This is a genomic window from Streptomyces sp. NPDC031554, assembly GCF_055580685.1.
This window is the reverse complement of sequence record NZ_JBVIKX010000005.1, coordinates 330,721-388,391: the sequence shown is the minus strand read 5'-3', so window position 1 is coordinate 388,391 and position 57,671 is coordinate 330,721. Positions and strand designations below refer to the sequence as shown.

Here is a 57,671-nt window from a genome sequence, read left to right as displayed (position 1 = left end):
CCCGGCCTGCGCCCGTTCCCGCCCGGCCGACACCCGCTCCCGCCCGGCCGACGTCCGACCGGCCGACCGCCCGGCGACCACGGGCCGCCCGGAACCGGTCGGGCGAAAGCCCTCTCACAGGCGACGCGTAGAGGGTTTTCCCCATACATCCATATCGATTCGGTCAACTCTCACCAAATATCAGCCCCTTGGACAAGGCTGTGCGATCGTCCGGGATCACATTCCGGCGACCGCGATCAGGCAGGAACGGCCCGGTCGCGTGACGCTCGCTCGTTCCTTCACCTCCAAGGGATGCCGATGACCCACACCCCCCAGCGCGAACCGATACCCGGCGCGAGACGTGCGGCCCGGATAGCCGTGGCCGCCGGTCTGGTGGCCGCGCTGTCCGCGGCCGGGCCGATACCCCTGGCCTTCTCCGCCGACCAGATCCCGGCCGCCGACCCGGGCGTGAAGTCCGCCGCCGACAAGCTCGGCTCCGACGACGCCGACGTCCTCGCCGACGCCAAGGCCGCCGGCGACAAGAACGTCACCCTGATGGTCGCCACCTCGCCCGGGAAGACCGAGCAGGTCGCCGACGAGCTGGACGCGGTCAAGGGTGGTTCCGTCGGCCGGTCCTACGACAAGCTCGGCTACGTCCGCGCCACCGTCCCGACCGCCAAGGCGGACGCGGCCATCGCCGCCGCGGCCGGGCTGTCGTCGGTGCACGCGATCGACCTGCGGCAGGAGATCGCCCTCGACGACCCGACGCCGAGCGCCGACACCGCCAAGGGCGCGGGTGCCGCCGCGAGCGCGAAGACGTACCCCGCGCCCGGCCGGAAGACCCCGGCCGAGAACCCGTACAACCCGTCCTTCGAGACGGGCGCCGTCGACTTCGTGAAGGACCACCCGAAGGCGGACGGCCGCGGCGTCACCATCGGCGTGCTGGACTCCGGCGTGGACCTCGGGCACCCGGCGCTCCAGAAGACCACCACCGGTGAGCGCAAGATCGTCGACTGGGTCACCGCGACCGACCCGATCGTCGACAGCGACGGCACCTGGCGCCGGATGACCAACCCCGTCAGCGGCCCGTCCTTCACCTACGGCGGCGCGTCCTGGAAGGCGCCCGCGGGCGACTACCAGGTCAACCTGTTCCGCGAGTCGTTCACCGCCGCCGGTGACGCCAAGGGCGACGCCAACCGCGACGGCGACACCACCGACGTCTGGGGCCTGCTCTACGACCCGGCCGCCGGCACCGTCCGCGTCGACCTGAACAACAACTTCGACTTCACCGACGACGCGCCGATGAAGCCGTACAAGGACGGGTACCAGGTCGGCTACTTCGGCACCGACGACCCGGCCACCGACGTCGTCGAGCGGCAGCCGTTCGTCGTCGAGATCCGCAAGGACGTGCCCACCGACCCGTACGGCGGCGACTGGGTCGGCAAGAAGGCCGACTTCGTCAACGTCGGCGTCATCGAGTCCGAGCACGGCACCCACGTCGCGGGCATCACCGCGGCCAACGGCCTGTTCGGCGGGAAGATGAACGGTGCCGCCCCCGGCGCCAAGGTCGTCTCCTCCCGCGCCTGCTCCTGGACCGGCGGCTGCACCAACGTCGCGCTCACCGAGGGCATGATCGACCTGGTCGTGAACCGCGGCGTGGACATCGTCAACATGTCCATCGGCGGCCTCCCGGCGCTGAACGACGGCAACAACGCGCGCGCCGAGCTGTACACGCGCCTCATCGACACCTACGGCGTCCAGCTCGTCATCTCGGCGGGCAACGAGGGCCCCGGCGCCAACACGATCGGCGACCCCGGCCTGGCCGACAAGGTCATCTCGGTCGGCGCGGCCATCTCCAAGGAGACCTGGGCCGCCAACTACGGCTCGCAGGTGGAGAAGAAGTACGCCCTGCTGCCGTTCTCCTCGCGCGGTCCGCGTGAGGACGGCGGCTTCACGCCGACCCTGGTCGCGCCCGGCGCCGCCATCAACACCATCCAGACCTGGCTGCCGGGCGCCCCGGTCGCCGAGTCCGGGTACAAGCTGCCGGCCGGCTACGCGATGCTCCAGGGCACCTCGATGGCCTCCCCGCAGGCCGCCGGCGCCTCCGCGCTGCTGCTGAGCGCCGCGAAGCAGAAGCGCATCGCGCTGACGCCCGCCGTCCTGCGCACGGCGCTGACCTCGACCGCCGACCACATCAAGGGCCTCCAGGCCTACGAGGAGGGCGCGGGCGCCATCGACATCGTGGACGCCTGGGACGCCATCGAGGACGGCGCCACCGCCCACGAGTACACGGTCAAGGCCCCGGTCGACACCGCGATCGACTTCGCCCTGAAGACGCCCGGCTTCGGCACCGGCATCTACGACCGCGAGGGCGGTCTGAAGGCCGGTCAGAAGAAGACCTACGACGTCACCGTCACCCGTACGACCGGCGCCGACAAGGTGATCCGCCACAAGCTGCGCCTGGAGAACAACGCGGCCGGCGCCTTCAAGATCCTCGGCTCGACCGAGGTGAAGCTGCCGCTGAACAAGCCGGTGACCGTCAAGGTCCAGGCCGCTCCGAAGTCCGCCGGCATCAAGAGCGCGATCCTCGAGGTCGACGACCCGCGGACCGAGGGCGTCGACAAGCAGATCCTGAACACGGTCGTCGTCTCGACGCCGGTGGCGCACACGTTCTCCGCGAAGAACACCGTGCAGCGCAACAGCTCGCAGCACTACTTCCTGACCGTGCCCGAGGGCGCGACGTCGCTGGAGGTCGCGATGAGCGGGCTGAAGGACAAGAGCCAGACCCGGTTCATCTCGATCCACCCCTACGGTGTCGCCGTCGAGGACAGCGCCACCGTCTACTGCTACAACAACTACCTCGACGGCAACGGCTGCAAGCCGGACACGCGTTCCTACGCCGACCCGCAGCCCGGCGTCTGGGAGATCGAGGTCGAGTCGCGCCGCACGTCGCCGCTGCTCGACAACCCCTACAAGCTGGACGTCACCGTGTACGGCGCGGCCTTCGACCCGGCGACCGTGACCGTGCCCGAGGCGAAGGTCGGCACCCCGGCCGCCGTCTCCTGGAAGGTGACGAACGACTTCGCCGCCATCGACGGCAAGCTGCAGGGGGGCCCGCTGGGCTCGTCCAAGGCGGACCGCCCGACCATCGCGGAGCACGAGACCCGGACGACCACGGTCGAGGTGCCCGCGGGCGCCAAGTCCCTGGACGTCTCCATCGGCGGTGTCTCCGACGCCTCCGCCGACCTCGACCTGGCCGTGTACGACGCGGCCGGCAACCAGGTCGCGCAGCAGGCCGACGGCGACTCCGAGGAGGCCGTGTCCATCCCGTCGCCCGCCGCCGGGACGTACACCGTCGAGGTCGCGGGCTACTCGGTGCCGGCCGGCACCACCGCGTACGACTACCTGGACGTGTTCTACTCGTCCGCGCTCGGCACGGTCGGCGTCGACGAGTCGACGCCGGTGAAGCTGGCCACGGGCGCCTCGGCGACGGTCTCCGCGACCGTCACCGCCGCCGCCCCCGCGCCGGCGGGCCGGTCCTTCTTCGGCCAGGTCCAGCTGGTGAACGCGCGCGGCACCGTCGCGGGCCTCGGCAGCGTGGTCATCGAGAAGGTCACGCAGTGACGCGGTGGCTCAGGGGCTCGGCAGTGCGGTGAGCCCCTGAGCCGCCGGACGAAGGGGGCGGGCGCCCGGTCGGGCGCCCGCCCCTCCCTCATTCGCAGGCCGTGCCGTCCGCCTCGGGCAGCGCGCGGGCCAGCGCCGAGCGTCCGGCGGCGATCTCGGCCTCTCCGACGGCCCACACGTCGGGGGCGGCAAAGCCCCGCGAGAAGCCCACCAGGACGTGGTCGCCCTCGGCGACCAGCGGATCCACGTCCCGCTCCACCACGAAGCCGACCTCCTGCCCGGCCGTCGCCCCGGGCTTGTAGGAGCGGGTCACGCGCAGGGTGATCCGCTCGCGGGAGGTGCCGCGCACCGGGGCCACGGCCGTCACGTCGCCCTCGGCCACCAGCCGGGCGCAGGCGAGATAGCCGGGGTCGCCGAGGGGATCGCCGGCGGCGCCGGGCGCGGCGGCCTTCTCGTCGGCGGCCGACCCGTCGGCGCCGGAGGAGGCGATGCCGCTCGCTCCCCCGTTCACCTGGACGAGCAGCCACCCGCTCCCGGCGACCAGCGCCCCGGCCGCCGCCAGCCCGACCGCCCTCAGGCGCCGGCGGGCCAGCCGGAGCGGGACGGGTGCCGGCCGCCGCGCGGGCTCCGCCGCCGGCGGCCGGGTGAGGGCCTCGGCGAGGACGCCGAGCTGCTCGCGCAGCAGCGCCACGTCGGCCGCCGCGGCGCGGTGCGCGGCCACGAGGGCGGGATCGGTCCGCGCCTCCCCGGACAGCGGCACGCCCAGGGCGGCCGCCATCAGCGGGTCCGTGGCGTCCGTCGCGTCGTCCGTGCCGCCGGCGGGGCCGTCGTCGTACCGGCTGCCGGGGTCCTCACGGCCGTCGTCGTGGGTCCCGGGTTCGTGTCCGGCGCTCACGTCACACCACCTCGTCCTCGTGCAGGCGGGCGCGCAGGGCCCGGACCGCCGTGTGCAGCCGGCTCTTGACCGTGCCCTCCGGGACGCCCAGCTCCTCGGCTATCGAGCGCACCGGCAGGTCGGCGTAGAAACGCAGGACGACCACCTGACGCTGGGCGTCGGGCAGGTCGTCCAGGCCCTGCGCGACGGCGAGGGAGAGCACGCTGGTGTCCTCGCCGGAGGGGTCCTCGGGCGGGCGCAGGGACGCCAGCCGCTCCCCGAGGCGTTCCTGGCGGCGCTTGGCCCGGTGCCAGTCCATGGCGAGGTTGGAGGCGACGACGGCCGCCCACGCCGAGACGTCCCGCGGGGCGTCCTGCCCCTTGGCGGCCCGCTCCAGCAGGCGCAGACGGACCTGCTGCACCCCGTCCGGCAGGTCCGCCTGCGGTACCCCGCCCAGCGCGAGCACCGCCCGCACCCGGCGTTCCTGCGCCGCGTCCAGCGGGTCACCGTGCGCGGTGTCCTCCCCCGGTCCGCGGCGGGCCGTTCTGCGCAGCACGCCACCCCTCCCCTCCCCTCCCCGTGTCCCCCCTACGACGCCGCGGCGCGCGGAAACGTTCGGCGCGGCACGGGGAAATCGTCCGGAGGCGTACGTCACACCGCCGCGCGGGGCGGCACAGCTTGCGGCGGGGAGCCCGCGCGGGGCGAATTCCTCCAGCTCAGCGGGGGTGTGGACGGAAGTTCCGGAACCGTGCGGGGGTGCGGGGTGTCCCACTCCTCGAGCGTGGCGGTCAAAGGATTGGACAGGCGGGCCCATGTCGGCCGCATGATGGAAAGGCCTCGGCCAGGCACCATGCACGCAGAAGCACAGACAGAGGGAGTCGCCGTGAGGGTCGGAATCGTCGGAGCCACCGGTCAGGTCGGCACGGTCATGCGCAGGATCCTCAAGGAGCGGAACTTCCCCGTCACGGAGCTGCGCCTGTTCGCCTCGGCCCGGTCCGCGGGGACCGAGCTGGACGGCGTGACGGTCGAGGACGCGGCGACCGCCGACTACTCCGGCCTCGACATCGTGCTGTTCTCCGCCGGTGGCGCGACCTCGAAGGCGCTGGCCGAGAAGGTCGCCTCGCAGGGCGCGGTCGTGATCGACAACTCCTCGGCCTGGCGCCGCGACCCCGACGTGCCGCTGGTCGTCTCCGAGGTGAACCCGCACGCGGTCGCGAACCGGCCCAAGGGCATCATCGCCAATCCGAACTGCACCACGATGGCCGCGATGCCGGTCCTCAAGCCGCTGCACGCCGAGGCGGGCCTGGAGGCGCTGGTCGTCGCCACCTACCAGGCGGTGTCCGGTTCCGGTGTCGCGGGCGTCGCGGAGCTGCACGGCCAGGCGCAGAAGGTCGTCGCCGAGGCCGACCGGCTCGCCCACGACGGCGAGGCCGTCGACTTCCCGGCGCCGCAGGTCTACCGGCGGCCCATCGCCTTCAACGTCGTCCCGCTGGCCGGTTCGATCGTGGACGACGGCCTGAACGAGACGGACGAGGAGCAGAAGCTCCGCAACGAGTCCCGCAAGATCCTGGAGATCCCCGGGCTGAAGGTCTCCGGCACCTGCGTGCGCGTCCCGGTGTTCTCCGGCCACTCCCTCCAGGTCAACGCCCGTTTCGCGCGCCCGATCAGCGCCGAGCGCGCCACCGAGCTGCTCGCGGACGCCGAGGGCGTCGTCCTCACCGACATCCCGACCCCGCTCCAGGCGGCCGGCAAGGACCCGTCGTACGTGGGCCGCATCCGCGCGGACGAGACCGTGGACAACGGTCTCGCCCTGTTCGTCTCCAACGACAACCTGCGCAAGGGCGCGGCCCTGAACGCGGTGCAGATCGCGGAACTGGTGGCCGCGGAGCTGAAGGGCTAGCCGGTGCCCGGTGGCCCGCGCGGTCACCTCTCCCCGGGCGTCTCCCGGGTCACCTCGTAGAGGTAGCAGCCGTACTCGACGGCCCGGACGTGGACGAGCGCCACGGCCGGGTCGTCGAACGCTTCCCGCAGGGCCCGCTCGAACGCCTCCGGCGAGGGGTCCCCGACGAGCCGGCCGCCGAGGATGCGGCCGTCGGCGGAGTAGCGGCGGACCGTGCGGTGCGCGTTCGTGAAGGGCAGGGCCGCGTCGTCCCGGTCCGGGCTCGGGCACGGGTCGGCGTGGACGAAGACGGGGCCCTGTTCGTCGTACGCGCCGGGGTCGGTGCCCGTCTCGGCGGCCCGGCGGCGCAGGGGCGCGTAGGAGACGAGGGCGATCCGCTCCCCCGGTGTGCTGTGGCGCAGGCAGCAGCGCAGCGGGGCGCCGCCCTCGTCGTCGGTGAACGCGGCCGCGGGGCGCCCGGCGTCGTCGGCGGCGCGGAGTTCCGCCAGCGCGCCGGGGGCGATGGGACGGGCCGTGAAGGTCCGGGTCGTGGTCGTCATGCCGTCCAGGTTCACCCGCCGCGGAGCGTCCCACCGGCGGGTTCCGGACGTCGCGCTGCCTTCGTGGTACGGGACATCGCGCGCATCTCACCTTCCAGGGCTGCGGAGGTCGTGATCCGGCGTACGGTCGTCACGATCTCAACTTTCAGGAGGTGTCGTGGCCTCGTCCGCCGCAGAGTCCCGCCCCGGCCGCGGGGAGCCGCCGTCCTCCCGTCCCGGCGGCGCGGTGACCGTCGAGGGGCTCATCGCCGAGATCGGGCGGGGGGCGGCGGAGCTGGGGCCCGGGGAGCCGGCCGCGCTGTACGCGGGGGTGACGGAGCTGACGGCCGCCGTGGACCGGCTGCGGCGGGTGGCCGGGACGGCGCGGGCCATGGCGGCGGCCGACGACGGGGAGCGGGACGGGGACCGGGGCGAACCGGACGACGGCCGGCACGGGCTCGCCCTGCCCGCGGCCGGTTTCGCCGCGCTCGCCGAGACGCACCGCCGCGCGCTGCTGGTCCACTGCTACCGCATGACCGGCTCCCACGACGACGCCGAGGACCTCGTCCGGGAGACCTTCCTGCGGGCCCGGCGGGCCCGGGACACCTTCCCGGCCGGGGCGAGCGTACGGACCTGGCTGCACCAGATCGCCACCGACGCCTGCCTGGACCTGCTGCGCCGCACCGCGCGCCGCCCCCACGCCTACGCGCCGCCGCCCGGCGCGGGCCGCCGCGCCGGCGAGCCGCCCGCGCGGGTCACCTGGCTGCAGCCCTTCCCGGACGACGAACTGCCGGAGGCTCCCCGGGACGGGGACGGCGACGGCGACGGGGCGGGCGCGTACGGGAGCCTGGAGCTGCCCCTGGTGGTGGCGCTGCAGCACCTTCCGCCCCGGCAGCGGGCCGCGCTGGTCCTGCGGGACGTGCTCGGGCTGAGCCTCGGGGAGACCGCCGAGACGCTCGACCTGGCGCCGGTCTCGGTCGACGGCGCGCTGCAACGGGCCCGGCCGGCCCTGCGCGACCTGCTGCCGGGCGGGCGTACGCGGGAGCCGGCCGAGCGCGAGGCCGCCCTGCTCAGCAGGTACATGGCCGCCGGGGAGGCGCTCGATCCGGCGGCGTGGGACGGGCTGCTCGCCGACGACGTACTGCTGACGGCGCCGCCGGACCCGTACTGGTGCCGGGGCCGGGACGCCGTCCTGGCCTTCCTGCGGCCGGGCCCGGACCCGGCCTCCGCCGCCTTCCCGGGCCACCGGAGGTACCTGCCCGCCCGCGCCAACGGGCAGCCCGCGGCCGGGAGTTACCTCCGCCGGCCGGGTACGAACGTGTACCGCGCCCAGTCCCTCGACGTGCTGCGGGTCGAGGACGGCCGGATCGTGGAGATCACGTGCTTCGAGCCGCACCTCTTCCCGGCCTTCGGACTGCCCCCGCGGCTGTAGTCCCGCCCCCGGGACGGCGAAGGGCGCCCGGCGGACACCGGGCGCCCCTCACCACCGTACGGCCCCGTAGGGACGACGGACCGCCAGGACCCTAGCTCGCGTCCGCCGCCTGGGCCCGCAGGGCGCGCTCCACGCCCGAGCGGGCCTCGGAGACGAGACGGCGCAGGGCCGCGTTCGGCTCGGCCGAGGTCAGCCAGGCGTCGGTCTTGCGCAGGGTCTCCTCCGAGACCTGGACGGCCGGGTAGAGGCCGGTCACGATCTGCTGGGCGATCTCGTGCGAACGGGAGTCCCAGATGTCCTTGACGACGTCGAAGTACCGGTCCGTGTACGGCGCCAGCAGCTCGCGCTGGTCGGTCTGCACGAAGCCGCCGATCACGGCCTCCTGGACGGCGTTGGGCAGCTTGTCGGACTCGACGACCGAGGCCCACGCCTCCGCCTTGGCCTCCGCCGTCGGGCGGGCGGCGCGGGCGGTCGCCGCGTGCCGCTCGCCGGCCGCGGTCCTGTCGCGCTCGTACTCGCCGGCGATCTCCGCCTCGTCGAACCGGCCGACCGCCGCGAGGCGCTCCACGAACGTCCAGCGCAGCTCGGTGTCGACGGCGAGGCCCTCGATCGTCTGCGTGCCCTCCAGCAGCGCCTCCAGCAGGTCCAGCTGCTCCGGCGTGCGGGCGGTGGCCGCGAACGCGCGCGCCCACGCCAGCTGGTGGTCGCCGCCCGCCTCCGCGGTCCGCAGGTGCGCCAGCGTGGCGTCGGTCCAGCGGGTCAGCAGCGTCTCGCGGGCGGCCGGGTCGGCGTACAGGTCGAGGGCGAGCTTGACCTGACGGTGCAGGGACTGCACGACACCGATGTCGGACTCCTTGCCGATGCCGGACAGCACCAGCGACAGGTAGTCGCGGGTGGGCAGTTCGGCGTCGCGCGTCATGTCCCAGGCGGACGCCCAGCACAGGGCGCGCGGCAGGGACGCCTCGAAGTCGCCGAGGTGCTCGGTGACGAACGCCAGGGACCGCTCGTCGAGGCGGACCTTGGCGTAGGACAGGTCGTCGTCGTTGAGCAGCACGACGTCCGGCCGGCGCCGGCCGGCCAGCTGCGGTACGGCGGTCAGCTCGCCGTCCACGTCCAGCTCGACGCGCTCGACGCGCACCAGCTTGCCGCTCCCGCCTTCCGAACGGTCCAGGTCGTACAGGCCGACGGCGATGCGGTGCGGCCGCAGGATCGGCTCGCCCTTGGCTCCGGCGGGCAGGGCGGGGGCCTCCTGGCGGACGGCGAAGGAGGTGATGACGCCGTCGGCGTCGGTCTCGAGCTCGGGGCGCAGGACGTTGATGCCGGCGGTCTGCAGCCACTTCTGCGACCAGGTGCCCAGGTCGCGGCCGGAGGTCTCCTCCAGCGCGCCCAGCAGGTCGGACAGCCGGGTGTTGCCGAACGCGTGCCGCTTGAAGTAGGCCTGGACGCCCGCGAAGAACGCGTCCGTGCCGACGTAGGCCACGAGCTGCTTCAGGACGCTGGCGCCCTTGGCGTAGGTGATGCCGTCGAAGTTGACGAGGACGTCGTCCAGGTCGCGGATCTCGGCCATGATCGGGTGGGTCGACGGCAGCTGGTCCTGCCGGTACGCCCAGGTCTTCATGGAGTTGGCGAACGTCGTCCAGGAGTGCGGCCACCGGCTGTCCGGGGCGTACGCCTGGCAGGCGATGGAGGTGTAGGTGGCGAACGACTCGTTCAGCCAGAGGTCGTTCCACCACTCCATGGTGACGAGGTCGCCGAACCACATGTGGGCCAGCTCGTGCAGGATCGTCTCGGCCCGCAGCTCGTACGCGGCGTCCGTCACCTTGGAGCGGAAGACGTACTGGTCGCGGATGGTGACCGCGCCCGCGTTCTCCATCGCGCCCGCGTTGAACTCGGGCACGAAGAGCTGGTCGTACTTCTTGAACGGGTAGGCGTAGTCGAACTTCTCCTGGAACCAGTCGAAGCCCTGCCGGGTGACCTCGAAGATCGCGTCCGAGTCGAGGAACTCGGCGAGCGAGGGCCGGCAGTAGATGCCGAGGGGCACGCTCCGGCCGTCCTTCTCGTACACGCTGTGCACGGAGTGGTACGGGCCGACGATCAGCGCGGTGACGTACGTGGAGATCCGCGGGGTCGGCTCGAACGCCCAGAGGTCGTCCTTGGGCTCGGGCGTGGGCGAGTTGGAGATGACGGTCCAGCCGCTCGGCGCCTTCACCGTGAACCGGAAGGTCGCCTTGAGGTCGGGCTGCTCGAACGAGGCGAAGACGCGGCGGGCGTCCGGCACCTCGAACTGCGTGTAGAGGTAGGCCTGCTCGTCGACCGGGTCGACGAACCGGTGCAGTCCCTCACCGGTGTTGGTGTAGGCGCAGTCGGCGACGACGCGCAGGACGTTGCGGCCGGGCAGCAGGCCGGGCAGGGCGATCCTGGAGTCGGCGAACACCTCGGCCGGGTCGAGCCCGTCCCCGTTGAGCGTCACCTCGTGGACGGCCGGTGCCACCAGGTCGATGAAGGACGCGGCGCCCTCCTCCGCGACGTCGAAGCGCACCGTGGTCACGGACCGGTAGGTCCCGCCCTCCTGCGCGCCGGACAGGTCGAGATCGATCTCGTACGAGTCAACGGTGAGCAGCTTCGCCCGCTGCTGCGCCTCTTCGCGAGTCAGGTTTGTGCCAGGCACGCGGTCATCTCCTCGTGATGTGTCGGTTGCGTCATCCTTCCACGGCGGCACCGCCTCGGGCGACGACCTTCCCCGGTGCCCGCGAGGCGCTTTCCGCGCGGGCCGCGCCGACGGCGGTGGCGGTGGTAGCGGCGGCGGCGGTGGTAGCGGCGGTGGCCGTGTCCGTGTCCGTGCCGGCGGGGACGGTGGTGGCGGTCGCGGAGGCGCTCACCGCGGTCACGGCGGTCACGGCGGTCACGGCGGTCACGGCGGTCGCGGTACGGCGCGGGCCGAGCTGTCCGGCCACCGTCGCGCCGAACGCCAGTGCCATGCCGGCCAGTTGCACCGGGGTCAGCGCCTCGCCGAGGAACGCCCAGCCGACCACGGCCGCCGTCAGCGGGGAGAGCGGCGCGAGGAAGGTGACCTGGGTGGCGGCGAGCCGGCCGATCCCGCGGAACCACAGCCAGTACGCGACCGCCGTGCCCGCCAGCGACAGGTAGAGGTAGCCGCCGACGGCCGGGGCGTCCAGGGCGGGCGGGGCGCCCTCCACCAGGAGGGCGAGGGGCGCGATCAGCAGGCCGCCGATGGTCAGCTGCCAGCCGGCGAGCGCCAACGGGCCCGCCCCCTCGGGGCTGCCCCACCTCTTGGCCAGGACGAGACCGGCCGCCATCGAGGCGGTGGAGGCGACCGCCGCCGACAGCCCGACCGCGTCCGGCCCACCGGTCGCCCTCAGCACGACCAGGCTGACCCCGAACACGGCGACGACCCCGGTCAGCAGGGTGCGGGCGGCGGGCCGGCGCCCGAGCAGCAGCGCCGAGAACCCGATGACGAACAGCGGTCCGGCCGAGCCGACGACGGCCGCCATGCCGCCCGGCATCCGGTACGCGGCGAGGAACAGGAGCGGGAAGAACGCGCCGATGTTGAGGATGCCGAGCACCGTCGCCCTGCCCCACCAGACGCCGCGGGGCAGCACCCGGACGAGGGCGAGCAGCAGCAGCCCCGCGGGCAGGGCGCGCACGAGGGAGGTGAACAGCGGGCGGTCGGCCGGCAGGAACTCGGTGGTGACGGCGTAGGTGGTGCCCCAGGAGACGGGGGCGAGGGCGGTGAGCAGGACGGTCGCGGCCCGGTTCATGACCGGCACCCCTCTCGGAGAAACGGCTTGGCGGTAATTAGCTTAGCCCTAAGCAACTTGCCGTCAAGCTACTTTCTTGCGGCCGACCGGACCCGGGCGGATACTCCCCGTATGAGCGCACAGCCCAAGGACCCGGCCCGGCCCACGGACCCGGCCCGGCCCACGGACCCGGCACCGCCCACGGAGCCGGCCCGGCGCGAGCGTCCTGCGCGGCGCGGGGATCCGGTCGACGCGATCGTCGAGCAGTGGGCGGCCGAACGGCCCGACCTCGACACCACCGCCATGGAGGTCTTCGGCCGCGTCTCCCGGCTCGCCCGCGCGATGGGCGACCGGATGGAGAAGGCCTACGCGGGCCTCGGGATCTCACGCGGCGAGTTCGACGTGCTGGCCACCCTGCGCCGCTCCGGAGAGCCGTACGCCCTCTCGCCCCGCCAGCTGTCGGCGACGCTGATGCTCACCACCGGCGGCATGACCGGCCGCCTCGACAAACTGGAACGGGCCGGCCTCCTGCGGCGCTCCCCCGATCCGCACGACCGCCGGGGACTGCGGGTGACCCTCACCGACCAGGGCCTGGCCGTGGTGGAGGAGGCGGTGGGCGCGGGGCTCGCCGTCCAGACGGAGGCCCTGACCGCGGCCCTGGACGCCGGACGGGCCGGCCTGCTGGCCGACCTGCTGAGGGAACTGCTGCTCGCGACGGAACGGTAGGCGCGGGACGGCGGGCACCGGCCGCCGGTGTCGCGGCCGGCGGTGTCGCGGCCGGCGCCCGCGCCCGCGGCGGCCGTACGACGCGCGAGGGCGCCGTCTCCGGCGTCGTACGGCGGTGTGCGCGTACGGACGGCGGGGACGGCGCCCTCGAGAGGTGTACCGGGAAGGGTCAGCCGGCCTTGGCAGCCTTGGCGTCGCCCTTCACGGTGATGTTGGAGCTGGTGGTGTCGCCGCGGTCCTTGGACCGGTCCAGCACCCACACCAGGCCGGTGATGATCGCGAACAGGGCGAGCGGAGCCAGCACGTAGAGGCCGAGCGTCTCGATGACGCTGAGGCCCTGACCGGGGTCGTCGCCGTCGTCGCGGGTCAGCGCGAGCGCGGGGGACGACATGAGCAGCATCATCAGCGTCGTACCGGCAGCCAGGGCGCCGGCGCGCAGGGCGTTCTTCTTGTCCACGGTGCCAAGTTAGCGAACGGGGTCGGGGCGCGCGCGTCCGGGGTGCCGTATGAGGCGGCGCGCGCCCCGCGCGTCCCGGCCGCCCCGCCCCGCGCGTCCCGGCCGCCCCGCCCCGCGCGTCCCGGCCGCCCCGCCCCGCGCGTCCCGGCCGCCCCGCGCCGCGCGGGGCCCTCACCCGTCGGGCTCCTCCCGCAGCACCTCCATCAGCGCGTGCAGGCGCGGGGACGCCGACAGCTCCTCCAGCGTGACCGGCCGGCCGTCGGCGTCCGCGATCGGCAGCCGCCAGTTCGGGTACTGGTCCCAGGTGCCGGGGAGGTTCTGCGGGCGGCGGTCGCCGACGGCGTCCGGGAGCCAGACGCCGATCATGCGGGCGGGGGTGCGCAGCAGGAACCGGTGGACGGCCTGGATCTCGGCCTCCTCCGAGGAGGTGTCGCCGCCCCCGCCGGTGCCCTGGAGCAGGTCGAGCCGGGACAGCAGGTCGAGCCACTCGCCGGTGTCGGCGGCGGCCTCCGCGCGTTCCTCCTCCAGCGGGCGGGTCGACAGGTCGAGCCGGTGGCGGAGTTCGACGTGCTCGCCGGTGAGGCGGGCGGCGGTGGAGGGCAGGTCGTGGGTGGTGGCGGTGGCCAGGCAGTCGGCGCGCCACCGGTCGGGGGGCAGCGGGCGGCCGTCGCCCTCCCAGTCACGTTCGAACCACAGGACGGAGGTGCCGAGCACCCCGCGTTCGCGCAGGGACTCGCGCACGCCGGGCTCCACGGTGCCGAGGTCCTCGCCGATCACCACCGCGCCGGCCCGGGAGGCCTCCAGGACCAGCACGGCGAGCATGGCCTCGGCGTCGTAGCGGACGTAGGTGCCCTCGGTGGGCGGCTCGCCCTGGGGGACCCACCACAGCCGGAACAGCCCCATCACGTGGTCGACGCGCAGGGCGCCGGCGTAGCGGAAGAGGGCGCGCAGGAGGCGGCGGTAGGGGGCGTAGCCGGACTCGGCGAGGCGGTCGGGGCGCCAGGGGGGCAGGCCCCAGTCCTGGCCGCGGGCGTTGAAGGCGTCCGGGGGCGCGCCGACCGACATGCCGGCCGCGAGGTGGTCCTGCTGGGCCCAGGCGTCGGCGCCGCCGGGGTGCACGCCGACCGCGAGGTCGTGCACGATCCCGAGGGGCATGCCGGCCTCGCGCGCGGTGCGCTGGGCGGCGGTGAGCTGGGCGTCGGTGAGCCAGGCGAGACGGGAGTGGAGGTCGACGCGCTCCATCAGCTCCCGCCGGGCCCGGGCGGTCTCGGCGGAGCGCGGGTCGCGCAGCCCGCGCGGCCACCGGTGCCAGTCGGAGCCGTGCACCTCGGCCAGCGCGCACCAGGTGGCGTGGTCCTCCAGGGCCTGCCCCTCGCGGGCGAGGAAGTCGCAGTAGGCGGCGCGCCGGCCCGGCCCGAGCGGCACGGCGGCGATCTGCTCCAGCGCCTCCCGCTTCAGCTCCCACACGGCGTCCCGGTCGATCAGCGCCCCCTTGTCGAGGACGCTCTCCCGCAGCCGCGCGGCCCGCTCCCGCAGCTCCCTGAGCCGCTCGGGGCCGGCGGCGTACGCGAACTCGGGGACGCCCTCGACCCGCAGGTGCACCGGATCGGGGAAGCGGCGCGAGGAGGGCCGGTACGGGGAGGGATCGGTGGGGGCGCCGGGGACAGCCGCGTGCAACGGGTTGACCTGCACGAATCCGGCGCCGAGCGTCCGCCCGGCCCAGTCGGCCAGCTCGGCGAGGTCCCCGAGGTCGCCCATGCCCCAGGAGCGGTCGGACAGCAGGGAGTAGAGCTGGACGAGGAGACCGTGGGAGCGGCCGGCGGGCGCGGGCAGCCGGGGCGGGGCCACGACCAGGTGGGCGCGGGCGCCGCGGCCGTCGGGCGCGGTCGCGGTCATCGTGTGGACGCCCGGCGGGAGCGGGCCGAAGGAGGTGCGGGTCTCGCCCTGCTCGGTCTCGATCAGCAGGCGGGTGCCTTCGGGAAGGACGGCGAGGGCGTCCGGCTCGGGACCGTCGCTCCAGTGGACCACGGTGGGCGGCAGCAGCCGCTCGTCCCGTTCGCGTTCCCGGTCGGCCAGCGCGGCGCGGGCCGCCTCCGGGGTGCCCGCGTCCACGCCGAGGGCGGCCAGGGCGCGGGTGACGGCGGCGGCGGAGGCGGTGACCGTGCGGTCCGGGGAGGGGTGGTAGGAGGTCGCCACCCCGTACAGGGCGGCGAGACGGGTGAGGTCCTCGTCGGGGGGAGCGGGTGCGGCCGGCCGGGGCGCGGTCATCTACGGCCTCGTGACGTCGGGGTCCGCGGCGGCGAGCGGCGGCTCGCTGGTGAGGGGCTCGGCGTCGGGCAGCGGGGGTTCGCTGGTCAGCGGGGCCTCGGTCCGGGCGCTCTCCGCGCCGCACGCGTACAGGTCGGGTTCCTCGGTACGGGCGGACGGCACCGCCGGATGACGGGAGCGGTCCGGGAGCAGTCGGTGTGCCGGTGCGACCATGTGGCCTCCTTGTTCGGGACGGCGCCGCCGTACGGGTGTGCGGCGTCGTCGTACGGCGCTCGACCGCGTCGGACGGTGCGGGGCGGTGCCGGGCGGTGCCCGACGGTGCCGGGCGGTGCCCGACGGTGTCCGGCGGTGTTCGCGGGTTACCGCAAAAGCCCTACCCAGCGGGCGCGGTGACAGACGTCCCCGTACCGGACGACACGCATCTCGCCACATTCCCCACCCTGACATTCTCCTCGAAGCGGAGCGATCGCGGCATACCGTGCGCCGTCCGGGTCCCGGCGTGAACCGTCGGCGCCGGACCGGCCGACAGACAGGACGTGAGACTGTTCCGCCCCATGAGGGGCCACGGTGAGGGCGATACGGACGCGGCGCTGCTGCGGTCCGTCGCCGACGGGGACGCCCACGCCCTGGCCACCCTGTACGACCGGCACGCCGGCTGGCTGCACGCGCGGCTCACCCGGCGCTGCGCCGATCCCGAGGTGGTGAGGGAGGTGGTGCAGGACACGTTCGTGACCGTGTGGCGGTCGGCGGCCGGACACGGCGGCGGGGAGGCCGGCGGCTGGCTGTGGACCATCGCCGCCCGGCGGCTGGTCGACGCGCGGCGGGCGCAGGAGCGCTCCGCGCGGATCGAGACGGCGCCGATGGACACCGAGCGGGTGGAGCGGGCACCGGCGGCGGCCCTGCCGTCCGCGGAGGATCGGGTCCTGGCGGGGCTGGAGTTCGGCGACGTCGGCACCGCCCTCGAACGGATCCCGCCCGAACTGCGGGAGGTGCTGCGCGCGACCGTCGTCGACGGGCTCACCACCCGCGAGGCCGCCCGGCTGCTCGGCATCCCCGAAGGCACCGTCAAGACCCGCGCCATGCGCGCCCGTGCCGAACTGCGCGCGGCGCTGGCCCGCTTGCACCCGACTCCGGCGGGAGGCCCGGTATGAACCCCACCCGACGGCACACGACCGACGCCCTGGCCGCCCGCTACGCCGACGGCTCCCTCCCGGAGTCCGACGCCTGGTCCCTGGAGAAACACCTGGAGCACTGCGCGGCCTGCGCGGCCCGCGTGTCCCGCGCGGTACGGGAGGGCGCCGCGGGCGCCGTCCTGGGGCAGGTGCGGAGGGCTGTGCTCCGAGAGGTCTCGAGCCCCGCGCGGACGGGGCCCGCCGAGGTCCCCGCGCGCGCGCCGCGCCCCGCCGGCACCCGGCCGGAGCCCGCCGCTCCCGTGCGGCCCGCCCACGCCGGCCCCTTCCCCCGCGCCCGCCTGTGGTCGTCGCGCACCGCCGGCCGCTCCGCCGGGCACTCCGCCGGCGGCTCCCCCCGCCGGACGGCGGGCGCCGGACCCGCGCCGGACCGCGTCCCCCGCCTGGCCCGCGTCCTGTGGGCGGCGGGCCCGGCCGTGCGGGGGGCCTGGTCCGTCGCCGTGGTGGTCGTGGCGCTGGGGGCGGTGGCGTTGGCGTACGGGGCCGGGGTGGACGGGGCGCGGCCGTTGCTGCTGGCCCTCGCGCCGGTCGTGCCGGTCCTCGGGGTGGCCCTGTCGTACGGGCCGCACGCCGACCCGGTGCACGAGATCGCCGCGGCCTCGCCCGCCGGCGGGCTGCGGCTGCTGCTGACCCGGACGGCCGCCGTGCTGCTGGTCAGCGTGCCACTGCTGACGCTGGCCGGGCTGCTGCTGCCCGGCTCGGGCGCGCCGGGCGCGGCGGCCTGGCTGCTGCCGGGGCTCGCGCTGACGCTGGCCTCGCTGGCCCTGGCCGGGTACGTCGGTTCCCGGCCCGGCGCGGCGGTGACCGGCGGGGGCTGGCTGTGCGCGGTGCTCGCACCGGCGCTGGCCGCACCGTCCGGCGCGCCGCTGGCCCGGCTGGCCGAACAGCTCACCGTCGTCCTCGGCGGCGCCCTCGCCCAGGGCGCGTGGGCGGCCGCGGCGGTGCTCTCCGCCGCCGCGCTGGCCGCCCGCCGCTCCGTCTACGACCGGACGCCCTGACCCGCGTCCGCACACCGGCCGGCCCGCCCGGCCCACGCCCGCACACCGGCCGGCCACCCGGGCCCAGGTCCGCACACCGGCCGCACCGGCCCACGCACGTCCGCACACCGACCGGCCGCACCGGCCCACGCAGGCCCATGCCCCGGCCTCCCGCCCTCCCACCGACCGGCACCTCCCTGCCCGTCCGTCCGTCCGATGGAGATCCTTTGAGCACGATACGAGTGACCGGACTGCGCGTCCGGCACCGCCGGACCGTCGCCCTCGACGGGGTGGACCTCACCCTGGGCCGGGGGGTGCACGGCCTGCTCGGGCCGAACGGCGCCGGGAAGACCTCGCTGATCCGGGTGCTGGCCACGGTCGCGCCGCCCGCCGGGGGGCGGGTGGAGATCCTCGGCGAGGACGTCGGCGAGGCCGGGCGGCGCGGCACGGTCCGCCGCCGGCTGGGCTACCTGCCGCAGGAGTTCGGGTACTACCCGGGCTTCACGGTCCGCGAGTTCGTCGCGTACGTGGCCTGGCTGAAGGAGCTGCCCGTCGCCGACGTGCCGGCCGCCGTCGAGAGGGCCGTCGAACGGGTCGGTCTCGGCGACCGGGCCGACGCCAGGATGCGGACGCTGTCCGGTGGCATGGTCCGCCGGGCCGGCATCGCGCAGGCCCTCGTCAACGACCCCGACGTGCTGCTCCTGGACGAGCCCACGGCGGGCCTGGACCCCGAGCAGCGGATGGAGTTCCGGGCGCTGCTGCGCGCACTGGGCGCCTCCGCCACGGTGATCGTCTCGACGCACCTGGTGGAGGACGTGGCCGCCGCCTGCACCGAGGTCACCCTGCTCGACGCGGGCCGGGTCGCCTACCGCGGCACCCCCGGGGCGCTGAGCGCGCTGGGCGGGGACGGCACCGGCGGCGGAACCGGCGACAACCCGATCGAGCGCGGCTACACGGCGGCACTGCGGGCCCACCGCGCCCGCCCCGTCCCCCGGGAAGGGGCGGCGCGATGAGCCGCACGGTCACGGCACCGGGGCGCGCGCCGGTCCGCGTGCACCCGTTGCGCGCCGAGGCGCTGCGCGGGTTCGCCCCCTGGGCGGGACTGGCGGTCCTCGTGACGGTCGCCGGGCTGCTGGCCGCGGGGGCGGACCGCTGGCAGGGCGGCTGGGCCGAGACCCGCGCCGAACTGCACGGCCTCCTGCTGGTCGTCCTGCCGCTGGCCGCGGCGGCGGGCTGTCTGCAGGGCGGGCGGGAGCGCCGGCGCCGTACGGAGGAGCTCTGGGGGACGGCCGCGCGCGGACCGCTGGCGCGGTTCCTCGTGTCGGCGCTGCCGGTGGCCGGCTGGACGACGGCCGGGTACGTGACCGCGGCGGCCGGGGCACTGCTGGCGACCTGGCCGTACTCCCGGGGGGACGGGCCGGGTCCCTGGTCGCTGCCGGCGGACGCGGTGGCGGTGGCGGCCGCCGCGGTGGCCGGTCAGGTGGTGGGGCGGCTGGTCCCCCGGCGGCCGACGGCGCCGCTGCTGGCGGTGGGCGGTTGTGCCGCGCTGGGCCTGGCGTCGCGGGCGGACGCCGGCGCCGGCCGCTTCCTGAACCCGGCGCTCCCCGCCCCGGAGGGCCTGGTCCCGGTGGTGTGGCAGCCCGTGGCGGCGGCGGTGTGGACGGCCGGCCTCGCGGCGGCCGCCGTCCTGGCGTACGCGGCGCGGCGCCGGTCCACGGCCCTGCTGCCGCTCGCGGCGGCGACGGCGGCGGGCGCGCTGCTGGTGCAGGGCGGTGCCGGACTGTGGCACACCGATCCGGTCGGCGACCGCCAGGTCTGTGGCACCTCGACCACCCCGCAGATCTGTGTGAACGCCCGCTACGGCGAGCTGTTGCCGCAGGTCGAAGCCGCTCTCTCGGGCGTCACCGGCCGGCTGGAGGGCGTACGCGACCTGCCGGTCCGCTTCGAGGACCGGCCGGGGGCGCCCCGCCCCGGGGAGGTGGAGCTGCCCCTGCTGACGCCGATGGGCCACTCCTTCGTGCGGGGCGCGCTGACCGATCCGGAGCAGTACGCGTGGGAGGCCGTGGTGGCGCTCCAGGGCCGCGGCGACTGCGCGGGGCCCGCGGACCCGCGGGTGAGCCGCGCGGACGACGCCGTGGAGAACCTCCTCGCGCCGAAGCCGTCGCAGGAGCACTTCGACGCGCTGGACGCCCACGGCGACGAGGCCGCCCGTACCGGGCTGCGCGAGCGGCGGGCCGCCCGGGCGCGCCTCGCGTCGATGGCCGCGGACGAGCGCCGCGCCTGGCTGACGCGGTACTTCGCCACGGCGGGCGACTGCGATCCGGACGGGGTGCCCGCGCTGTGACCGGAGCCCTGCTGTACGCCCGTTCCCGTGGTCTGCCCCGGGCGCCGGCCGTGGTGGCCGTGGTGGTCGCGGTGGTCGTTCTCGCCGGGTGGGTGGCGTCGCGGACGGGCGCCGCCGCCGATCCGGCGCGGATGAGGGCCCTGGCCGCCGTGGTCCCGGCGCTGGCCGCCGCGGTGATCGGCGTGAGCCTGTCGACCCCCTTCGACGAGCTGGACCGGACGGCGGCACGCCCCTGGTGGCCCCGCCGGCTGGCCCACCTGCTCGGCCCGACCGCCTGCGCGGCCGCGCTGCCGGCGCTCACCGCGCTCGGCGCCGGCCCGGCCTTCGGTCCCGCTCCCCTGGTCCGCGGCCTGCTGGGCTGCACCGGCATCGCGGCCGCCGCGGCGGTGGTGCTGGGCGCCCGCCTGAGCTGGCTGCCGGTCCTCGGCTACGTCGGCGCGGTGATCCCGGCGTCGGCCGGCGTGACCGGGCGGGCGGTCACGGTGTGGGCCTGGCCGGTGCAGCCGGGCGGTCGGCCGTGGTCGTGGGCCGCGGCCGGCGCGGTGTTCGTGCTGGGCACGGCCCTGTTCGCGGCGCGCGGGGCCCGCCGGGAGGCCGCGCCCCGCTGACCGGCGCGGGCCCGTCCCGCGGGGCCCCGTGGCGTGTCGGCGCCACGGGGCACGCGAAGGCCCGGACCGGTCAGGCGGAGATGCCGTCGATCCGGGCCAGGGCGTCGTCCGCGCCGTACGGCTGCAGGTACGGCAGCCAGCGCGGGTCCCGATGGCCGGTCCCGATGATGCGCCAGGCCAGCCCGGTGGGCGGGGCGGGTTTGTGCCGCAGCCGCCAGCCGATCTCGACGAGGTGGCGGTCGGCCTTGACGTGGTTGCAGCGCCGGCAGGACGCCACGACGTTGTCCCAGACGTGCTTGCCCCCGCGGCTGCGCGGGATGACGTGGTCGACGCTGGTTGCGACGCCACCGCAGTACATGCACCGGCCCCCGTCGCGGGCGAAGAGCGCCCGGCGGGTGAGGGGAACGGGCCCCCGGTAGGGAACCCGGACGAATCGCTTGAGCCGGACCACGCTGGGTGCGGGGACTGTGACGGTCGCGCTGTGCAGGAAGGCGCCGGATTCCTCGAGGGAGACGGCCTTGTTCTCCAGGACGAGGACGAGCGCGCGGCGGAGCGGTACGACGCCGAGGGGCTCGTACGACGCGTTCAGGACCAGGACATGCGGCACGGATGCCTCCTTGGGCGTCGGCGGCGCGTGGCTCGCGCCGGGACGATCTGAGGTCAGTCTCCCCTCTTGCCTGGTGGGCGCGCCACCATGTCCCGGTAACGGGCCGGGAGTGTTTTCGACCACACCCGCACACATCCCCCGCGCCCCGACCTGTTCAAGCGCGGGTGGACACGGGCTCTCCTCCGGACATCCCGCCGGGGCACACACCGTGCCCCGTTAGTGTGGTGTTCCTGCCCCGCCGGTGACCTTTTCGTGACCTGGACCACCTTGACCACCCCGCCGGAGGGAGCAGCGCCGCACCTGGAGGTACCTGCCGTGTCCTTGTCCGCCGTCCTGAGGGCCGCCGGTCCGTCGCCGTCGCCGGCTCCCTCGGAGTCGCCGACCTCCGTGATCGTCCCGAGTCTGCAGGACGCCCAGGAGGGCGCGACGAACGCCGCCAGCTGGGTCGAGGAGAACTGGTCGACCTGGCTCGCGATCGGCCTGCGGGTGCTGCTGATCCTGGTGATCGCCGCGGTGCTGCGCATGGTGGTGCGGCGGGCCATCACCAAGCTCATCGACCGGATGAACCGCACGGTCCAGGCGGGCGACGGCACGGGACTGGGCGGCCTGCTGGTCAACGTCGAGCGGCGCCGGCAGCGGTCGCAGGCGATCGGCTCGGTGCTGCGGTCGGTGGCGAGTTTCCTCATCCTCGGCACGGCGGCCCTGATGGTCCTCGGCGCCTTCGAGATCGACCTGGCCCCGCTGCTGGCGTCCGCCGGTGTCGCGGGCGTCGCCATCGGTTTCGGCGCCCGCAACCTGGTCACGGACTTCCTGTCCGGCGTGTTCATGATCCTGGAGGACCAGTACGGCGTCGGTGACCAGATCGACGCGGGCGTCGCCTCCGGCGAGGTCATCGAGGTGGGCCTGCGCGTGACCAAGCTGCGCGGCGACGGCGGCGAGATCTGGTACGTCCGCAACGGCGAGGTCAAGCGGATCGGCAACCTCTCGCAGGGCTGGGCGACGGCCGGGGTGGACGTCACGGTCAAGGCGTCCGAGGACCTGGACCGCGTCAGGGGCGTCCTCGTCGAGGTCGCCGAGAAGATGAACAAGGAGGAGCCCTGGAACGAGCTCCTGTGGAGCCCGATCGAGGTGCTCGGCCTGGACAGCGTCCTGATCGACTCGATGGTGGTCCGCGTCTCCGCGAAGACGATGCCCGGCAAGTCCCTGACCGTCGAGCGCGAGCTGCGCTGGCGGATCAAGCGCGCGTTCGACGCGGCGGACATCCGCATCGTCGGCGGCGCCACGGTCCCGCCGGAGCAGGACCCGGACAACGACCCGACGGCCGCCGTCGCCGCCCCGTCGGTGTACTCCAACCCGGCCTCCCCCCAGGCGGCGGCCGCCTCCCCGCTGACCCCCCTGACGCCGCCGGGGGCGGCGAAGTAGCACGGGTTCCGCGACGCCCGTCCCGTCGAAGGGGCGGGCGTCCGTGCGCCCCGCCCCGCCCTCCCGGCCCTCGGCTCCCCGTCGCGCGCCCCGCCCCCTTGACGCCCCGCGACACCGGGCCTACCTTCCCCGCATCGGACAGGAAACCTTCCTGACAGTGACGGACGTGAGGGGCGCCGGGTCCCCGGCGGGCTTCCCTCCGGGGTCACCGGGAAGCCTGTGGCCGGGAGAGGCAGGTGCGAATCCCGTGGCAGGAACCGCCGGAACGCCGGGCACGCCGCGCGTGCTGCGCGCCATGAACGACCGCGCCGCCCTGGACCTGATGCTGGCCCACGGTCCGCTGTCGCGCACCCGGATCGGCGGGCTCACCGGGCTGTCCAAGCCGACCGCCTCCCAGCTCCTGGCCCGTCTGGAGGCGGCGGGGCTGGTGCTGGCCACCGGCACCACGCGGGGGCGGCCGGGACCCGGCGCCCGGCTGTACGGAGTGAACCCGGCCGCCGGTCACGCCGCCGGCCTCGACGTCACGCCCGGGCGCGTGCTGGCCGCCGTCGCCGACATCACCGGCCGCACGCTGGGGACGTACGAGGTGCCCACGCCGGGCGGAAGGGGCGCGGGGGCCGTCGTGGGGCGGGTCACCGAGGCGCTGGACGGCGCGGTGAAGGCCGCCGGGCTCACCCGGGACGACGTGCGGCGGCTGGTCGTCGCCACGCCGGGCGCCTTCGACCCCACCACCGGCCGGCTGCGCTACGCCTCCCACCTGCCGGGCTGGCACGCCCCCGCGCTGCTCGACGAGCTGGCGGCGGCCCTGCCGATGCCGGTGGAGTACGAGAACGACGTCAACCTGGTGGCCGTGGCCGAACAGCGGCTCGGCGCGGCCCGCGGGCACGAGGACTTCGTGCTGCTGTGGAACGAGGAGGGTCTCGGCGCCGCCCTCGTCCTGGGCGGCCGGCTGCACCGCGGCCGGACCGGCGGCGCGGGCGAGGTCGGCTTCCTGCCCGTGCCGGGCGTGCCCCTGGTCCGGCAGGTCACCCGGGCCAACAGCGGCGGCTACCAGGCACTCGCCGGCGCCCGGGCCCTGGCGGAGCTGGCCCGCGAACTGGGCGTCACCGGCATCCCCCGGGGTCCGCACGCCGAGGCCGCCGCCGCCCTCGTCGCCCGGGCCGCCGCCGCGCCGGACGGCCCGCTGCGGGAGCTGCTGGGCGCCTACGCCACCCGGCTCGCGACCGGTCTCGCCTCCCTCGTCTCCGTCCTCGACCCCGGGCTCGTCGTCCTCGGCGGCGCCTGTCTGACCGCCGGCGGCGAGGTGCTGCGCGCCCTCGTCCAGGCCGAGCTGGAGGAACTGGCCGCGTCCCGGCCGAAGCTCGTCGTCGGCGGCGTCACCGAACGCCCGGTGCTGCGCGGCGCCCTGGAGAGCGCGCTGGCGGCCACCCGCGACGACGTGTTCGACACCTCGCGCTGACCGCCGCCCCGTGCCCGCCGCCGCCGCCCCGTGCCCGCCGCCGTCGTCCTCGTCGCCCGTCCGTCCGCTCGTCCGCCCTTCCCCGGGAGGTCCCGTCGTGTCCGTGCACATCCCCGAAGCGGTCGGGAAGGCGGCCCTCGCCCCGCCCGCCGCATCCGCCCCTCCCGCAGCATCCGCCCCGCCCGCAGCGTGCGCCGCGGGCGTCACCCCGGCCGGAACGAAGGGTTAGCCCGGACGTGAAACTCACCGTGGTCGGCGGAGGCTCGACCTACACACCCGAACTGATCGACGGCTTCGCCCGCCTGCGGGACACCCTGCCGGTCGAGGAACTGGTCCTCGTCGACCCGGCCGCCGGGCGGCTGGAGCCGGTCGGCGGACTCGCCCGGCGCATCTTCGCCCGGCAGGGCCACCCCGGCCGCATCGTCACCACCTCCGACCTTGACGCGGGCGTCGACGGCGCCGACGCGGTCCTGCTCCAGCTCCGCGTCGGCGGCCAGACCGCCCGCGGACAGGACGAGACCTGGCCCCTGGAGTGCGGCTGCGTCGGCCAGGAGACGACCGGCGCCGGCGGCCTGGCCAAGGCGCTGCGCACGGTCCCGGTGGTCCTCGACATCGCCGACCGGGTCCGCCGCGCCAACCCCCGCGCCTGGATCATCGACTTCACCAACCCGGTCGGCATCGTCACCCGCGCCCTGCTGCGGGCCGGGCACCGGGCGGTCGGACTGTGCAACGTGGCCATCGGGCTCCGGCGCAGGTTCGCCGGCCTGCTGGGGGTCGCCGCGTCCGAGGTCCACCTGGACCACGTGGGCCTCAACCACCTCACCTGGGAGACGGGGGTGCGCCTCGGCGGCCCCGCGGGCGAGGACGTCCTGCCCGCGCTGCTGACCGGTCACGGGGACGCGATCGCCGCCGACCTGCGCCTGCCGCGCCCCCTGCTGGACCGGCTCGGCGTGGTCCCGTCGTACTACCTGCGCTACTACTACGCCCACGACGAGGTCGTCCGGGAACTGCGCACCAGGCCCTCGCGGGCCGCAGAGGTGGCCGCCATGGAGCGGGAGCTGCTGGAGATGTACGGCGATCCGGCGCTGGACGAGAAGCCGGCGCTGCTCGCGAAGCGGGGCGGCGCCCACTACTCCGACGCGGCCGTGGACCTGGCCGCCGCGCTGCTCACCGGCTCCGGCAGCCCCTGCCAGGTGGTGAACACCCGCAACGACGGCACGCTGCCCTTCCTGCCCGACGACGCGGTGATCGAGGTCCAGGCGGCGGTCGGCCCCGAGGGCGCCTCCCCGCTGCCGGTGGCGCCGCTGGACCCGCTGTACGCGGGCCTGACGGCGGCCGTCGCCGCCTACGAGGACCTCGCCCTGGACGCGGCGCTGCGCGGCGGCCGCGACCGTGTCTTCCGGGCCCTGCTCGCCCATCCCCTGATCGGCCAGTACGCGTACGCCGAGACGCTGACCGACGCGCTCGTCGCCCACAACCGGGAGCACCTCGCGTGGGCCTGACCGCGAGCGTCCTCGCCGTCGACGCGGGCAACAGCAAGACCGACGTGGCGGTCGTGGCGGCCGACGGGGAGGTGCTCGCCACGGCCCGCGGCGGCGGCTTCCGGCCGCCCGCGGTGGGCGTGGGACCCGCCGTGGACGCCCTCGCGGACACCGTCACGCGCGCGTACGCCGCCGCGGGCGTCACCTCGGTGACCCACGTCTCGGCCTGCCTCGCCCATGCCGACCTGCCCGTCGAGGAGGAGCGGCTGGCGGCGGCGCTGCGCGAGCGGGCCTGGGGCGGGTCCGTCGAGGTCCGCAACGACACCTTCGCGATCCTGCGGGCGGGCGTCGCCGAGCCGCGGGGCGTGGCCGTCGTGTGCGGCGCGGGCATCAACTGCGTCGGCATGCGCCCCGACGGCCGCACCGCCCGCTTCCCGGCGCTCGGCCGGATCTCCGGGGACTGGGGCGGCGGGTGGGACCTCGCGGAGGAGGCCCTGTGGCACGCGGTCCGGGCCGAGGACGGCCGGGGGCCCGCCACCGCCCTGGCGCACACCCTCCCGGCCCACTTCGGCCTCCCCACGACGTACGCCCTCGTCGAGTCCCTCCACCTGGAGCGCGTCCCCGGCGCCCGCCGCCACGAGCTGACCCCGGTCCTCTTCGCGACGGCCTCCGGCGGTGACGCGGTGGCGCGCGCGGTCGTCGACCGTCTGGCGGCGGAGGTCGCCGGCATGGCCGCGGTCGCCCTGGCCCACCTGGACCTCCTGGCGGAGGAGACCCCGGTGCTGCTGGGCGGCGGGGTCCTCACGGCGGGCCACCGCCGGCTCGACGACGGCATCGGCGAACTGCTGGCCGCCAGAGCGCCGAGGGCGGTCCCGAGGGTGGTGCGGGAACGCCCGGTGCTGGGAGCCGCGCTGCTGGGCCTGGACAGACTGCGGGCGGGTCCCGCCGCGCGGGCGAGGCTGCGCACCCACTTCGAGGGCTGACCTGGACGGGGACCGGCCTGGACGGGGACCGGCCTGGACGGGGACCGGCCTGGACGGGGGCGGTCCGCGGCAGGCGGCCCCGGCCGCCCCACACCCGCGTGACCGCCCGCCACGTGGCCCTCGGCCCCCGGGGCGCGAGGCCCGGCGCCCCGGGGCGCGGGCATCGGCGCCCGGAGGCGCGGGGAAGCGCGCGACCGGCCGCGGGTGCCCCGTGCCCGCCCCGTCGGCCCCGGCCCGGAACCGAACATCCGTCCACGACGTGTTCACCGACGGGCCGGGCGGCCGCGATCCGACCGGGATCCGGCGGAGCCCGGTGCGCGGCACCGCGCCGAACGGCGATACTGGCGCCGACGGTTGACCATGGGGGAGGTCAGGGAACGTGGCACATACGCCGACAACCGGCACGGCGGCGCCGCCCGGCCGCCGGACGGCGTTCGCCGAGGGCGTCGACCGGTTGCGCTCCGCCGCGACCACCGAGCCGGGCAGGCTCCGTGCCATCGGCGCCGTCCTCGCCCTCCTCGTCGTCGCCTTCGGCGCCGTCACCGCCTGGCAGACGAGCGACCGCGCGGCCGCCGCCGACGACGTGCTGCACAAGAGCCAGCCGCTCAGCTCGGCCGCGGCGGACATCTACCGTTCGCTCGCCGACGCCAACACGGCGGCGGCCGGCGGCTTCCTGGCGGGCGGTCAGGAGAGCGCCGCGTCGCGCGAGCGCTACGAGGACGACATCGACACGGCCGCCGCGAAGCTCGTCACCGCGGCGAACAACGCGGACGCCGGTTCCCCCTCCACCGCGGCGATCACGAAGCTCAACACGCTGCTCCCGGAGTACAAGGGCCTCGTCGAGCGCGCCCGCACCTACAACCGGCAGGGCTTCCCGGTGGGCGGCGCGTACCTGCGCTACGCCAACCAGAAGATGCAGGACGAGATGCTCCCGGCCGCCGAGGACCTGTACGAGAGGGAGAACCAGCGCCTCGAGGACGACTACGCGGCGGCGAAGCCCTACCCGTGGGCGGCGATCGCCCTCGGCGTCCTCGCGCTGGCCGCCCTCGCCTGGGCGCAGCACCGCGACTACCGCCGTACGAACCGGGTGCTGAACCACGGCATGGTCGCGGCGTCCGCGGCGTCCGCCGTCGTGCTGCTGTGGCTGGTCGTCGGCCACAGCGTGGCCCGCGCGCAGCTGAACGACTCCTACGAACACGGCGTCCGTTCCCTCAACGTCCTGCACGACGCCCGCATCGCCTCGCTGAAGGCGCGCGGCAACGAGAACCTCACCCTGGTGGCCCGCGGCGCCGAGACCGTGAAGGCCGGCGACACGACGGTCGACGCCTACGACCACGACTTCACCGAGGAGATGGCCGCCCTCGGCAAGGGCCTCGCGGCGGCGGCGGGACTCGCCGACGACCCGGCGGGCGGGAAACCGGTGGCGACGGCGGAGAGCGCCATGGCGGAGTGGCGAAAGCGCCACACCGCGGCCCGCGCCCAGGACGACAACGGCAACTACGAGCAGGCGCTGGCCCTGGTGATCGGCGCGAAGGGCGCGACCGGCGAGTGCTTCGACGGCGTCGACGCCAGCCTGGCGAGCGCGCTCGACCACGAGCGGCACGAGTTCCGGCAGGCGGCCGGCGACGGCCTGGACGCGATGGGCGGGCTGCCGCCGGGCGCGGCCGTCCTCGCCGTCCTGGCGGCGGCGGGCGCGGTCCTCGGCATCGGCCGCAGGCTGTCGGAGTACCGGTGAGAGGGGGCGTGACGATGCGTGCGCGACGGATACGGGCCGGTCTGCGGGGCTGGGGCGGGGTGGGCGCGATGGCGGTCGTCTGCGTCCTCGCCCTGGCGTTCGTGCTGCTGCTGCCCCGGACCCAGGCGAAGGGCGACGGCAGCACCGGCACCGGTGGCCCGGGGGTCGCCGCGGGCCGCCCGGCGGCGGACTCGACGTGCGAGGCGCCGGAGAAGCAGACGCTGGCGCCGTCGGCCGCGGACGGTCCGACGATCGCCGCGATCAAGGCCCGTACCGGCGAGAAGCGCAAGCTGATCGTCGGCGTCGACCAGAACAGCTACCGCTGGGGCTACCGCGACCCCAACAACACCGGTGCCGCGCTGGAGGGTTTCGACATCGACCTCGTGCGGCGGATCGCCGAGGACGTCCTGGGCGACCGCGACGCCGTCCAGTTCAAGGCGATCCCGACCAACCAGCGCATCCCGGCCGTCCAGGAGGGCCGGGTCGACATGGTGGTCCGCACGATGACGATCACCTGCGACCGGATCGAGGACGTCGCGTTCTCCGCGCCGTACTTCAGGACGGGCCAGCAGGTCCTCGCCCCCAAGACGTCGACCGTCACGGGCTACGACGGCACGCTGGCGGGGAAGCGGATCTGCACGGCGGCCGGTTCGACCGCCAACACCCGGCTGACCGACGACGTGAAGGCCGGGAGGCTGCCCGCGACCACCGACGTCTCCACCACCGTCCCCAACCAACTGGACTGCCTGGTGCGGCTGCAGCTCGGCGAGGTCGACGCCGTCGTCACCGACGGGGCGCTGGCGGCGAGCCAGGCCGCGCAGGACCCGACGGTGGAACTCAAGGGCGCCGCGTTCACGACCGAGTACTACGGCGTGGCGATGAACGAGGACGCGGACGACCTGGTACGCCGGGTCAACCAGATCCTGGTGGCGTACCGGGCGAACGGCTGGCGGCAGTCGTACGCCGCCTGGCTGTCGGCCACACTGGGTACGGATCCGGCGACGTCGGTGCCGCCCGCGCCGCAGTACCTGCGCACGAGTTGACGGGACGGCGGGGCGGACGGCGGACCGGGCAGGGGACGAAGACACAGCGACGAGAGGTGATCGATGGGCGTCACGGGACCCCCCGGGCCGGTGATGGACCGGGACGAGGTCGACCGTGCGCTGGCGCGGCTCGGCGCGGAGCACGAGGCGATCGAGACCTCGCTCCTCGCCCTCCAGGACCACGCGGGCCGCAGGCTCCTCGAGGGCGCCGCGCTGACCGGCGTCACCGAGGAGCGCTGGGCGTCCGCGGAGGCGTCGATCACGCTGCTGTGGACCTACTTCGACGCGTACACCGACGTGTTGCGCTCGGCGCGGGACGTCCGTGCGCGGCGCCGCTGGTCCAGCCGTGAGGACCTGGCGGAGCTGACGGAGCTGCTGCGCGGCGAGTGCGTCACGGTCGCCGGCCCGGCCGCCGCCGCGGTGAACGCGCCGGCCCTGACCGGCGGCGGCAGGCTCAGCGAGAGCTTCTCGCTGGCCACCCTCGTCGACCGGATGAACGAGCTGTACGCGTCCTCGCTGGACATGGTCGTCGCCGCCGACGCGGTGTGGTCCGCGCTGCCCGCCCGGATAGACCTCCTGGCCGCGGAACTCCAGCGCACCCGGCAGCTCGCGCACTCCGTGGGCGTGCGCCCCGGCGAGCATCCGGCGGGCGACGACCTGGAGGGCATCACCCGCACCCTGGCCTCGCTGCGCGAGCGGGTGATCTCCGACCCGCTGGCGTTCTGGGTGCCCGCGCAGGGCAGTTCGGCGCCGGGCGGCGGACGCCCCGACACCACGGTGTACGACCGCGAGGCGCGCGCCCTGGAGGAGGTGCGCCGGGAGATCGACGCCGTGCTGACGGTCCGTCAGGACGCCGAGCAGCGGCTGGTGCGGCTGCGGGACGTGCTCAGCCGCGCGGACCGGACCCTCGCCGAGGCGCGCACCGCGCGCGGCGAGGTGCTCGCGAAGATCGCCGCCACCGAGGTGCCGGTCGTCAGCGGCCCGCCGACCGTGCTCCAGGAGCAGCTGGCGACGGCGGCCGAGTACCGCCGGCACGCCCAGTGGCACCGCCTGTCGCCGCTCCTGGAGTCCCTGGAGCGGCGGGCCGAGGACGAACTGCTGCGCGCCCGCGAGTCGTTGACCGCGGTCACCGCGCCGCTCGCGGTGCGCGCGGAACTGCGCGGCCGGCTCGACGCCTACCGGGCGAAGGTCGCCCGGCACGGACTCGCCGAGGACCCGTTCCTCATCGAGCGCCACGACGCGGCCCGGCGGATGCTGTGGAGCGCGCCCTGCGACCTGCGCGTCGCCGAACAGGCCGTCCTGCGCTACCAGCGGGCGGCCGCCGAACTGCTGGCCGCGCCGCGCGTGCCCGAGCAGGGCGGTCCCGAGGACCACAGGGGGGAGCAGAGGCCATGAGCCAGGCAGGGCAGACGTGTCAGCGACCGGGCTGCGAGGGCTCGTACGAGGACGTGGGCGGCGGCGAGCTGTACTGCGACACCTGCGGTCTGGCCCCCGTCGTCGCGTCCGGGGCTCCCCCCTCCGCGGGAGGCGTGGTCGGCTCACCCCCGACCGGCGTGACCCGCAACGGCAGGGGCGTGACGGGCGGGAGCGCGGCGGGCGGAGGCACGGCGGGCGGCGGCACGGCGGGCGGGGGTTCACGCTCCAGCGCGCGCAGCGCGCGCACCTCCTCGCAGTCGTCGAGGTCGCGCCGCTCGGTGTCCGGACGGCTCTCGCGGTCGCTGTCGGGCGCGGCCGGCGGCCGCTCGGTGTCGGTGCGCGGCTCCGGTTCCACGTCCGGCTCGTCCGGGCGGGCCCGCCTCGGGGCGGGGCTGGTCTCGGTGCCGCAGGTGCCGCGCCCCGACCCGCGCGCGATGGTCCTCGACGATCCCCAGGTGCCCGAGCGCAAGCGGTTCTGCTCGCGCGCCGACTGCGGCGCGCCGGTGGGCCGGGCGCGCGGTGAGCGCGAGGGCCGCACGGAGGGCTTCTGCACCAAGTGCGGCCACCCCTACTCCTTCGTCCCCAAGCTGCGCGGCGGCGACGTCGTGCACGGCCAGTACGAGGTCGCGGGCTGTCTGGCGCACGGCGGCCTCGGCTGGGTCTACCTCGCCGTCGACCGGGCGGTATCCGACCGCTGGGTGGTCCTCAAGGGCCTGCTGGACACCGGCGACCAGGACGCGATGGCGGCGGCGATCTCCGAACGGCGCTTCCTCGCCGAGATCGAGCACGCCAACATCGTGCGGATCTACAACTTCGTCGAGCACCTCGACCAGCGGACCGGATCGCTGGACGGGTACATCGTCATGGAGTACGTCGGCGGCAAGTCCCTCAAGGAGATCGCCAACGCCCGCCGCACCCCCGACGGCAGGCGCGACCCGCTGCCGGTGGAGCAGGCCTGCGCCTTCGGCATCGAGGCCCTGGAGGCCCTCGGCCACCTGCACGGCCGCAACCTGCTGTACTGCGACTTCAAGGTCGACAACGCCCTCCAGACCGAGGACCAGCTCAAGCTCATCGACATGGGCGCCGTGCGCCGGATGGACGACGACGAGTCGGCGATCTACGGCACGGTCGGCTACCAGGCCCCGGAGGTGGCGGAGGTCGGCCCGTCGGTGGCCAGCGACCTCTACACCGTCGGCCGCACCCTGGCGGTGCTCACCTTCGACTTCCAGGGCTACACCACGGCCTTCGCGGACCGCCTGCCCGACCCCGACTCCATCGAGGTCTTCCACCGGTACGAGTCCTTCTACCGGTTCCTGGTCCGCGCCACCGACCCCGACCCGGCCCGCCGGTTCGCCTCCGCCCAGGAGATGGCCGAGCAGCTGACCGGGGTGCTGCGCGAGGTCGTCTCGCTCCAGTCGGGGCGGGCCCGGCCCGCCCTGTCCACCCTGTTCGGCCCCGAGGTGCGGGTCACGGACACGGAGCTGTTCCCGGCGCTGGCAGCGGAGGTGTCACGGCTGGGCTCCCGGGCCGTCACGTCCCGACGGCGCCCGGGCCGCGCGGCCGCCCCGGACGGCGCGCCGACGGGCGGGACCGGCACGGCCGGGCTCCTGCCCTCACCCCGCGTGCCCGGCCCCGCCCCGGCGGGCGCCCCGGCGGGCACCGTCCCGACCGTCCCCGTCCCGGCGGGCGTCGGCGGTGCCGCGGAGGGGCTGGTCAGACCCGTCCCCGCACCCGCCGCCGCACTCGCCCTGCCGGTCCCGCACGTCGACCCCGCCGACCCCAACGCCGGTCTCCTCACCGGTCTGCCGACCACCGCGCCCACCGAGCTGATCGCCGCCCTCGCGGCCGCGCCGGCCCCGTCGGTGGAGAGCCGGCTGCGGGAGATCCGCGCCCGGCTGGAGAACGACGACTTCGAGGCCGCCCTGCGGGCGCTGACCGCGCTGGAGGGCGAACGGCCCGACGACTGGCGGGTCGTGTGGTACCGGGGCGTGGCCTCGCTGGTCACCGACGACCGGGAGGGCGCCGCGCTCGCCTTCGACGCGATCTACGACGCCTTCCCCGGCGAGCCGGCGCCGAAGCTGGCGCTCGGCCTGTGCGCGGAGGTGCTGGGCCAGCTGGACAACGCCGCCGAGTACTACCGCCTGGTGTGGTCGGCCGACCCGGGCTTCGTGAGCGCCGCGTTCGGCCTGGCACGCGTCCAGCTCGCGGCGGGCGACCGCCGGAGCGCCGTACGGACGCTGGAGTCGGTGCCGGAGTCCTCCATCCACTACACCGCCGCCCGCGTCGCGGCCGTCCGCGCCCGGCTGCGGCAGCGGACGGCGGCCGCGGCCGCGGCCGACGTACCCTTCCAGGAGGACCTCGCCGCCGCGGCGGCGCAGGTCGAGGCGCTGGACGCCTACGGACTGGACCCCGAGCGCCGGGGGCAGCTGTCCACCGAGGTCCTCGGCTGCGCGCTGGACTGGGTACTCTCCGGTGGCCGGGACGGCACCGGCCCCGGTGCCCGGCGGGAGCTGCTCGGCAGCGACCTGGACGAGCGGGGGCTGCGCTTCGGACTGGAGCGTTCGTACCGCATGCTGGCCCGGCTGGCGACCGGCGCCGAGGAGAGGATCGACCTGGTGGAACGTGCCAATCGTTACCGCCCCCGGACGTGGGTGTAGTTGATGTCCCAGATCTCCGGGCAGGCCGCCCTGCCCACGTGTCCGAGCTGCGCGGAGCCGATCGACGCGGGCGACCGCTTCTGCGGTGCGTGCGGATCCGAGCTGTCCGTCGTACCGGCACGCCCGCAGGACACTCCGACGCTCACCATGAACACGCCGGAGGTGCCGGCCGCGCGGGGCGCCGCCGGTCCGCGCCCGGGTGCGGCCGGCGCGCCGCCCCCGGCGGCCCCGCGACCGCCGGCCGCCCCTGCCGCGGCCCCGCCCGCGCCCGCCGCGGCGCCCGTCGCGGCGGCCCCTGTGCCGGCGGGCGGGCCGGTGGCGCCGGCCGCCGCCGCCTCCGGCGTTCCCGCCGCCGATGCCGGCCTTCCCGCGCCCGGGGTCCGGTTCGACCGGCCCGCCGAGCCGGAGGAGTACCCCCTTCAGGCGCCGGACCCGCGGCTGGCCGTCGTCAAGGTGTGCGTGGCCTGCCGGGCGGGCCGGGTGGACGACGACGGGTACTGCGAGAACTGCGGGCACGCCCAGCCGCGGGAACGCGACCACATGGAGCAGGAGTCGGGCCCGGTCGCCGCCGTCAGCGACCGCGGCCTGCGCCACCACCGCAACGAGGACTCCTTCACCGTCGGCCGCACGACGCTGCCCGACGGCGGCCCGGCACTGGTGGCGGTCGTCTGCGACGGCGTCTCCTCCGCGACCCGCCCCGACGACGCCTCGCACGCCGCGGCCCGGGCCGCCGGACGGACCCTGCTGGCGGCCCTGCCGCAGGGCACGCACCCGCAGCAGGCCATGCACGAGGCGATCGTGGCCGCCTCGCACGCGGTCGACGCGCTCGCCGGGGAGCCGGCCACGGCCCGCGAGCACGCCCCGCACCAGAACGCCCCCGCCTGCACCCTGGTCGGCGCGGTCGTCACCGCGGGCCTGCTGGTCGTCGGCTGGGTCGGCGACAGCCGCGTCTACTGGGTTCCGGAGGACCGCGGTTCACCGCCCGCCCGGCTCACCGAGGACGACTCCTGGGCCGCCCAGATGGTCTCCGCGGGCCTGATGAACGAGGCCGAGGCCTACGCCGACGAGCGCGCCCACGCGATCACCGGCTGGCTCGGCGCCGACGCCTACGAACTGGAGCCGCACACCGCCGCGTTCAAGCCGGACCGGCCGGGCGTGGTGATCGTGTGCACCGACGGGCTGTGGAACTACGCGGAGGGGGCCGGGGAGATGGCCGAGGTGCTTCCCGCGGACGCCGCCGCCCGCCCGCTGCACGCCGCCCGGGTTCTCGTCGGTCACGCCCTGGACGGCGGGGGCCACGACAACGTAACAGTGGCCGTCGTACCGTTCCCCGCCCCCGCGCAGGGGGCAGGATCGGCCTGAGGCCAGGCACGGACAGAGCGCCGGCCGGCCCCGTGGCACGGGGCCGGCCGGTGTGCGGTGAACGGAGGCGGACCGGAGGGGACCGGTCCGTCCATGTCGTCACCCCACGCGCCGTGGGAGTTTCCGAGGGGGAGGGAAAAGGCATGGCCAATTTCTCGAAGTCGAACGTGCCGCAGTTCGCGGTGGAGGTCTACCAGAACGCCTGTCTGCCGGAGGGCGGCCGCGAGGTCAACGCGATCGTGACGGTGACCGCGACCGGCGGCGGCACCGTCGGCACCGGGGTCGCGGCACCCCACCCGTACGCGTCGGGCGAGGGCCCGTCCGCCGCCGTGGCGATCATGGTCGACTGCTCCGGTTCGATGGACTACCCGTCGGCCAAGATGCGCAACGCGCGCGACGCGACGGCCGCCGCCGTCGACACGCTCCGCGACGGCGTGCACTTCTCGGTGATCGGCGGAACCCACGTGGCCACGGAGGTCTATCCGGGCGGCGGACGCCTCGCGGTGGCCGACTCCGTCACCCGCGAGCAGGCCAAGCAGGCCCTGCGCCGGCTCACCGCGGGCGGCGGCACCGCCATCGGCACCTGGCTGCGGCTGGCCGACCGGCTGCTGTCCACCGCCGACGTCGCCATCCGGCACGGCATCCTGCTCACCGACGGCCGCAACGAGCACGAGTCGTCCGAGGACCTCAGGGCGGCGCTGGAGTCCTGCGCGGGCCGGTTCACCTGTGACGCGCGCGGTGTGGGCACCGACTGGGAAGTGAAAGAAGTCACAGGGATCGCCTCCGCCCTCCTCGGCAGCGCCGACATCGTCGCCGACCCGGCCGGGCTCGCCGCCGACTTCACGCGGATGATGGAGACGGCCATGGGCAAGGAGGTCGCGGACGTCGCCCTGCGGCTGTGGACACCGGCCGGCGCGGCCGTCCGGTTCGTCAAGCAGGTGGCGCCGACGGTCGAGGAACTGACCGGCAGACGCACCGAGTCGGGCCCGCGTTCCGGCGACTACCCCACCGGTTCCTGGGGCGACGAGTCCCGCGACTACCACGTGTGCGTCGAGGTCCCGGCGGCCGGCATCGGCCAGGAGATGCTTGCCGCGCGCGTCTCCCTGGTGATCCCGGAGCCCGGGGGAACGGTGCGGAACCTGGGCGCGCAGGGCCTCGTACGGGCCGTGTGGACCGACGACCTGACGGCCTCCACCTCGATCGACCCGCAGGTCGCCCACTACACCGGGCAGGCCGAACTGGCCCGGGCCATCCAGCAGGGACTGGACCTGCGCAAAGCGGGCGATATGGATGGAGCAACGGCCAAACTGGGCCGGGCCGTTCAGCTCGCGAGCGTGTCCGGGAACGCGGATACTGCGAAACTGCTTGCGAAGGTGGTGGACGTGGTCGACGCGCCGACAGGTACTGTGCGATTGAAGGCGAAGGTCGCGGAGGCGGACGAGATGACCCTCGAGACCAGGTCCACAAAGACTGTTCGTGTAAAGAAGTGACCCGAGCGACCTAGCGGACGCCGGCGGAACACCGAAGGAAAGGGGGACGCGCCGACATGCCGACCTGCCCGAACGGACACCAGTCGGGTTCCGACGACTGGTGCGAGGTGTGCGGTCACCGCATGGCCGGTGCCGTACCTCCGCCCCCTCCCCCGCCGCCCGGCGGCTACGGCTTCCCGCCGCCCCCGCCGGGCGCCGACGGCCGGCACCCGGCCGCGGCACCGAACGCCGAGCCGGAGCTGTGCCCGCAGTGCCGCACGCCCCGTGAGGGCGGCGCGCCCTTCTGCGAGGAGTGCCGGTGGAACTTCCTGACCAACACGGCGACCTCGTACACGCCCGCCGCCCCGCGCACGCCGGGACCCGGCGGACCGGGTGGGCCCGGCGGCCCCGGGGGACCGGGCGGGCCGGGTGGACCCGGCGGATTCGGCAGACCCGGTGGTCCCGGCGGTCCCGGCGGTCCCGGCGGCCCCGGAGCGGGTCCTGACGCGCGGTTCCAGCCGCCGCCCCCGTCCTTCGGCGGGAGCGACGCGTTCGACTACCAGAGTTCCCGTCCGTCCCAGGTGAACCGTCCCGCCGAGCCGATCCCGCCGGGCCCGCCGTTCGGCGGCGACCCCTCGCGGCCTCCGGGCCAGGGGGGCGGTCGGCCCTTCGGTCATGAGCAGGGCGGCCAGGGCGGTCCCGGTGGACCTGGCGGTCCCGGTGGGCCTGGTGGTCCGGGCGGTCCCGGTGGCGGCCGGCCGTTCGGCGGTCCGCCCGGCGGACCTCAGGGACACGGCCAAGGACACGGCCAGGGGCAGGGCCCCGGCGGCCCCGGCGGCCCCGGCGGCCCCGGCGGCGGATCACCCGCGGGTGCCTACGGGCGTGACCCGTCGGGCGGCGCCCCCGGCGACCCCTTCGCGCGCCGCCCCGGCCCCGCGAACCCGTCCTCCGACCCCTTCGCCCGCGAGCCCTCCGGCCCCGGCGGCCCGGGCGGCGGCTACGGCGGCCCGCCGCAGCCTGGCGGCCCCGGTGGTCCGGGCGGTCCCGGTGGTCCCGACGGCTTCGGCGGCCCCGGGGGACACGCCCCGCAGGCGTTCCAGCCGCCCGGCGGCCCGCAGGCCCCGGCCGGCTACCCGCAGGGGACCGGCCGGCCGCAGCAGCCGTCCGGTCCGTCCTTCGGCGGCGGTGACGACGACTGGGTGCTCTCCCCGCCGTCCCACACCGGCCCCGGCGGCAACCGGGACGGCGGCTACGGCTACCCCCGGCCCGGAGGTGACCAGGCCCCGCCCGGCCAGGCCTTCCCGCAGCAGCCGGCGACCTGGACGGCGACGATAGGCCCGGACCGCGAGTACTTCATGGCGATGATGCACCGCTCGGGACCGGAGGCCGCGGGCCTGAACCTGCCCGCCTACTCCCCCGAGCAGCAGCGCACGCTCGACGGCGACCAGCTCACCATCGGCCGCCGCCGGCACTCCACCGGTGAGACCCCCGACATCGACCTGTCGGTGCCGCCGGAGGACCCGGGCGTCTCGCACCAGCACGCGGTGCTGGTGCAGCAGCCCGACGGCGGCTGGGCCGTCGTCGACCAGAACTCGACGAACGGCACCACGGTCAACGGCTCCGACGAGCCGATCCAGCCCTTCGTGCCCGTCCCCCTCCAGGACGGCGACCGCGTCCACGTCGGCGCCTGGACGACGATCACGATCCGGCGGGGCTGAGTCCCGCGGGGCCGGGTCCCGGCGTGGACCCGGCCCGCCGGACCACCGAGCCCGTCAGGGCTCCAGGAGGCCCGGGCCCGACGCCCCCGGGAGGGGCCAGGCGTACGGTCCCTCCGGGTCGTCCAGCCACGCCCACATCCGCCCGCCGCCCACGGTGACGCCGTACCGGTGCCGTCCGGGCCCGCCCTCGCGCTCCCACAGCGCGTACGCCTCCTGGGGGTCGAGGGTCTCCCGGGTGAGGGCCAGCAGGAAGCGGAACAGCTCGTTCTCCCTGGCTTCCGGCGGCACCCCGCCGAGGGCGACCGGCTCCGGCGCGGGCCGGTCGGTGCCGCGCAGCGGGACGAAGTAGGCGGGGGTGTGCAGGAAGTTCCCCTCGGCCTGCCCGCCCTCCCCCACCGTCAGCGCGAGCAGCCCGGTGGCCAGCGGGGCCAGGACGCGGCCGCCGGGACGGCACTGGGCGACCCAGGCCCGTGGTACCGACGCCAGCTCGCAGGTCGCGACGATCCGGTCGAAGGGCGCGCGTTCGGGAACCCCGCGGGCGCCGTCGCCGGTGACGACGGTCGGCCGGTAGCCGGCCTCGGCGAGATGGCGCCGGGCGGACTCGGTGATCTCCGGATCGATGTCCACGGTGGTGACCCGCTCGTCCCCGAGCCGGCACGACAGCAGCGCCGCGTTGTACCCCGTGCCGGCGCCGATCTCCAGCACCCGGTCCCCCTCCCGCACCCGCAGCTCGGCCAGCATCTCGGCCATCAGCGAGGGCTGGCTGCTCGAGGAGAGCAGTTCCCCGTCCCGCAGCCGGGTGGCCAGCGGCACGTCCTCGTACACGCCGCGCACCCACCGCTCGCGGGCCCGCGGATCGGCGCTCTCCCCCCAGCGCCGCTCGTACCCGCCCGCGCCGCCGGCGTAGTAGTACGGCACGAAGAGGTGGCGGGGCACCACGGCGAAGGCCTCCCGCCAGGCCGGATCGGCGGCGAAGGCCCCGCTCGCCTCGATCTCCCGCACCAGCGCCGCCCGCTCGGAGGCGGCGAGCTCCTCCAGCTCCCTGCTGAGCACATGCGCTGCCATACGTCCACTGTGCGGCGCGGGAGCCCGCGGGGCGAGTGCCCGCGCCCGCCGGCCCGAGGAGCCGTGCCCGAAGCCCCGTGCCCGGAGCCCCGTGCCCGAAGCCCTCCGCCCGGGGGCTCCGTGCCGGGAGGTCCTAGGGCTGGAGTACTCGGTCCCCGGGTCTGAGAACATGGGGGACGTGAAAGAGATCCGGCGCGGCACGCTTCAGGAGCAGACCTTCTACGAGCAGGTCGGCGGGGAGGACACCTTCCGCCGACTGGTCCACCGTTTCTACGAGGGAGTGGCCCAGGACCCGTCCCTGCGGCCGATGTATCCCGAGGAGGACCTGGGCCCGGCCGAGGAGCGGCTCACGCTGTTCCTGATCCAGTACTGGGGCGGCCCCACGACGTACAGCGAGAACCGCGGCCACCCCCGGCTGCGGATGCGGCACGCACCCTTCACCGTGGACCGGGCCGCGCACGACGCCTGGCTCCGGCACATGCGGGACGCGGTGGACGAGCTCGGGCTGTCCGAGGAGCACGAGCGGACGCTGTGGAACTACCTGACGTACGCGGCGGCGTCCATGGTGAACACCGCGGACTGATCCCGCCGCACGGGGTCCGCGCGTGGGAGGCGGGGCCGGGGGTGCGGGCGGGTGCTCAGCTCACGCTGAGGCCCAGGCCGCCGAGCCCGGCCCGCCGTACCGCCACCGAGCCGTACGGCGTCCGCAGCCGCAGCCACGCTCCCGAGGAGTAGAGCCCGGTGTCCCGGGCCGCGGTGGCCGGCCGCAGGAAGCCCAGCGACTGGGCCGCGTGCACCGCGCGCACGGGCAGTCCGGTGTCCCCGACCGTCCGGGACCAGATCTCCCGCCCGATCCCGTCGAGTTCGGCGCGCGTGCGGCGCTCGGCCGGCAGCTCCTCGGTGCGGCGGCGGAACTCCGCGACCGCCGCGCCGACCATCACGCGCAGACCGTCCGGCGCCGGAAGGCCCGCCCGCGGCTCCCAGCCGCCGCGAGGCGGCAGCACGCCCGCCCACGGAGGCCCGGTCACCGCGGCGGGCACGGCGGCCGTGGCCGCCGCCCCGTCGACGCTCTCCAGCAGCTCCCCCGCCGACACGGTCACGTCCAGCGTGACGTCGAGGCCGTTCTCGTAGGGCTTCGCCAGCCGGACCGCCCGGACCGCGAGGACCTCGAAGGACGGCGGCCGCCCGAAGACGGCCAGCGCGGTGCTGGCCGCCTGGAGCCGGACCGCCGCCGCGCGGTCGTAGTGGAGCAGCCGGGAGAGGAAGGCCGCGAGATCCGCCGCCTCCCCCTCGTCGGCGAGGTGGAGCACCGTCATGCGGCGACGGCCTCCTTGTCGTCGTCCCGGTACTCCTCGAGGAACTCGCGCTCCTCGTCGGTGATCCGGCGAGGCCGCTGCGCCGCGAAGTCGAACGGCACGATCACCGTCGACGCGCTGACGTAGACCTGGTCACCGTCCTTCACCTCGTAGGCGATGGTGAAGGACGCGGCGCGTATCCGCGTGATCCACAGCTCGATGTCCACCGGCCGGTGCCGGTGGACGAGCTGCCGCTTGTAGTCGATCTCGTGGCGCGCCACCACGGACCCCTGCTGGAAGTCCTTGTCCGGGCGGAACAGGAAGTCGATGCGGGCTTCCTCCAGATAACGGAGGAACACCACGTTGTTGACGTGGCCGTACGCGTCCATGTCCGCCCAGCGCAGCGGGCAGCGGTAGATGTGCCGCAAGAAGGATCAGCCCCGGGTCAGCTTCTTGTAGGTGGCGCGGTGCGGACGGGCCGCGTCCGGGCCGAGCCGCTCGATCTTGTTCTTCTCGTACGACTCGTAGTTGCCCTCGAACCAGAACCACTTGGAGTCACCCTCGTAGGCGAGGATGTGCGTGGCGACCCGGTCCAGGAACCACCGGTCGTGGGAGACGACCACGGCCGCACCCGGGAATTCGAGCAGCGCGTTCTCGAGGGAGGACAGGGTCTCGACGTCGAGGTCGTTGGTCGGCTCGTCGAGGAGCAGCAGGTTGCCGCCCTGCTTGAGGGTGAGCGCGAGGTTCAGGCGGTTGCGCTCACCGCCGGACAGGACGCCGGCCGGCTTCTGCTGGTCCGGGCCCTTGAAGCCGAACGCGGAGACGTAGGCCCGCGAGGGCATCTCGACCTGGCCGACGTTGATGTAGTCCAGCTCGTCGGAGACGACGGCCCACAGCGTCTTCTTCGGGTCGATGCTCTCGCGGCTCTGGTCGACGTACGAGATCTTGACGGTCTCGCCGACCTTGATCGAACCGGAGTCCGGCTCCTCCAGGCCCTGGATCATCTTGAACAGGGTGGTCTTGCCGGCGCCGTTCGGACCGATGACGCCGACGATGCCGTTGCGCGGCAGCGTGAAGGAGAGGTCGTCGATGAGGACCTTCTCGCCGAAGGCCTTGCTGAGGTTGTTGACCTCGACGACGATGCTGCCCAGGCGGGGGCCCGGCGGGATCTGGATCTCCTCGAAGTCCAGCTTCCGCATCTTGTCGGCCTCGGCCGCCATCTCCTCGTACCGGGCGAGACGGGCCTTGGACTTGGCCTGACGCCCCTTGGCGTTGGACCGCACCCACTCCAGCTCTTCCTTGAGCCGCTTGGCGCGCTTGGCGTCCTTCTGGCCCTCGACCTTCAGACGGGTCGCCTTGGTGTCGAGGTAGGTGGAGTAGTTGCCCTCGTAGGGGTGGGCGCGTCCGCGGTCGAGCTCCAGGATCCACTCGGCCACGTTGTCGAGGAAGTACCGGTCGTGGGTGACGGCGACGACGGTGCCCGTGTACTTGGCGAGGTGCTGCTCCAGCCACTGCACGGACTCGGCGTCCAGGTGGTTGGTGGGCTCGTCGAGCAGCAGCAGGTCGGGGGCCTCCAGCAGCAGCTTGCAGAGCGCGACGCGGCGGCGCTCACCACCGGAGAGGTTGGTGACCGGCCAGTCGCCGGGCGGGCAGCCCAGGGCGTCCATGGCCTGCTCGAGCTGGGTGTCCAGGTCCCACGCGTTGGCGTGGTCCAGGTCGTCCTGGAGCTTGCCCATCTCCTCCATGAGCGCGTCCGAGTAGTCGGTCGCCATCAGCTCGGCCACCTCGTTGAAGCGCTTGAGCTTGCCCATGATCTCGGCGGCGCCGTCCTGCACGTTCTCCAGGACCGTCTTGGACTCGTCGAGCGGCGGCTCCTGCAGCAGCATCCCGACGGAGTAGCCGGGCGACAGGAACGCGTCACCGTTGGACGGCTGCTCCAGCCCGGCCATGATCTTGAGAACGGTGGACTTACCGGCACCGTTCGGACCGACCACACCGATCTTCGCGCCGGGCAGGAAGCTCAGCGTCACGTCGTCAAGGATGACCTTGTCGCCGTGCGCCTTGCGCGTCTTGCGCATGGTGTAGATGTACTCAGCCAAGAGAAACCGTCCGGCAGCTTGAATTCTGGCAGTGGGCAGATACACCCCATCTTGCCGGACGGCTACCCCTCGGGGGAAACCCGATCCAGCAGGAGGCTCTGACCTGCGGTTCTGTGCTGACGTCTGCGGGAGGTCCGTCACTGACGGTCGCCGTCGAGTGGCCTCGGGGAACCTCGGACGGCCCAGAGACGGCCCAGGGCTGATCCTCGCGGACGGCCGGTCGACCGACGACGGACCCCCACGGTGCGGCCGGCCCGAACCTCAGCCGACGACAGCCGGCCACGACGGCGGGCGCGCCGACCGACCAGGCACGCGTGTGCCTCGCCGCACCCCCACCGGCCTCAGCCACGCCGCCTGTGCCGTCGACCAGAGCCGGCCGCGCGGGCCGCGCCCGTGAAAAAGAACAGAGCTGATCGCCCAGCGAAGCCCTCAGCTCGGGAATCAACGGTGCTTGGGTTGCTGAAGGGGATCTGAGCTGCGATTTCGGATGGGGCAGGTGGATGGCTCCCGGTCTCTGGGAGCCATATCCGACCGCTGTTGTCCGCTCTGCCGGGCACGGATGGGGCACGAGAGCCGGCAGTGCGACGCGCGCTCCGGGGCGGGCCGACTGGTCAGAGGGGGATGACGCGGACTTGGTTGCCGCAGAGCTTGGTCATGTCATCGCTGTCGGACGTCAGCAGGGCGACGGGTTTCGGCTGACGGAGCGCGACCTCGGCGACCGTGGCGTCAATGGCGTACTTGTGCCCGTGCAGCCCGGCGCCTTTGAGGAGCTCAGCCGCCGCTTTCGCCGCCTGCTCGGTGACGGGCTCCACCTTGACACGGGACAGGGCCCAGTTCAGGCGGGGCATGTCGGTACGGGAGTGGGCTACTTCCACGATGGTGTTCGCCCCGATCACCAGGTCGGCTCCCATGTCGTAGAAGACCTGAAGCATCGCGAGGAGCTTGCGGTCCTGCGCGATCCAGGCGGAGAGCCCTTCCGAGTCCAGGACGACGGTTTCGATGCGCTCGCTCACGCGGCGTCCGCGCCCTCGGAGGAGCCGGTGGCGCCGAAGATCTTCGAGTGGGCCTCGGCGAGCTCCTCGTCGCTGAAGCCTCCGTGCTCTTCCTCATGCCGGCGAAGGTCGTCGCCCAGAAGCTGGTGGCGGATCTGGCGGGCCACGGCTTCCGCCACATAGCCGGAGACGTTGTCCGTGAGCTTGCGGAGCTCCGCCACCTGGTCGCTGGGGAGCGTGACGGTGATGCGAGTCGTCGAAGACACAAGTCCAGCATACTGGAGTATGCACCTGCTTGCTCGGGATTCCCCCCAAGCCTGGACGGCCGCGGCCGTGCTTCTGCACACGCTGGAAGACCACGCTCGGCGGCAACCCCGTGGTTCCAGCCGTCCCCACAGCCTCCACACCTCGTGCCGGCCCCGAACGCAAGAAAGGCCCTGGTCGCTGACCGGGGCCTTCATCAAAGAGCGGATGACGAGAATCGAACCGCCTGATGCCGCCCCGCACAAACACCTAGGGAGACCGTCGGAGGCCCTTGCCACGATGCGCCGCACCATGCACACGCACCACGTCGTTGCCATCCACACGCTCTTTCCGCTCGAATCCGGGCCTGATTCCCTGGTCGGGAAGGCACTTGGACTCGACCAGGGTGGCAGTACCGGATTCCCACCGCCGACCTGCTGCGGGTGCTCGGGATCGAGGAGCGCCCCATCTACCCGGCTGATCTGCGAGCCGGTGCCGACTTCCAGGAACAGCGCGATTCCGTAACGGAGGACTACGCATGAGCATCGCGGCCGTCGCCGAGCCGAAGCCCGAGGAAACGCCGATGACGACCTGCTTCGTCATCGCGCCTATCGGCGATGAACACGCCCCGGACGGGAGCCCGGAACTCCTGGCGTACGAGGAGAACCTGGAGATCTACGAGAAGGTGATCCTGCCCGCCTGTGCCAGGCACGGCATCGTCCCGGTCAGGGCCGACGGGATCGCCGACACGGGTGAGATCACCGAGCGGATCTGCCGCCACGTGCTGCAGGACGACATCGTGATCGCCGACCTCACCGGGGGCAACGCGAACGTCACCTACGAGCTGGGGATCCGGCGCCTGACGGGCAAACCGATCATCCACATCGGCGAGCATGGGCAGCTGCCGTTCGACCTCTCGCTGATCCGGACGATCATGTTCAAGCGCAGCCGGAGCGGTCTGGTCAGTGTGCGACGGGACCTGGAGACCGCGCTGAAGGGCTCCTTGGACAACCGCTTCGGGCCACTGACCCCGGCCCGGATCCTGTTCGGGCTGCCGGCGTCATCGCCGGCGCCGCCGTCCGCGTCTTCGCCCTCCCCGGCCCGGGCGTCTTCCGGCTGCTGGTCGCCGCTCTCCTTCCGCCACTCGGCACGTGGCTGTGCCTGCGCACACTGCGCCCGGATCGGCAGCGTCCCGAAGCGGCTGAACCGTCAGCCCCCGCCCTCGCGGCCCTCGCCCTGATGGTCGGAACGGTGGGCGGAATCCACGGGATCGGCGGCGGTTCCCTGCTCGGACCCGTCCTCGCCGCGCGCGGCATGCCGATGGCTCGTATCGCACCGGCCACGCTCGCCACGACCTTCACCACGTCCATCGCCGGGGCCGCCGCGTATGCCGTGCTGGCCCTGGCAAGCCCCGGCCCCGTGGCGCCCGACTGGTGGCTGGGCCTGGCCTGCGGGTGAGGTCGCACTCGACATCAGCGCATCACGCCCGCTGGCCGACCTCGCGGACGTCCACCGCCTCGGCGAAGCCGGCCGGATCCGCGGCAAGGTCGTCATCATCTCCTGAGCCCGACGCCGCGCCCTGTAGCCGTCTCCCCAAGCCACATCGGCGATTACGCCGACAGCGTCGTCCTGGCGCACGTCATCTCAGTTCTCCGGGTGCAGGCATGACACGTCCAGTGGGGCAGATCATCCGTGGGACCCCAGGCCAGAGCCGGGTGGGGTGGTCACCCGTGGGTGCCGTCTGTCAGCGTCGGTCGACCTCGGACGGCCCAGGGACGGCCCAGGGCCCGCTCCCTGGCGATGGAACGACCTCTCAGGGAGGGGTGCGAGTGGACATGCTCGAACTGATGGAGTGGCTGGCCGAGCGCGGCGTCACGACCGTCTTCAAGGTCGACGGTGACCGCATGGTGGAGCGGCGGGCGGCATGGATGGTCATCGTCAGCGGCGGGCCGCTCGTGAGAACTTCGGGTCCGCCGGTGGCCGGACGCGTGTCGTCCGGTCCGGCTTCCACCGGTACCGGCTCCGGTGCCGGCTCCGGTGCCGGCTCCGGTGCCGGCTGCACTGCCGGTGCCGTCGGCCGGAGGAGGCGGCGTCCGGCGGGCCGCGAGGACCGCGGTGGGAACACGTCTCCCTCCACGCTTCGTGGCCCTGTTCGGAGTCCCGAGGGATCCCGGCGCCTTCTCAGCCCCGTGCCTGGTTCTCCTTGCGGCCCACGAGGACCAGGACCGTGCCGCCGATGACGACCAGGCCGATCGCGGTGCCCGCGATCAGGGGGGTGAGGTCGGAGCCGCCCGTCTGGGCGAGGTCGGTGCCCGAGGACGCGGTGCCGCCCACCGTGGCCGGACTCGGTTCGGCGAGCGTCTGGGTGGTCAGGTCCGACTCGGCGGCTCTGGTGCGGCAGTCGAGGACGCCGGTGAAGCGGCTCTGGATGCCCTGCGGGCCCGTGATGGTGAAGTCGTAGGCCTGATCCTCCTGGAGGGGGATCGTCACCGTCCGGGACGCGCCGGCGGGGATGCTGTGCTGCACGCCCATCAGTTCGAAGGCGAAGGCCTGGTCACCCTGGTTGGCCGCGGTGAGGTCGAGGCCGTTCTTCGTGCAGTCCTTCGCCGCGGAGAGGGCCGGTACCGCGCCCGTCCCGGCCCAGGTCGCGGACGCCGTCGCGGAGACGGTCGACTCGCTCGACCCGGCCAGGATCTGGGTCTGGCTGCGGCTCTCGGAGGTGAAGGCGCGGCCGACGGGGACGGTGGTGGAGGCCTGGACGGTCAGCTCCGCGGCGCCGTCCGCGGTGTCGGCGGGCACGTCGAAGAACAGCTCGCTGCCGTCCTGCGCGGAGGTGACGGGCTCACCGTCCTTGCCGACGATCCGGACACCGGTGGTGGCCGAGTCCATCGGCGGTGACACCGTCACGGCGCTCGCGCCGGTGCGCACGGTGACCGGGCCGAGCAGTCCGCCGGGGCGGCCGGAGACCGCGGCACCGTCGAGGGTCAGCGAGGCCTGGGGTTCCGCCACGGCACGGGCGGCCTTCTGCAGGTAGTCCGCGAGCCGTTCGGCCTGCGGGTCGACGGCGTCGACGTCCGCGCCGTCCGAGTAGCGCCAGATCGCCACCTGGGTGCCGGCCGCCGCGTCCTGCTCGGTGAGGCCCCCGGCGATACCGGCCTTCTTGGCCAGCGTCGCCAGGTCGTTGACCTGGGGGTAGGAGTTCTGCAGGATCCAGCGGACGCGGCCGGCGTCCTTGTTGACGGCCAGTGAGGTGCCGCTCCAGGCGGTCTCCTGGTACTTGGCGTCCTTCTGCGTGGGGTTGTGGAGGTCGACGCAGTAGGTCTGGAGGGTGCCGCCGCCCTCGACGGACATCTCGAACAGGCCCGCCGAGACCTCCTGGTCCCCGCTCTCGTCGTGCAGCACGGCGGCCCCGTACGTCTTGAGGCCGCCCATCGTGGCCGTCGCCCCGCCCTGGGTCCGTGCCTCGGTCTCGGCGGCGGCCGGGCCCGCGGTGGCGAGGACCCCGGCGACGACGAGTCCGGACACGAGCGCCCCTGCCGCGAGGCGCACCGCGCCCCGTCCGTGCCCGAACGGCACGGAGAACGAAGAAATCACGTAATTTCCCTTCCAGCAGGACCCGTTGATGTGGGGGGACGGGTCCCACCAGCAGAATCAGAAGCCCCGTGAGCCATTTCGGCATCCTAAAGAGGCCGACGCACCGGCCTTCCCGGTCCGGTCGCCCGATGGGTGATCCGACTCGGAATCGTTATCCCCAAGATCGTGTCCGGGCAGGGCTTATCGACAAATCAACCCGTCACTTCCGGTCACATCCGCCGATAAGCCGCCGACCGGTCGGAGCGGCAAGCTCCCTGACATCAGGTCACGGCCGCAGGCTCGCGTCGCCGCGGTGGTGCCGGCTCCGCCGCGGACCGCCCCGCCGGGGTCTCCCAGTCGGGTTCCGGCCGGGCGGGTGCGCCGGCCGCCGCGGCCCCGGTGGCCGGCTCGGGCCTGGCCGCGCGGCGGAAGGCGGAGGTGCCGCGGGCGAGGTCGTGGCCGATCGCCACGGCGTCGATGTCGGCCGACGTCCGGTTCTGTCCCTCCCGTGCTTCGGCGCGCACCTTCAGCCGGCCCTGCACGATCACCGCTTCGCCCACGTTCAGCGAGGCGGCGGCGTTCGCCGCCAACTGCCGGTTGGCCCACACCGTGAAGAAGTTGGTGTGGCCGTCGGCCCAGATGTTCTTCTCCCGGTCCCAGTACCGCGAGGTCACCGCCAGCCGGAACCTCGCCGACGGTCCCCCCGGCAGCTCCCGGTACACCGGTTGCGTCGCCACGTTCCCCACCGCGCAGACCATCGTCTCGTTCATCGAGGACCCCTCCTTCACCCGGGCGTCGACGCCGGGCGGATACGCGTACGGGCCCGTCCCGTACGGCTGCGTCTGCCGGGGCGGCGGCGGCCGCGAGGCATGCGCCCCGAGCCGCTCACCGCCACCGTCGCCACGACCGCTTCGCCACGGTCGCCGCGCCATCAGACTGCCTCCGCCGGGCCGAGCCCGCCGAGCGCTGTGGATCACCGGCCGCCTGGGGAGAAAGCCGTCACCCGGACGGGGTGTCCGCGTCGCGCCGCCCCCGGATCGGCGTCCCGGCCCGCATCCACCCGTTCCCCTCTTCTCACCTGGCCGGCGCCTGTGCGTCCATCACCCTGCCGTACTGCTCCCGCACCTCCCGGTACCGCAGCAGCTCGGCGGCCACGGGGTCCAGGACCCTTGCCCTGCCGCACCCGGCGGCGGCCTCCCGCAGGCACCGTTCCGCGTCCTGGCCGTATCTGCGTGCGGGGCCGCGGGCCGCGATCCGGCAACTCCACTCCACCAGCGGGCCGCCGACGATGCCGGCCACCATCAGCAGCACCGGCACTCCCAGGTTCGGTGACATGACCCCGGCGATCTGGCCGACCAGCCACAGTCCGCCGAGGACCTGCAGGACCGTCATGGACGCCTGCGCCAGCACGGCCACCGGCCACCAGCCCGGCCGCGGCGGACGCCCCTCCGGTACCCCGGCCCGCGCGGTCAGCTCGTCCAGCGCCTCGGACAGCCCCTGCGCACCGCGTACGGCGGCCTCCCGCACCGCCTGCGCCCACGGCGCGGGCAGCCCCGCCGAGGCCCGCTCCGACACCGTGCGCACCGCCTGCTCCACGCGCTGCCGCGCGGTGGCCTCCTCGTCGGTCTGCGAGCGGACCCGGACGCTGCCGGTGGGGGGATCGCCGCGGTCCTGGTACCACCGCCACAGTCGCAGCCACGGCGTCCCGCACGCGCGGTTGGCATTGCGCAGCCAGGCGCGTTCGGCGGCCTCGCCCGCGGCCGTGGCGCCCACCGCGTCCGCGAGCCGGGCGGCGAAGTCGTCCCGCGCCTCCTCGCTCAGGCCGGTGCGCCGCGTCGTCGCGTAGACGGGGCGCAGCCGCAGACCGGCGGCGTCGACGTCGGCCGAGACGCGCCGCGCCGCGGCACCGCGCTCCGCGACGAACTGGCCGAGCAGTTCGCGCAGTTCCCCGACGCCGTCGCCGGTGAGCGCGGACAGCGCGAGCACGGTCGCGCCCGGTTCGCCGTACTCGCCGAGGGCGACGCCGTCCTCGTCCAGCAGCCGCCGCAGGTCGTCGAGGACCATCTCGGCGGCCTCGCCCGGCAGTCGGTCGACCTGGTTCAGGACGACGAACATGACCTCCGCGTGACCGGCCATGGGCCGCAGATAGCGCTCGTGGAGCACGGCGTCGGCGTACTTCTCCGGGTCGACGACCCAGACGACGGCGTCCACGAGGGCGAGGACGCGGTCGACCTGCTCACGGTGCTGCACGGCGGCCGAGTCGTGGTCGGGGAGGTCCACCAGGACGAGTCCGCGCAGCTGGGCCTCGGCGTCCGCGCTCTGCACGGGGCGGCGGCGCAGCCGGCCCGGGATGCCGAGCCGGTCGATCAGGCCCGCCGCGCCGTCGCTCCAACTGCACGCGATGGGGGCGGCGGTGGTGGGCCGTCGTACGCCCGTCTCCGAGATGGTCACCCCGGCGAGGGCGTTGAACAACTGGGACTTGCCGCTGCCGGTGGCCCCGGCGATGGCGACCACGGTGTGCTGTCCGGAGAGCCTGCGCCGGACGGTCGCCTCGTCGAGGACCCGGCTCGCCTCGGAGAGGGTCCTGCTGTCGAGCCGCGCGCGGGAGAGCCCCACCAGTTCCCGCAGCGCGTCGAGCCGGGAGCGCAGGTGGCCGTCGTAGGCCAGGGGGGCCGCGGCGGCCTGGGCGTTGCCGGACCGGATCTCCAGGGCGGCGGCGGCCTGCTCGGCGGCGGTGGTCTCGTTCACGCGGCGCGCGATGAGGCCGTCGCCCCAGGGCTCACCGGAACCGGGGTCCTCCTGCGGAGGGCGGGCGCCACCGTCCCTTCCCCGGCCGCCCTGGCCGCGCGCGGGAGCCCCGGTCTCCGACGGGTGCGCGGGACGGTCGGTGCCGGACGAGCGCCGGGAGCGTTCGCCGTCCGGCACGCGCGCGAGGCCGGCCTTGCTCTCACGCGCGGGACCGTCCTCGCTCCCGGGCGCGGGGCCGTCCTCGCTCCGCGGCCTGTCCCGCACGCGCGTGTGGGGGACGGCTTCGGCCTTGGACCGGCCGTGCGAGGAACGGTCGCCCTTGCGTGCGGGTGCGGCAGCCCTCTGGTCCCGCGCCTCGTCCCGCACCCGCGTGGGAGGACCGTCCTCCTCTCGCGCACCCGGCGCCCCGGCCTCGGGCCCGGCCCCGGGCCGACCGCCCGTGGACTCGTCGGTCTCGCGCGCTCGCGCCGGGCGGTCGGCCGCGTCACGGTCGCCCGCTTCGACGGGCGTCGGGAAGCCCCCGGAGCCGCCCTCCACCGCCTTCGCGGAAGAGTCGTCCACCCCCCTGCCCTTTCCGGCCTCTCGGTCTTCTCCGCCCTCACCGTCCCCGGAGACGACTCCCTCGGCCGCGCCCGCACACCGGTCCCCTCTCGCCGCCCCAGCGGAGTGTTCTTCCTCGGCCGCGTCCGGGGCAGGCCGTCCTTCGGTCCCGCCCGACGGCCGTACGTCGTCGGGCGCGTGAGCGGACCGTCCGGCACCGGCACCGGCACCGCTCGAGGAACCGTCTCCCTCGCCCCGCCCGGACTCCCGCTCCCGCGTCCCTCCCCCACCGTCGGCCCGTTCCGGACTCCCGCCCCTCTCGCACACGGCGAGTTCTCCATGATCCGCGTGACCCGTGTCGTCCTTGTGATTCGTGCGGCCGGTGCGGTCGGCGTGGTTGATGTGGTCGGTGTGGTCGGTGTGGTCGGTGTGATTCGTGCGGCCCGTGTGGTCGGTGTGGTCGGTGTGGTCCTGGTTCGTGACGGCGGTCACCGGTCACCTCTCCTTCTGTAGTACGGACAGCGCGGCGATGAGTTCGGCCTGGGGTTCGGCGTGGACGTCGAGTCCGTCGAGCGGTGCGAGCCGGCGCTCGCGTTCGTTGTGCATGACGCGATCGAGGTGTTCGGCGAGCAGCCGCCCGCCCCGGTCGCGCAGCCGCAGCGCGCCGTGGGCGCCGATCCGCTCGGCGAGCCCCTCGCCCGCCGATCGGGCCCTGCGGCCGCCCAGCAGGGCGGTGGCGACGAGGGCAGCGACGAGTTCGGGGTCGAGTGCGGCACCGCGTTCGAGGTGGCGCACCTCGTCCTCGGCGTACTCCTCCAGCTCGCGCCGCCAACGCCGTACGGCCATGCCGATGCGGTGTTCGGCGGTCTCCAGGGCGTCGTCGTCGTCGAGCAGCTCCGGGGCGTCCGCGGCCGGTTCGCGGCGCCAGGCCTCGTCGACCCGCTCGTCGGCCGCGGTGACGGCGCACAGCAGGAGCGCGGCCAGGCTCTCCACGAGGGCGTCGAGCAGCTCCCCGGCAGTGCAGTCCAGCGGGAAGGCCCGCCAGCGCTTGAGGGCGTCGCCGGCGAGCACGGCACCGCTCTGCAACCGGCCTCGCACGCGCGCGTATTCGCTGTCGTACGCCCCGTCGACGGCCGAGGTCAGCCGCAGTGCGGCCGCGTACTGCGCGGCCGCGGCGCCGGCCAGTTCGGGCATCCGGGAATTGAGCGAGTCGAGGACGCCGTAGGCCGTGCGGGCCATCACGTCGTGGCGGGCGGCGCGGTCCTGGGCGTGGTGGATGAGCCAGGCGCGCAACGGGGCCACCGCGGTGGCCGGAAGCAGGCCTCCGCCCCAGGCGGACTCGGGCAGTTCGGGCACGGTGAAGCGCGGTACGTGGCCCAGGCCGGCCTTGGTGAGCAGAGCGCCGTACTGGCGGGACACCTCGGAGACGACCTGGTGGGGCACGCGGTCGAGGACGCTGACGAGCGTCGCGTCGTACTCCTTGGCGGTGCGCAGGAGATACCAGGGCACGGCGTCGGCGTACCGTGCGGCGGTGGTGACCATGACCCAGATGTCGGCGGCGCAGATGAGTTCGGCGGCCAGGACGCGGTTGTCGGCGACCAGGGAGTCGACGTCGGGCGCGTCCAGGAGGGCGAGGCCGGGCGGAAGGGTCTCCGCGGTCTCGATGCGCAGCAGGCGTCTGCCGTCCTCGCCGGGCAGCAACAGGTCTTCCGACGGCTCCTGATGGGGCACCCACACGCGCGTGAGGTCGGGCAGCACCCGCATGCCGCTGAACCAGTGATGGTCCTCCGGGTGGCACACCAGCACCGGCGTCCGGGTGGTCGGCCTCAGCACGCCCGCCTCACTGACCCGCCGCCCCACCAGGGAGTTGACGAGCGTCGACTTGCCGGCGCCGGTGGATCCGCCCACGACGGCCAGCAAGGGCGCTTCGGGCTGTCTCAGCCGGGGCACCAGATAGTCGTCGAGCTGGGCGAGGAGTTCGTCGCGGTTGGCACGCGCGCGCGGCGCCCCCGCCAGGGGCAGCGGGAATCGCGCGGCGGCGACACGTTCGCGCAGGGCGGAGAGTGCGTTGAGCAGCTGAGGCCGTACGTCCAAGGTCACCACATGCGAAGAATGCCTAATTTCGGGGGATTTATGAAGCATATGGACATGCCTGCGCGCCGATGAGACACAAGGGACGGAAGGTACGACCGGGACAGAGGCGCAGCGTAGGCATAACGAGTGCACAACACCCGGTGCTCCAGACGCCAAAAGCGGTGCACGATTCGTACCTGCCTGCGATTATCAGGACCGCTTCACTGAACCTCCACATCGAGCCACGGAGGCGAAGCATTCGGGACGAGGAACCGGGAGCCCTATCCTTGTCCCCGGCAACGTCACGGATCGGCCCGCACCCGGGCACCGGGTACGAGGCCACCACAACCGGCCCCCGTAGCTCAGTGGATAGAGCAGGCGCCTTCTAAGCGCTTGGCCGCAGGTTCGAGTCCTGCCGGGGGCGCATATAGCCTCTCACCTGCGGAAACGCAACGAGGGGTTCTTTCTTTTCCAAATACCCATAGCCGCGGGAGCAAGCGCCTTGACTGCCCACGATGGCGGCTGCAGACCCTGAGGTGGGGTTGCGTTTCGAACTGACGGATGTCTGGCTACCGCTCCCCGTCCAGCACCTACGCAGCCGCGCGCGGGTCCATGAGGTTGGACCACGCCTGTTCGGCCGGGAGCAGGTCCCGCTCCGGCAGGGCGTACTCCGGATACCAGCCCTCAGCCTCGCAGCCGGGGACGTTGCGCAGGATGAGCACAGTCAGGTTCGGCGGTACGGAGCCGGTGATCCGGACGGCGAGGTAGGTCTCATGGCCGTCGTCCGCACGCACCTGGAGGCCAAGGGTGAAGGTGTCGAACTCGCGTGTGTGCTCACGGCCGTCGCGCAGTGTGGCGTGCGCCAGGTCCAGCAGAGTCGCCCGCAGGCGGCGCACGAAGCGGACGCCGGCCTCGGCGCGGTACCGGACGTGATCCTCACGTCCGGGCAGGAGGTGAGCGGTGTGCGTCGCGGTCTTCAGCCCGTCGGAATGCTCCGCGTTGTAGCGAGCCCGGACGGCGCGACCGTCGGCCTCCAGAGCTGCATAGAAGTCATCGCCCGAGCCGTCCTCGCGGCGCCCCGCCGCGACCAGCCACGGCAGATCGGCGTCCAGCCATACCGCGCCGCGCCATCGCTGCACCTTGACCTTGAACAACACTTGGTCGTCCACGGACCGGATGCGTTCGTGCTTGCCGTCCTCGTCCGCGAACTGCTCGGACGCCTTGGCCAGCACCGGGTGGTCGATCTCGTCCAGCGGCACCGTGACCGGCGGCACCGCGAGGCACAGATCCTCGCGTAAGCAGCGCAGTGTCGGGCGGGCCGGGCGCAGCGGGCCGGGCCCGTTCATTCCTCGATTCCCCCGACCGCGTCGATCTCCTCCGCGGTCAGTCCGGTCAGCAGCATCACATCCGATTTCAGCGACCCATCCAGCACACTGAGGGCCTCCACCATCCCGGACCGCAGATCCTCACGGCGCTGCTCCAGATATGCCCGGACCGCCTCGGCCACCAGGTCCTTCTTCGTCAGCCCCAGAAAATGAGCGCCCTGGCTGATCAGTTTGTCCGTCGCCGGGTCCACCTTCAGCGGGGACTGGCGTACCGGCTTCGCTGCCGTCGTCATGGTCAACACCTCCGTTACCATAGTACCTAAGTACCTCACGGTGTGGTTGTTGCGGCGTCACCGCTGTCGAACGCCCTCGCTCCGGCCGACGGCACGCGCTTTCATTGCCCGAGACGACCATCGAGCAGGCATCCCGGAATCGACAGCAAGCGCTTTGACGATTTTCGTCCGTGGGTGACCTGCGAACACGCAGGTCAGCACATCGCTTGGACCCGCGCACCTTCTAAGCGCTTGGCCGCAGGTTCGAGTCCTGCCGGGGGCGCAAGTCTCCGCCCTCCCCTCGGGAGGGCATTTTTGCTGGCCAGAGCATGTTTCACCCGAAACGACGAAGCCCCGGCCCCTCCCCCGACGATCATGGGGAGGGTCCGGAGCCGTCCGGCTGCCACCAGGTTTTCGCGGGTGGCCGTGTCGCATACGTGTCGAAGTCTTCGGTGGAGCTCTGGGCGAGGAGCCTCAGCCCGTGCCGGGCGGCTCGGGGAGATCTCCCGCGGTCTCCAGGCGCCGTTTCAGGTCGGGGAGCCGCCCCTCGACGCACCGGGCGTAGGTGGCCAACAGCACCGGCACGCCGTTCCCGGCCCATTCGGCCACCTGAGCGGGCGGGATCCCGTCGTCGAGCCACTTGGTGAGGCGCGTGTGCCGGGCGTCGTACACCCGTCTGCCGGTGGGCGACTCGAAGACGTGCGGGGGCAGGGCGGGCTTGCGCGCGCTACGCCATGCCCGGCGGACATTGTTCGTCCACGCGACTCACGATGATCAACGGTGGCCGCACTCCTTCGGAGTCTCCCGTCAGTCCCGGACGAGACAGAACGGGTGCCCTGCGGGATCCGCGAAGACACGCCAACTCCGCGTGCCGTCCCCCGCGTCGAGCAGTGTCGCGCCCAGACGGAGGACGTCTTCCTGGGACTGGTCCAGGTCCTCGACCCCCAGGTCGAGGTGGAACTGCTGAGGGTGAGCGGGGTCCGGCCACCGCGGCGGCTGGTACTCGTCCACGCACTGGAAGGCCAGCACGAGCCCACTGTCCGTGTGGAGCGTCGTCCAGTCGTCGCCGAGCGACCAGCGCGGATCCGGCTGGTTCACCGTGCCGCCGAGAAGCGACTGGTAGAACCCGGACAGCGCGACGACATCGGCACAGTCCAACACCACACACTGCAGCTTGGCGATCATGCAGGGCAGCGTAGAGCAGCACCGCCACACGCCCCCCCCCACGAGCCCGATCACGATCTACGGCTGGAGTACGGGAGCAAAGCGGGTGGGCCGATGCCGACACCACCCCCTGATCGACCTGCCGAGGATGAGGCCGCACCTCGAGTGCCGTTCCCCCTCGTGCCCGATCGAGCGGGGAACCGCGGTGCAGGCGTCCCATCCCCGCGCGACCCACCGTGACCGTTCGCGCAGGTCAGCGCAGAGATGAACCGCAAATGCCCGCAGCCTCCCGAGGAGACGACTCTGGGCACGGGCGCGAGTCGGCCGTCACAGAGCAGGTCGGCGGGTGTCGCGCCTACCTTCGGTGTCGGATGTACCAAGCCGCCACCAGCCCGATGAGGATGGCAACCACGAAGGCCCACACGGTCGTTGTGCCGTGGTACGAGCGGTAGGCAGTCAGAGCAAGCATGTTGAGGCGGATACCCCGGGTTCGCGGCTTCAGCCGACGCGCGTCGCCCGCCCCTGTGCCGGATACGTGTCGAAGGCGCCGCGCGTCCGTGGTCGTCAGCCGGGGAACGCGAGGTCGGAAGGCATGTGTCGGTGATCCCGGCAGCCGCCTTCCGAGTGCTCGGCCGCGGGTTCGGGTCCCGCCGGGGGCGCACGTCTCCGGCCTCGCCCCGAGGGAGGGTTTTCGCTGTGCGCCGTATGTTCCGCCTGCCGGGGCGAAGCTCCGGGGGCCTCCCGTCGAGGGCGGCCGGGACGCCCCGGAGGACCGGCGTCAGGGGGCGGATCCCGCCTGCACGGCCACCCGTACACCGCCCCCCGCCAGCACCGCGACGGCCGCCGTGCGCGTCCCCGCGACCGTCAGGTCCGCCAGGCTCACCTCGGGACGCGGGCCGAGCCGACCGGGCCAGCCGAGGACGGCCGGCGCGGCGTCCGGTGCGGACAGCTCCAGCTCGCGCAAGGGCGCGTGGAGGCCGGTGCCGAGCGCCTTCAGTACGGCCTCCTTGCGGGTCCAGGTGCGCAGGAAGGCGGCACGGCGTCCGGTGGCCGGGCGGGCGTACAGGGCTCTCAGTTCGCCGTCGCCGAGTGCCGCGCGCGCCGCCGCGTCCACGTCGAGAGGGACTCCGTCGTCCTCCACGTCGAGCCCCACGGCGGCTCCCCGGCAGACCGCGACGCCGACCACCTCGCCGCTGTGGGTGACGGAGAAGTCGACGTCCGCGTACGGCGACCCCTGCGGCACCGCCAGCTCCACCTTGCCGTGCGGTCCACCGCAGCGGGGGCACACGCGGCGCAGGGGGACGGCGGCGGGAGGCACGCCGAGCAGTCCGCCGAGGGCGACGCGGCTGAGCGCGCACCCGACCAGGAAGCGCGCCTTGTCGGCCGGCAGGACGGTGGCCTCGTGGCGGGCCCGCTCCACGGAGTCGAGCAGGCCGAGGAGCGCGGGCCGGGCGGCGCCCGACCGGGCCCACCACACCAGCACCTCGTGCTCCGCCGACGCCACCGCCACGGCTCCTCAGCCCCTCCGACCGGTTCAGCGGCCTGACCGGTCCGACCGTTCCGACGGCCGACCGGTCCGACCGTTCCAGCGGCCGATCGGTCCGACGGTCCGATCGGCCCGGCGATGCCTCAGGACCGGTTCGACGTGTTCGCCGGATCCCTCCCGGCGTCCCTCCCGGGGCAGCCGGGACGTCGGTCCGGCGGGAAATCAGTACGCCGTGAGATCGGTGCACGCGGAAAATCGAAGCTCCGCGGAATCGACATCACGGCGTCACGGATCGCGTCGCGCCGAATTCAGTGCACCGCACGCAGCATGCGCGTGACATTGATCTTCGTCGGCGAAAGGCCGACTTCCACGCTCTGCATCATCCGTTCGCCGTTCAGCCGGCCGTAGGCGAGCAGGTCGACGTTGGCCAGACTGAATTCCGGCCAGGTGTGAATGCTCAGGTGAGAGGCCGAAAGCAGCAGAATCGCGGTGACCGCACCATTGGGGAAAACGTGCGAGGCCTCACCGAGCACCTGGGCGTTTCCCTTTTCGGCGGCCGTGCGCAGCACCTGGAGGAGGCGCTCCTCGTCGGTCAGGATGCTGTGGTCGCTGACCCACACGTCCACGGCGTAGGAGCACAAATCGTCGACGTTTATACCCTCGGTGGCGAGGCTGGCGGGGTTGGTCATGGGGAACCGGGGGTCGCGATCCGCTGCCCCCGTCTCCTTTCACATAGAGGTGCGCTGGTCCGCGCGTCCGAAGGGGAAGGCGCCGAGGCCGAAAACCGGC

The 57,671-nt window shown here is 74.3% G+C and carries 47 protein-coding genes and 1 tRNA gene; 23 read left to right on the top strand and 25 right to left on the bottom strand.

Features of this window, described 5'->3' with window-relative positions; genetic code table 11:
* Positions 1-297: 297 nt before the first annotated feature.
* Positions 298-3,603, top strand: a complete 3,306-nt coding sequence (locus tag ACZ5FU_RS16475; RefSeq protein ID WP_469045477.1) for a S8 family serine peptidase — start codon at positions 298-300, stop codon at positions 3,601-3,603.
* Positions 3,604-3,691: 88 nt separating this feature from the next.
* On the opposite strand, the gene ACZ5FU_RS16470 is transcribed toward ACZ5FU_RS16475, so the two are convergent.
* On the bottom strand, positions 3,692-4,498 hold the full coding sequence (locus tag ACZ5FU_RS16470) for a hypothetical protein (RefSeq protein WP_469045476.1): 807 nt from the start codon (positions 4,496-4,498) through the stop codon (positions 3,692-3,694).
* A 1-nt stretch (position 4,499) separates the two neighbouring features.
* The gene (locus tag ACZ5FU_RS16465; RefSeq protein ID WP_451526705.1) at positions 4,500-5,033 is read right to left on the bottom strand and encodes an RNA polymerase sigma factor; all 534 of its coding nucleotides are present in this window, start codon (positions 5,031-5,033) and stop codon (positions 4,500-4,502) included.
* Positions 5,034-5,360: 327 nt separating this feature from the next.
* Here ACZ5FU_RS16465 and ACZ5FU_RS16460 point away from each other — a divergent pair, with 327 nt between their 5' ends.
* On the top strand, positions 5,361-6,377 hold the full coding sequence (locus tag ACZ5FU_RS16460) for an aspartate-semialdehyde dehydrogenase (protein ID WP_451526704.1): 1,017 nt from the start codon (positions 5,361-5,363) through the stop codon (positions 6,375-6,377).
* A gap of 23 nt (positions 6,378-6,400) precedes the next feature.
* Here the strand turns inward: ACZ5FU_RS16460 and ACZ5FU_RS16455 are convergent, their stop codons facing one another.
* On the bottom strand, positions 6,401-6,916 hold the full coding sequence (locus ACZ5FU_RS16455) for a DUF1203 domain-containing protein (protein ID WP_468643961.1): 516 nt from the start codon (positions 6,914-6,916) through the stop codon (positions 6,401-6,403).
* Positions 6,917-7,073: 157 nt separating this feature from the next.
* Here ACZ5FU_RS16455 and ACZ5FU_RS16450 point away from each other — a divergent pair, with 157 nt between their 5' ends.
* Complete coding sequence (locus ACZ5FU_RS16450; RefSeq protein WP_468643963.1) at positions 7,074-8,327, top strand: RNA polymerase subunit sigma-70; 1,254 nt, start codon at positions 7,074-7,076, stop codon at positions 8,325-8,327.
* Between the two features lie 91 nt (positions 8,328-8,418).
* Here the strand turns inward: ACZ5FU_RS16450 and pepN are convergent, their stop codons facing one another.
* Positions 8,419-10,995 carry an aminopeptidase N gene (pepN, locus tag ACZ5FU_RS16445; RefSeq protein ID WP_451526701.1) on the bottom strand — a complete coding sequence of 859 codons (2,577 nt, stop codon included), beginning with the start codon at positions 10,993-10,995 and terminating at the stop codon, positions 8,419-8,421.
* 31 nt (positions 10,996-11,026) lie between these two features.
* Positions 11,027-12,106 (bottom strand): EamA family transporter, encoded by a 1,080-nt coding sequence (locus ACZ5FU_RS16440; protein ID WP_469045475.1) that lies wholly within the window; start codon positions 12,104-12,106, stop codon positions 11,027-11,029.
* A gap of 111 nt (positions 12,107-12,217) precedes the next feature.
* Here ACZ5FU_RS16440 and ACZ5FU_RS16435 point away from each other — a divergent pair, with 111 nt between their 5' ends.
* The gene (locus ACZ5FU_RS16435) at positions 12,218-12,811 is read left to right on the top strand and encodes a MarR family winged helix-turn-helix transcriptional regulator (protein ID WP_451526699.1); all 594 of its coding nucleotides are present in this window, start codon (positions 12,218-12,220) and stop codon (positions 12,809-12,811) included.
* Between the two features lie 169 nt (positions 12,812-12,980).
* Here ACZ5FU_RS16435 and ACZ5FU_RS16430 read toward each other — a convergent pair whose 3' ends face one another.
* The 3 genes from ACZ5FU_RS16430 to ACZ5FU_RS16420 all read right to left on the bottom strand — a co-directional run bounded on the left by ACZ5FU_RS16430 (position 12,981) and on the right by ACZ5FU_RS16420 (position 15,749).
* Positions 12,981-13,268, bottom strand: coding sequence for a hypothetical protein (locus ACZ5FU_RS16430; RefSeq protein WP_451526698.1), 288 nt, complete (start codon positions 13,266-13,268; stop codon positions 12,981-12,983).
* A gap of 171 nt (positions 13,269-13,439) precedes the next feature.
* On the bottom strand, positions 13,440-15,536 hold the full coding sequence (malQ, locus tag ACZ5FU_RS16425) for a 4-alpha-glucanotransferase (protein WP_468836236.1): 2,097 nt from the start codon (positions 15,534-15,536) through the stop codon (positions 13,440-13,442).
* Positions 15,537-15,749, bottom strand: coding sequence for a hypothetical protein (locus ACZ5FU_RS16420; RefSeq protein WP_451775841.1), 213 nt, complete (start codon positions 15,747-15,749; stop codon positions 15,537-15,539). It lies immediately after the preceding gene.
* 341 nt (positions 15,750-16,090) lie between these two features.
* On the opposite strand from ACZ5FU_RS16420, the gene ACZ5FU_RS16415 reads away from it, so the two are divergent.
* From ACZ5FU_RS16415 to ACZ5FU_RS16395, 5 genes are all read left to right on the top strand, one after another.
* On the top strand, positions 16,091-16,687 hold the full coding sequence (locus ACZ5FU_RS16415) for an RNA polymerase sigma factor (protein ID WP_451526695.1): 597 nt from the start codon (positions 16,091-16,093) through the stop codon (positions 16,685-16,687).
* Positions 16,684-17,724 carry a zf-HC2 domain-containing protein gene (locus ACZ5FU_RS16410; RefSeq protein ID WP_468643972.1) on the top strand — a complete coding sequence of 347 codons (1,041 nt, stop codon included), beginning with the start codon at positions 16,684-16,686 and terminating at the stop codon, positions 17,722-17,724. The genes ACZ5FU_RS16415 and ACZ5FU_RS16410 overlap by 4 nt, the downstream gene beginning before the upstream one ends.
* Before the next feature lie 221 nt (positions 17,725-17,945).
* Complete coding sequence (locus ACZ5FU_RS16405; protein WP_451776201.1) at positions 17,946-18,716, top strand: ABC transporter ATP-binding protein; 771 nt, start codon at positions 17,946-17,948, stop codon at positions 18,714-18,716.
* On the top strand, positions 18,713-20,047 hold the full coding sequence (locus ACZ5FU_RS16400; RefSeq protein ID WP_451526693.1) for a hypothetical protein: 1,335 nt from the start codon (positions 18,713-18,715) through the stop codon (positions 20,045-20,047). The genes ACZ5FU_RS16405 and ACZ5FU_RS16400 overlap by 4 nt, the downstream gene beginning before the upstream one ends.
* The gene (locus ACZ5FU_RS16395) at positions 20,044-20,655 is read left to right on the top strand and encodes a hypothetical protein (protein ID WP_451775849.1); all 612 of its coding nucleotides are present in this window, start codon (positions 20,044-20,046) and stop codon (positions 20,653-20,655) included. Before ACZ5FU_RS16400 ends, ACZ5FU_RS16395 begins: the two co-directional genes overlap by 4 nt.
* 70 nt (positions 20,656-20,725) lie before the next feature.
* On the opposite strand, the gene ACZ5FU_RS16390 is transcribed toward ACZ5FU_RS16395, so the two are convergent.
* Positions 20,726-21,262 carry an HNH endonuclease gene (locus ACZ5FU_RS16390; RefSeq protein WP_067244152.1) on the bottom strand — a complete coding sequence of 179 codons (537 nt, stop codon included), beginning with the start codon at positions 21,260-21,262 and terminating at the stop codon, positions 20,726-20,728.
* 315 nt (positions 21,263-21,577) lie between these two features.
* Here ACZ5FU_RS16390 and ACZ5FU_RS16385 point away from each other — a divergent pair, with 315 nt between their 5' ends.
* The 11 genes from ACZ5FU_RS16385 to ACZ5FU_RS16335 all read left to right on the top strand — a co-directional run bounded on the left by ACZ5FU_RS16385 (position 21,578) and on the right by ACZ5FU_RS16335 (position 38,007).
* A complete protein-coding gene (locus tag ACZ5FU_RS16385; RefSeq protein WP_451526691.1) occupies positions 21,578-22,684 on the top strand; it encodes a mechanosensitive ion channel family protein in 1,107 nt (368 codons plus the stop codon).
* 247 nt (positions 22,685-22,931) lie between these two features.
* Positions 22,932-24,143: an ROK family transcriptional regulator gene (locus ACZ5FU_RS16380; RefSeq protein ID WP_451775851.1), complete on the top strand. Its 1,212-nt coding sequence runs from the start codon at positions 22,932-22,934 to the stop codon at positions 24,141-24,143.
* A 236-nt stretch (positions 24,144-24,379) separates the two neighbouring features.
* Complete coding sequence (locus ACZ5FU_RS16375) at positions 24,380-25,645, top strand: 6-phospho-beta-glucosidase (RefSeq protein WP_451526689.1); 1,266 nt, start codon at positions 24,380-24,382, stop codon at positions 25,643-25,645.
* Entirely contained in the window at positions 25,636-26,607 is a 972-nt protein-coding gene (locus tag ACZ5FU_RS16370; protein WP_468643979.1) for an N-acetylglucosamine kinase, read from the top strand. Before ACZ5FU_RS16375 ends, ACZ5FU_RS16370 begins: the two co-directional genes overlap by 10 nt.
* A 379-nt stretch (positions 26,608-26,986) precedes the next feature.
* Entirely contained in the window at positions 26,987-28,342 is a 1,356-nt protein-coding gene (locus ACZ5FU_RS16365) for a hypothetical protein (RefSeq protein ID WP_469045474.1), read from the top strand.
* Positions 28,343-28,356: 14 nt separating this feature from the next.
* Positions 28,357-29,385 carry a glutamate ABC transporter substrate-binding protein gene (locus tag ACZ5FU_RS16360; protein ID WP_451526686.1) on the top strand — a complete coding sequence of 343 codons (1,029 nt, stop codon included), beginning with the start codon at positions 28,357-28,359 and terminating at the stop codon, positions 29,383-29,385.
* Between the two features lie 63 nt (positions 29,386-29,448).
* On the top strand, positions 29,449-30,780 hold the full coding sequence (locus tag ACZ5FU_RS16355; RefSeq protein ID WP_451526685.1) for a coiled-coil domain-containing protein: 1,332 nt from the start codon (positions 29,449-29,451) through the stop codon (positions 30,778-30,780).
* Entirely contained in the window at positions 30,777-33,458 is a 2,682-nt protein-coding gene (locus ACZ5FU_RS16350) for a serine/threonine-protein kinase (protein ID WP_469045473.1), read from the top strand. Before ACZ5FU_RS16355 ends, ACZ5FU_RS16350 begins: the two co-directional genes overlap by 4 nt.
* Positions 33,459-33,461: 3 nt before the next feature.
* On the top strand, positions 33,462-34,820 hold the full coding sequence (locus tag ACZ5FU_RS16345) for a PP2C family serine/threonine-protein phosphatase (RefSeq protein WP_469045472.1): 1,359 nt from the start codon (positions 33,462-33,464) through the stop codon (positions 34,818-34,820).
* A 143-nt stretch (positions 34,821-34,963) separates the two neighbouring features.
* Positions 34,964-36,310, top strand: coding sequence for a vWA domain-containing protein (locus tag ACZ5FU_RS16340; protein WP_451526682.1), 1,347 nt, complete (start codon positions 34,964-34,966; stop codon positions 36,308-36,310).
* Positions 36,311-36,366: 56 nt separating this feature from the next.
* Entirely contained in the window at positions 36,367-38,007 is a 1,641-nt protein-coding gene (locus ACZ5FU_RS16335) for an FHA domain-containing protein (protein ID WP_469045471.1), read from the top strand.
* Between the two features lie 54 nt (positions 38,008-38,061).
* Here the strand turns inward: ACZ5FU_RS16335 and ACZ5FU_RS16330 are convergent, their stop codons facing one another.
* Positions 38,062-39,072, bottom strand: a complete 1,011-nt coding sequence (locus tag ACZ5FU_RS16330) for a methyltransferase domain-containing protein (protein ID WP_468836266.1) — start codon at positions 39,070-39,072, stop codon at positions 38,062-38,064.
* A gap of 169 nt (positions 39,073-39,241) precedes the next feature.
* Between ACZ5FU_RS16330 and ACZ5FU_RS16325 the strand changes: the two genes are divergently transcribed.
* On the top strand, positions 39,242-39,655 hold the full coding sequence (locus ACZ5FU_RS16325) for a globin (RefSeq protein WP_451526679.1): 414 nt from the start codon (positions 39,242-39,244) through the stop codon (positions 39,653-39,655).
* 55 nt (positions 39,656-39,710) lie between these two features.
* Here ACZ5FU_RS16325 and ACZ5FU_RS16320 read toward each other — a convergent pair whose 3' ends face one another.
* From ACZ5FU_RS16320 to ACZ5FU_RS16300, 5 genes are all read right to left on the bottom strand, one after another.
* Positions 39,711-40,388 carry a DUF8185 domain-containing protein gene (locus ACZ5FU_RS16320; RefSeq protein WP_469045470.1) on the bottom strand — a complete coding sequence of 226 codons (678 nt, stop codon included), beginning with the start codon at positions 40,386-40,388 and terminating at the stop codon, positions 39,711-39,713.
* Positions 40,385-40,795, bottom strand: a complete 411-nt coding sequence (locus ACZ5FU_RS16315) for an acyl-CoA thioesterase (protein WP_451526677.1) — start codon at positions 40,793-40,795, stop codon at positions 40,385-40,387. The genes ACZ5FU_RS16320 and ACZ5FU_RS16315 overlap by 4 nt, the downstream gene beginning before the upstream one ends.
* 6 nt (positions 40,796-40,801) lie before the next feature.
* Positions 40,802-42,466: an energy-dependent translational throttle protein EttA gene (gene ettA, locus ACZ5FU_RS16310; protein WP_451526676.1), complete on the bottom strand. Its 1,665-nt coding sequence runs from the start codon at positions 42,464-42,466 to the stop codon at positions 40,802-40,804.
* Between the two features lie 611 nt (positions 42,467-43,077).
* Complete coding sequence (locus tag ACZ5FU_RS16305; RefSeq protein ID WP_451526675.1) at positions 43,078-43,479, bottom strand: DNA-binding protein; 402 nt, start codon at positions 43,477-43,479, stop codon at positions 43,078-43,080.
* Positions 43,476-43,724, bottom strand: coding sequence for a type II toxin-antitoxin system CcdA family antitoxin (locus ACZ5FU_RS16300; RefSeq protein WP_451526674.1), 249 nt, complete (start codon positions 43,722-43,724; stop codon positions 43,476-43,478). Before ACZ5FU_RS16300 ends, ACZ5FU_RS16305 begins: the two co-directional genes overlap by 4 nt.
* 748 nt (positions 43,725-44,472) lie before the next feature.
* Here ACZ5FU_RS16300 and ACZ5FU_RS16295 point away from each other — a divergent pair.
* Positions 44,473-45,159, top strand: coding sequence for a TSUP family transporter (locus tag ACZ5FU_RS16295; RefSeq protein WP_469045512.1), 687 nt, complete (start codon positions 44,473-44,475; stop codon positions 45,157-45,159).
* Positions 45,160-45,882: 723 nt separating this feature from the next.
* On the opposite strand, the gene ACZ5FU_RS16290 is transcribed toward ACZ5FU_RS16295, so the two are convergent.
* From ACZ5FU_RS16290 to ACZ5FU_RS16275, 4 genes are all read right to left on the bottom strand, one after another.
* Positions 45,883-47,295 (bottom strand): TQXA domain-containing protein, encoded by a 1,413-nt coding sequence (locus ACZ5FU_RS16290; protein WP_469045469.1) that lies wholly within the window; start codon positions 47,293-47,295, stop codon positions 45,883-45,885.
* Positions 47,296-47,555: 260 nt separating this feature from the next.
* Positions 47,556-48,044, bottom strand: coding sequence for a single-stranded DNA-binding protein (locus ACZ5FU_RS16285; protein ID WP_468643995.1), 489 nt, complete (start codon positions 48,042-48,044; stop codon positions 47,556-47,558).
* A gap of 304 nt (positions 48,045-48,348) precedes the next feature.
* Positions 48,349-50,559, bottom strand: coding sequence for a YfjP family GTPase (locus ACZ5FU_RS16280; protein WP_468644112.1), 2,211 nt, complete (start codon positions 50,557-50,559; stop codon positions 48,349-48,351).
* 498 nt (positions 50,560-51,057) lie between these two features.
* Positions 51,058-52,665 (bottom strand): dynamin family protein, encoded by a 1,608-nt coding sequence (locus ACZ5FU_RS16275; protein ID WP_451526668.1) that lies wholly within the window; start codon positions 52,663-52,665, stop codon positions 51,058-51,060.
* Positions 52,666-52,986: 321 nt separating this feature from the next.
* On the opposite strand from ACZ5FU_RS16275, the gene ACZ5FU_RS16270 reads away from it, so the two are divergent.
* A tRNA-Arg gene (locus tag ACZ5FU_RS16270) sits at positions 52,987-53,059 on the top strand.
* A 166-nt stretch (positions 53,060-53,225) separates the two neighbouring features.
* On the opposite strand, the gene ACZ5FU_RS16265 is transcribed toward ACZ5FU_RS16270, so the two are convergent.
* From ACZ5FU_RS16265 to ACZ5FU_RS16240, 6 genes are all read right to left on the bottom strand, one after another.
* Positions 53,226-53,981 carry a hypothetical protein gene (locus ACZ5FU_RS16265; protein ID WP_469045468.1) on the bottom strand — a complete coding sequence of 252 codons (756 nt, stop codon included), beginning with the start codon at positions 53,979-53,981 and terminating at the stop codon, positions 53,226-53,228.
* On the bottom strand, positions 53,978-54,253 hold the full coding sequence (locus ACZ5FU_RS16260; RefSeq protein WP_361880148.1) for a DNA replication complex GINS family protein: 276 nt from the start codon (positions 54,251-54,253) through the stop codon (positions 53,978-53,980). The genes ACZ5FU_RS16265 and ACZ5FU_RS16260 overlap by 4 nt, the downstream gene beginning before the upstream one ends.
* 453 nt (positions 54,254-54,706) lie before the next feature.
* Positions 54,707-54,904: a hypothetical protein gene (locus tag ACZ5FU_RS16255; protein WP_451526666.1), complete on the bottom strand. Its 198-nt coding sequence runs from the start codon at positions 54,902-54,904 to the stop codon at positions 54,707-54,709.
* Positions 54,905-55,039: 135 nt separating this feature from the next.
* Positions 55,040-55,417 carry a VOC family protein gene (locus ACZ5FU_RS16250; protein ID WP_468643999.1) on the bottom strand — a complete coding sequence of 126 codons (378 nt, stop codon included), beginning with the start codon at positions 55,415-55,417 and terminating at the stop codon, positions 55,040-55,042.
* A gap of 757 nt (positions 55,418-56,174) precedes the next feature.
* Positions 56,175-56,900, bottom strand: coding sequence for a 4'-phosphopantetheinyl transferase family protein (locus ACZ5FU_RS16245; RefSeq protein ID WP_451526664.1), 726 nt, complete (start codon positions 56,898-56,900; stop codon positions 56,175-56,177).
* Positions 56,901-57,190: 290 nt separating this feature from the next.
* Positions 57,191-57,571: an S-adenosylmethionine decarboxylase family protein gene (locus ACZ5FU_RS16240; RefSeq protein WP_356559828.1), complete on the bottom strand. Its 381-nt coding sequence runs from the start codon at positions 57,569-57,571 to the stop codon at positions 57,191-57,193.
* Between the last annotated feature and the right edge of the window lie 100 nt (positions 57,572-57,671).

Coding starts and splice junctions, on each gene's coding strand:
- ACZ5FU_RS16265 (WP_469045468.1), bottom strand. CDS start 53,981: ATGAACGGGCCCGGCCCGCTGCGCCCGGCCCGCCCGACACTGCGCTGC.
- ACZ5FU_RS16250 (WP_468643999.1), bottom strand. CDS start 55,417: ATGATCGCCAAGCTGCAGTGTGTGGTGTTGGACTGTGCCGATGTCGTC.
- ACZ5FU_RS16285 (WP_468643995.1), bottom strand. CDS start 48,044: ATGAACGAGACGATGGTCTGCGCGGTGGGGAACGTGGCGACGCAACCG.
- ACZ5FU_RS16330 (WP_468836266.1), bottom strand. CDS start 39,072: ATGGCAGCGCATGTGCTCAGCAGGGAGCTGGAGGAGCTCGCCGCCTCC.
- ACZ5FU_RS16360 (WP_451526686.1), top strand. CDS start 28,357: ATGCGTGCGCGACGGATACGGGCCGGTCTGCGGGGCTGGGGCGGGGTG.
- ACZ5FU_RS16355 (WP_451526685.1), top strand. CDS start 29,449: ATGGGCGTCACGGGACCCCCCGGGCCGGTGATGGACCGGGACGAGGTC.
- ACZ5FU_RS16325 (WP_451526679.1), top strand. CDS start 39,242: ATGGGGGACGTGAAAGAGATCCGGCGCGGCACGCTTCAGGAGCAGACC.
- ACZ5FU_RS16420 (WP_451775841.1), bottom strand. CDS start 15,749: ATGGTCGCACCGGCACACCGACTGCTCCCGGACCGCTCCCGTCATCCG.
- ACZ5FU_RS16455 (WP_468643961.1), bottom strand. CDS start 6,916: ATGACGACCACGACCCGGACCTTCACGGCCCGTCCCATCGCCCCCGGC.
- ACZ5FU_RS16435 (WP_451526699.1), top strand. CDS start 12,218: ATGAGCGCACAGCCCAAGGACCCGGCCCGGCCCACGGACCCGGCCCGG.
- ACZ5FU_RS16415 (WP_451526695.1), top strand. CDS start 16,091: ATGAGGGGCCACGGTGAGGGCGATACGGACGCGGCGCTGCTGCGGTCC.
- ACZ5FU_RS16320 (WP_469045470.1), bottom strand. CDS start 40,388: ATGACGGTGCTCCACCTCGCCGACGAGGGGGAGGCGGCGGATCTCGCG.
- malQ (WP_468836236.1), bottom strand. CDS start 15,536: ATGACCGCGCCCCGGCCGGCCGCACCCGCTCCCCCCGACGAGGACCTC.
- ACZ5FU_RS16335 (WP_469045471.1), top strand. CDS start 36,367: ATGCCGACCTGCCCGAACGGACACCAGTCGGGTTCCGACGACTGGTGC.
- ACZ5FU_RS16240 (WP_356559828.1), bottom strand. CDS start 57,571: ATGACCAACCCCGCCAGCCTCGCCACCGAGGGTATAAACGTCGACGAT.
- ACZ5FU_RS16400 (WP_451526693.1), top strand. CDS start 18,713: ATGAGCCGCACGGTCACGGCACCGGGGCGCGCGCCGGTCCGCGTGCAC.
- ACZ5FU_RS16410 (WP_468643972.1), top strand. CDS start 16,684: ATGAACCCCACCCGACGGCACACGACCGACGCCCTGGCCGCCCGCTAC.
- ACZ5FU_RS16475 (WP_469045477.1), top strand. CDS start 298: ATGACCCACACCCCCCAGCGCGAACCGATACCCGGCGCGAGACGTGCG.
- ACZ5FU_RS16350 (WP_469045473.1), top strand. CDS start 30,777: ATGAGCCAGGCAGGGCAGACGTGTCAGCGACCGGGCTGCGAGGGCTCG.
- ACZ5FU_RS16260 (WP_361880148.1), bottom strand. CDS start 54,253: ATGACGACGGCAGCGAAGCCGGTACGCCAGTCCCCGCTGAAGGTGGAC.
- ACZ5FU_RS16345 (WP_469045472.1), top strand. CDS start 33,462: ATGTCCCAGATCTCCGGGCAGGCCGCCCTGCCCACGTGTCCGAGCTGC.
- ACZ5FU_RS16340 (WP_451526682.1), top strand. CDS start 34,964: ATGGCCAATTTCTCGAAGTCGAACGTGCCGCAGTTCGCGGTGGAGGTC.
- ACZ5FU_RS16440 (WP_469045475.1), bottom strand. CDS start 12,106: ATGAACCGGGCCGCGACCGTCCTGCTCACCGCCCTCGCCCCCGTCTCC.